53 protein-coding genes, 1 tRNA gene, 4 pseudogenes and 1 riboswitch (2 of these 59 only partly in view) are annotated in these 56,684 nt (G+C 59.6%); of the genes and pseudogenes, 29 read left to right on the top strand and 29 right to left on the bottom strand.

The annotated features are described in order from the left end of the window. Positions 1-204, bottom strand: partial view of an MFS transporter gene (locus tag PSH65_RS05095; protein ID WP_305425188.1) — the start only. Its footprint begins 1,110 nt before the window's first position; the window shows 204 of its 1,314 coding nt (coding positions 1-204); it begins with the start codon at positions 202-204; its stop codon lies off the left edge, out of view. A gap of 213 nt (positions 205-417) precedes the next feature. Here PSH65_RS05095 and PSH65_RS05100 point away from each other — a divergent pair, with 213 nt between their 5' ends. From PSH65_RS05100 to panB, 9 genes are all read left to right on the top strand, one after another. After that, positions 418-1,347 (top strand): asparagine synthetase A, encoded by a 930-nt coding sequence (locus tag PSH65_RS05100; RefSeq protein WP_305425189.1) that lies wholly within the window; start codon positions 418-420, stop codon positions 1,345-1,347. A 66-nt stretch (positions 1,348-1,413) separates the two neighbouring features. Beyond that, entirely contained in the window at positions 1,414-2,484 is a 1,071-nt protein-coding gene (locus PSH65_RS05105) for an LLM class flavin-dependent oxidoreductase (protein WP_305425190.1), read from the top strand. Beyond that, positions 2,477-3,700: an MFS transporter gene (locus PSH65_RS05110; protein WP_305425192.1), complete on the top strand. Its 1,224-nt coding sequence runs from the start codon at positions 2,477-2,479 to the stop codon at positions 3,698-3,700. The genes PSH65_RS05105 and PSH65_RS05110 overlap by 8 nt, the downstream gene beginning before the upstream one ends. After that, a complete protein-coding gene (locus tag PSH65_RS05115) occupies positions 3,697-4,152 on the top strand; it encodes a cobalamin B12-binding domain-containing protein (RefSeq protein WP_305425193.1) in 456 nt (151 codons plus the stop codon). The genes PSH65_RS05110 and PSH65_RS05115 overlap by 4 nt, the downstream gene beginning before the upstream one ends. Before the next feature lie 37 nt (positions 4,153-4,189). Next, complete coding sequence (locus tag PSH65_RS05120) at positions 4,190-5,428, top strand: acetyl-CoA carboxylase biotin carboxylase subunit family protein (protein ID WP_305425194.1); 1,239 nt, start codon at positions 4,190-4,192, stop codon at positions 5,426-5,428. After that, positions 5,425-6,921, top strand: a complete 1,497-nt coding sequence (locus PSH65_RS05125; RefSeq protein WP_305425195.1) for a hypothetical protein — start codon at positions 5,425-5,427, stop codon at positions 6,919-6,921. Before PSH65_RS05120 ends, PSH65_RS05125 begins: the two co-directional genes overlap by 4 nt. Before the next feature lie 3 nt (positions 6,922-6,924). Further along, positions 6,925-8,181, top strand: a complete 1,257-nt coding sequence (locus PSH65_RS05130) for a methylaspartate mutase (RefSeq protein ID WP_305425196.1) — start codon at positions 6,925-6,927, stop codon at positions 8,179-8,181. Next, complete coding sequence (locus tag PSH65_RS05135) at positions 8,162-9,415, top strand: ATP-grasp domain-containing protein (protein ID WP_305425198.1); 1,254 nt, start codon at positions 8,162-8,164, stop codon at positions 9,413-9,415. The genes PSH65_RS05130 and PSH65_RS05135 overlap by 20 nt, the downstream gene beginning before the upstream one ends. Before the next feature lie 50 nt (positions 9,416-9,465). Next, positions 9,466-10,281 carry a 3-methyl-2-oxobutanoate hydroxymethyltransferase gene (gene panB / locus PSH65_RS05140; protein WP_305425199.1) on the top strand — a complete coding sequence of 272 codons (816 nt, stop codon included), beginning with the start codon at positions 9,466-9,468 and terminating at the stop codon, positions 10,279-10,281. A gap of 3 nt (positions 10,282-10,284) precedes the next feature. Here panB and PSH65_RS05145 read toward each other — a convergent pair whose 3' ends face one another. The 9 genes from PSH65_RS05145 to PSH65_RS05185 form a co-directional block, all read right to left on the bottom strand. Next, positions 10,285-11,685, bottom strand: coding sequence for a PLP-dependent aminotransferase family protein (locus PSH65_RS05145; RefSeq protein WP_370694676.1), 1,401 nt, complete (start codon positions 11,683-11,685; stop codon positions 10,285-10,287). Positions 11,686-12,026: 341 nt separating this feature from the next. Next, positions 12,027-13,127: a redox-regulated ATPase YchF gene (gene ychF, locus PSH65_RS05150; RefSeq protein WP_305425200.1), complete on the bottom strand. Its 1,101-nt coding sequence runs from the start codon at positions 13,125-13,127 to the stop codon at positions 12,027-12,029. Between the two features lie 22 nt (positions 13,128-13,149). Next, complete coding sequence (gene pth, locus PSH65_RS05155) at positions 13,150-13,734, bottom strand: aminoacyl-tRNA hydrolase (protein WP_305425202.1); 585 nt, start codon at positions 13,732-13,734, stop codon at positions 13,150-13,152. Positions 13,735-13,902: 168 nt separating this feature from the next. Next, positions 13,903-14,502 (bottom strand): 50S ribosomal protein L25/general stress protein Ctc, encoded by a 600-nt coding sequence (locus PSH65_RS05160; RefSeq protein ID WP_305425204.1) that lies wholly within the window; start codon positions 14,500-14,502, stop codon positions 13,903-13,905. A gap of 143 nt (positions 14,503-14,645) precedes the next feature. Continuing rightward, positions 14,646-15,587: a ribose-phosphate pyrophosphokinase gene (locus tag PSH65_RS05165; RefSeq protein WP_003171603.1), complete on the bottom strand. Its 942-nt coding sequence runs from the start codon at positions 15,585-15,587 to the stop codon at positions 14,646-14,648. 46 nt (positions 15,588-15,633) lie between these two features. Continuing rightward, a tRNA-Gln gene (locus PSH65_RS05170) sits at positions 15,634-15,708 on the bottom strand. 37 nt (positions 15,709-15,745) lie between these two features. Next, positions 15,746-16,597, bottom strand: a complete 852-nt coding sequence (gene ispE / locus PSH65_RS05175) for a 4-(cytidine 5'-diphospho)-2-C-methyl-D-erythritol kinase (protein ID WP_305425205.1) — start codon at positions 16,595-16,597, stop codon at positions 15,746-15,748. A 2-nt stretch (positions 16,598-16,599) separates the two neighbouring features. Next, positions 16,600-17,217, bottom strand: coding sequence for a lipoprotein insertase outer membrane protein LolB (gene lolB / locus PSH65_RS05180; protein ID WP_052965807.1), 618 nt, complete (start codon positions 17,215-17,217; stop codon positions 16,600-16,602). A 3-nt stretch (positions 17,218-17,220) separates the two neighbouring features. Beyond that, complete coding sequence (locus PSH65_RS05185; protein ID WP_305425206.1) at positions 17,221-18,945, bottom strand: tetratricopeptide repeat protein; 1,725 nt, start codon at positions 18,943-18,945, stop codon at positions 17,221-17,223. A 235-nt stretch (positions 18,946-19,180) separates the two neighbouring features. Here PSH65_RS05185 and hemA point away from each other — a divergent pair, with 235 nt between their 5' ends. The 6 genes from hemA (at position 19,181) to PSH65_RS05215 (ending at position 24,550) form a co-directional block, all read left to right on the top strand. Next, positions 19,181-20,470: a glutamyl-tRNA reductase gene (hemA, locus tag PSH65_RS05190; protein WP_305425207.1), complete on the top strand. Its 1,290-nt coding sequence runs from the start codon at positions 19,181-19,183 to the stop codon at positions 20,468-20,470. Then, on the top strand, positions 20,467-21,549 hold the full coding sequence (gene prfA, locus PSH65_RS05195; RefSeq protein WP_305425208.1) for a peptide chain release factor 1: 1,083 nt from the start codon (positions 20,467-20,469) through the stop codon (positions 21,547-21,549). The genes hemA and prfA overlap by 4 nt, the downstream gene beginning before the upstream one ends. Beyond that, a complete protein-coding gene (gene prmC / locus PSH65_RS05200; RefSeq protein ID WP_305425209.1) occupies positions 21,550-22,380 on the top strand; it encodes a peptide chain release factor N(5)-glutamine methyltransferase in 831 nt (276 codons plus the stop codon). Next, complete coding sequence (locus PSH65_RS05205) at positions 22,374-23,129, top strand: molybdopterin-synthase adenylyltransferase MoeB (RefSeq protein ID WP_305425210.1); 756 nt, start codon at positions 22,374-22,376, stop codon at positions 23,127-23,129. Before prmC ends, PSH65_RS05205 begins: the two co-directional genes overlap by 7 nt. After that, the gene (murI, locus tag PSH65_RS05210; protein WP_305425211.1) at positions 23,122-23,913 is read left to right on the top strand and encodes a glutamate racemase; all 792 of its coding nucleotides are present in this window, start codon (positions 23,122-23,124) and stop codon (positions 23,911-23,913) included. The genes PSH65_RS05205 and murI overlap by 8 nt, the downstream gene beginning before the upstream one ends. A gap of 118 nt (positions 23,914-24,031) precedes the next feature. Then, on the top strand, positions 24,032-24,550 hold the full coding sequence (locus PSH65_RS05215; protein ID WP_192345469.1) for an acyloxyacyl hydrolase: 519 nt from the start codon (positions 24,032-24,034) through the stop codon (positions 24,548-24,550). A gap of 131 nt (positions 24,551-24,681) precedes the next feature. On the opposite strand, the gene PSH65_RS05220 is transcribed toward PSH65_RS05215, so the two are convergent. From PSH65_RS05220 to PSH65_RS05245, 6 genes are all read right to left on the bottom strand, one after another. After that, positions 24,682-24,987, bottom strand: coding sequence for a YkgJ family cysteine cluster protein (locus tag PSH65_RS05220; protein ID WP_007905822.1), 306 nt, complete (start codon positions 24,985-24,987; stop codon positions 24,682-24,684). Between the two features lie 60 nt (positions 24,988-25,047). Beyond that, a complete protein-coding gene (locus tag PSH65_RS05225; RefSeq protein WP_305425213.1) occupies positions 25,048-25,824 on the bottom strand; it encodes an SDR family oxidoreductase in 777 nt (258 codons plus the stop codon). 67 nt (positions 25,825-25,891) lie between these two features. Further along, positions 25,892-27,340: a deoxyribodipyrimidine photo-lyase gene (gene phrB, locus PSH65_RS05230; protein WP_305425214.1), complete on the bottom strand. Its 1,449-nt coding sequence runs from the start codon at positions 27,338-27,340 to the stop codon at positions 25,892-25,894. A 34-nt stretch (positions 27,341-27,374) separates the two neighbouring features. Then, positions 27,375-28,316, bottom strand: a complete 942-nt coding sequence (locus PSH65_RS05235; protein WP_305425215.1) for a MerR family transcriptional regulator — start codon at positions 28,314-28,316, stop codon at positions 27,375-27,377. After that, positions 28,316-29,275 carry a DUF523 and DUF1722 domain-containing protein gene (locus PSH65_RS05240; protein WP_305425216.1) on the bottom strand — a complete coding sequence of 320 codons (960 nt, stop codon included), beginning with the start codon at positions 29,273-29,275 and terminating at the stop codon, positions 28,316-28,318. The genes PSH65_RS05235 and PSH65_RS05240 overlap by 1 nt, the downstream gene beginning before the upstream one ends. 154 nt (positions 29,276-29,429) lie before the next feature. Next, positions 29,430-30,416 carry an NAD(P)/FAD-dependent oxidoreductase gene (locus PSH65_RS05245; RefSeq protein ID WP_305425218.1) on the bottom strand — a complete coding sequence of 329 codons (987 nt, stop codon included), beginning with the start codon at positions 30,414-30,416 and terminating at the stop codon, positions 29,430-29,432. Positions 30,417-30,612: 196 nt separating this feature from the next. Here PSH65_RS05245 and PSH65_RS05250 point away from each other — a divergent pair, with 196 nt between their 5' ends. Together PSH65_RS05250 and hemH are read left to right on the top strand one after the other, a co-directional pair. Continuing rightward, positions 30,613-31,515, top strand: a complete 903-nt coding sequence (locus PSH65_RS05250) for a TIGR01777 family oxidoreductase (protein WP_305425220.1) — start codon at positions 30,613-30,615, stop codon at positions 31,513-31,515. Positions 31,516-31,528: 13 nt separating this feature from the next. Further along, positions 31,529-32,554: a ferrochelatase gene (gene hemH, locus PSH65_RS05255; protein WP_305425221.1), complete on the top strand. Its 1,026-nt coding sequence runs from the start codon at positions 31,529-31,531 to the stop codon at positions 32,552-32,554. An 86-nt stretch (positions 32,555-32,640) separates the two neighbouring features. Here hemH and PSH65_RS05260 read toward each other — a convergent pair. Both PSH65_RS05260 and upp read right to left on the bottom strand, forming a co-directional pair. Continuing rightward, positions 32,641-33,916, bottom strand: a pseudogene (locus PSH65_RS05260) (uracil-xanthine permease family protein). Between the two features lie 2 nt (positions 33,917-33,918). After that, positions 33,919-34,557, bottom strand: coding sequence for a uracil phosphoribosyltransferase (gene upp, locus PSH65_RS05265; RefSeq protein ID WP_305425222.1), 639 nt, complete (start codon positions 34,555-34,557; stop codon positions 33,919-33,921). A gap of 177 nt (positions 34,558-34,734) precedes the next feature. Here upp and PSH65_RS05270 point away from each other — a divergent pair, with 177 nt between their 5' ends. Beyond that, positions 34,735-35,292: a hypoxanthine-guanine phosphoribosyltransferase gene (locus PSH65_RS05270; RefSeq protein ID WP_007905841.1), complete on the top strand. Its 558-nt coding sequence runs from the start codon at positions 34,735-34,737 to the stop codon at positions 35,290-35,292. Between the two features lie 100 nt (positions 35,293-35,392). On the opposite strand, the gene dauA is transcribed toward PSH65_RS05270, so the two are convergent. Further along, entirely contained in the window at positions 35,393-37,114 is a 1,722-nt protein-coding gene (dauA, locus tag PSH65_RS05275; protein WP_305425223.1) for a C4-dicarboxylic acid transporter DauA, read from the bottom strand. A gap of 150 nt (positions 37,115-37,264) precedes the next feature. Between dauA and PSH65_RS05280 the strand changes: the two genes are divergently transcribed. Both PSH65_RS05280 and PSH65_RS05285 read left to right on the top strand, forming a co-directional pair. Then, entirely contained in the window at positions 37,265-37,750 is a 486-nt protein-coding gene (locus PSH65_RS05280; protein WP_305425224.1) for a hypothetical protein, read from the top strand. Between the two features lie 63 nt (positions 37,751-37,813). After that, on the top strand, positions 37,814-38,101 hold the full coding sequence (locus PSH65_RS05285; RefSeq protein ID WP_305425225.1) for a PA4642 family protein: 288 nt from the start codon (positions 37,814-37,816) through the stop codon (positions 38,099-38,101). A gap of 89 nt (positions 38,102-38,190) precedes the next feature. On the opposite strand, the gene mqo is transcribed toward PSH65_RS05285, so the two are convergent. Both mqo and PSH65_RS05295 read right to left on the bottom strand, forming a co-directional pair. Further along, positions 38,191-39,699 (bottom strand): malate dehydrogenase (quinone), encoded by a 1,509-nt coding sequence (gene mqo, locus PSH65_RS05290; protein WP_305425226.1) that lies wholly within the window; start codon positions 39,697-39,699, stop codon positions 38,191-38,193. A gap of 739 nt (positions 39,700-40,438) precedes the next feature. Next, positions 40,439-40,672 carry a hypothetical protein gene (locus PSH65_RS05295; RefSeq protein ID WP_008012002.1) on the bottom strand — a complete coding sequence of 78 codons (234 nt, stop codon included), beginning with the start codon at positions 40,670-40,672 and terminating at the stop codon, positions 40,439-40,441. Between the two features lie 205 nt (positions 40,673-40,877). On the opposite strand from PSH65_RS05295, the gene PSH65_RS05300 reads away from it, so the two are divergent. Next, entirely contained in the window at positions 40,878-41,462 is a 585-nt protein-coding gene (locus PSH65_RS05300) for a YajG family lipoprotein (protein WP_007905851.1), read from the top strand. 167 nt (positions 41,463-41,629) lie between these two features. Here PSH65_RS05300 and PSH65_RS05305 read toward each other — a convergent pair whose 3' ends face one another. Both PSH65_RS05305 and PSH65_RS05310 read right to left on the bottom strand, forming a co-directional pair. Next, positions 41,630-42,007, bottom strand: coding sequence for a DUF6124 family protein (locus tag PSH65_RS05305; RefSeq protein ID WP_305425227.1), 378 nt, complete (start codon positions 42,005-42,007; stop codon positions 41,630-41,632). 328 nt (positions 42,008-42,335) lie between these two features. Next, positions 42,336-42,542, bottom strand: coding sequence for a hypothetical protein (locus PSH65_RS05310; protein WP_030129737.1), 207 nt, complete (start codon positions 42,540-42,542; stop codon positions 42,336-42,338). A 193-nt stretch (positions 42,543-42,735) separates the two neighbouring features. Between PSH65_RS05310 and PSH65_RS05315 the strand changes: the two genes are divergently transcribed. After that, entirely contained in the window at positions 42,736-43,014 is a 279-nt protein-coding gene (locus PSH65_RS05315; RefSeq protein WP_305425229.1) for a hypothetical protein, read from the top strand. A 132-nt stretch (positions 43,015-43,146) separates the two neighbouring features. Here the strand turns inward: PSH65_RS05315 and PSH65_RS05325 are convergent. Next, positions 43,147-44,312 (bottom strand): annotated as a pseudogene (locus PSH65_RS05325) (1-acyl-sn-glycerol-3-phosphate acyltransferase). Between the two features lie 142 nt (positions 44,313-44,454). Here PSH65_RS05325 and PSH65_RS05330 point away from each other — a divergent pair. The 3 genes from PSH65_RS05330 to PSH65_RS05340 are packed head-to-tail and all read left to right on the top strand — an operon-like array spanning position 44,455 to position 45,563. Next, a complete protein-coding gene (locus PSH65_RS05330) occupies positions 44,455-44,637 on the top strand; it encodes a CPXCG motif-containing cysteine-rich protein (protein WP_007905243.1) in 183 nt (60 codons plus the stop codon). A 6-nt stretch (positions 44,638-44,643) separates the two neighbouring features. After that, positions 44,644-44,904 (top strand): putative signal transducing protein, encoded by a 261-nt coding sequence (locus PSH65_RS05335; protein ID WP_305425231.1) that lies wholly within the window; start codon positions 44,644-44,646, stop codon positions 44,902-44,904. 35 nt (positions 44,905-44,939) lie between these two features. Beyond that, on the top strand, positions 44,940-45,563 hold the full coding sequence (locus tag PSH65_RS05340) for an SOS response-associated peptidase (protein WP_038981601.1): 624 nt from the start codon (positions 44,940-44,942) through the stop codon (positions 45,561-45,563). Positions 45,564-45,684: 121 nt separating this feature from the next. Here PSH65_RS05340 and PSH65_RS31745 read toward each other — a convergent pair whose 3' ends face one another. Next, positions 45,685-46,527, bottom strand: coding sequence for a methyl-accepting chemotaxis protein (locus PSH65_RS31745; RefSeq protein WP_370694694.1), 843 nt, complete (start codon positions 46,525-46,527; stop codon positions 45,685-45,687). Between the two features lie 60 nt (positions 46,528-46,587). Beyond that, positions 46,588-47,826 (bottom strand): annotated as a pseudogene (locus PSH65_RS31750) (methyl-accepting chemotaxis protein); the annotation flags it as partial. A gap of 274 nt (positions 47,827-48,100) precedes the next feature. Between PSH65_RS31750 and PSH65_RS05350 the strand changes: the two are divergent. Beyond that, on the top strand, positions 48,101-48,919 hold the full coding sequence (locus PSH65_RS05350) for a M48 family metallopeptidase (RefSeq protein WP_305425233.1): 819 nt from the start codon (positions 48,101-48,103) through the stop codon (positions 48,917-48,919). Between the two features lie 162 nt (positions 48,920-49,081). Here PSH65_RS05350 and PSH65_RS05355 read toward each other — a convergent pair whose 3' ends face one another. From PSH65_RS05355 to PSH65_RS05365, 3 genes are all read right to left on the bottom strand, one after another. Further along, entirely contained in the window at positions 49,082-49,666 is a 585-nt protein-coding gene (locus PSH65_RS05355; RefSeq protein WP_305426944.1) for a TMEM165/GDT1 family protein, read from the bottom strand. A 92-nt stretch (positions 49,667-49,758) separates the two neighbouring features. Next, positions 49,759-49,881: riboswitch (yybP-ykoY riboswitch) on the bottom strand. Positions 49,882-50,063: 182 nt separating this feature from the next. After that, positions 50,064-51,062: a class I SAM-dependent methyltransferase gene (locus PSH65_RS05360; protein ID WP_305425234.1), complete on the bottom strand. Its 999-nt coding sequence runs from the start codon at positions 51,060-51,062 to the stop codon at positions 50,064-50,066. A 32-nt stretch (positions 51,063-51,094) separates the two neighbouring features. Then, entirely contained in the window at positions 51,095-52,060 is a 966-nt protein-coding gene (locus tag PSH65_RS05365) for a 2-hydroxyacid dehydrogenase (protein ID WP_305425236.1), read from the bottom strand. Between the two features lie 91 nt (positions 52,061-52,151). On the opposite strand from PSH65_RS05365, the gene PSH65_RS05370 reads away from it, so the two are divergent. From PSH65_RS05370 to PSH65_RS05380, 3 genes and pseudogenes are all read left to right on the top strand, one after another. Then, positions 52,152-52,781 (top strand): LysE family translocator, encoded by a 630-nt coding sequence (locus PSH65_RS05370; RefSeq protein ID WP_223488072.1) that lies wholly within the window; start codon positions 52,152-52,154, stop codon positions 52,779-52,781. A 191-nt stretch (positions 52,782-52,972) separates the two neighbouring features. Next, positions 52,973-54,656, top strand: a pseudogene (locus PSH65_RS05375) (fatty acid--CoA ligase). 335 nt (positions 54,657-54,991) lie between these two features. After that, positions 54,992-56,684, top strand: the 5' portion of a protein-coding gene (locus tag PSH65_RS05380; RefSeq protein WP_305425237.1) for a DUF1302 domain-containing protein. 194 nt of this gene lie beyond the right edge of the window; the window shows 1,693 of its 1,887 coding nt (coding positions 1-1,693); the start codon lies at positions 54,992-54,994; its stop codon lies beyond the right edge, outside the window.

Genomic DNA, 56,684 nt, shown 5'->3' on the forward strand with positions numbered 1-56,684 from the left:
GGTGACGAAAATCCCGAAGCTTTGCAGCAAGCGCAGCCACTCCGGCATTTCAGGTGGAAAGAACAGCTGGCTGAGGGTCAGGGCGAAGAACACAAAGATGATGAAATCGTAGATTTCCAGCGCACCACCCAGCGCCGCCAGGCCCAGGGTCTTGTAGTCAGACCGGGAAAAGCGACCGGGTTGTGGATAAGTAGGGGCCGTCATAAAGGGACTCTGAACAGGTACTCATGAAAGTTCGCGTCTGAAACAGCATTCGATAATGCCATCAGGTATCTAGCCGGCAATGGTCCATCCAATTACCGGTCGGGACAACCAGACAATGCATCTGGGTTGCTTTTTAGGGCAAATCTGTACATTGAGTTTTCTTGCGTTTAACCAATAATCGGGCACTTCCTATCCCTGGACATTGAGCGCAACATGGAAGAAATTCAGCGTAATTTCGACGATTTTAATCACCCGGACGTTGAAGCGATTGCGATTATCCGCGGTCGCGTGCTGCAGGCATTGCAACAGTATTTGTTGGAGCGCGACTTCAAACAGTTGATGCCCATCCTCATGTCGCCCATCACCGATCCGTTAAACCATGCGGTGTACCCCGCAGAGCTTCAATACGAAACGCGGCGCCTGAAACTGACCGCCAGCATGATCTTCCATAAACAGCTGGCATTGACCGCCAGGGGGCACGACAAGATTTTTATCGTGGCGCCGAACATTCGCCTGGAAAAAGCCGAGATCAAGGATTCGGAGAACCACTTGCTGGAATTCTCCCAATTCGACTTCGAAATACGTGACGGCAACATGCACCAGGTCATGGCGCTGATCGAAGGCTTGATCAAGCACACCTTCGCCGAAGTCAGGCAACACTGCTCGGCCCAGTTGGTCCACCTCAACCGCCATCTGCCGCACTACGACACGAATTTTCCGATCTACAGCTCGGACGAGTTGCGCGCCGAGTATGGCGACGACTTCGAGAAGATCATGTCGGCCAAGGCCCACACGCCGTTCTTCGTCACCAACTACCGCCGGGAATTCTATGACCGTGAAACACCCGGCAAGCGCGGCCAGTACAACAACTACGACCTGATCTATCCCGATAGCTACGGCGAAGCGCTGTCTGGTGCCGAACGTGAGTTCGAGTACGAGCAGATCATCTACCGCATGGAAGAGTTGTCGATGGACCTTGCGCCCTTCGCCAATTACCTCGAAGTCGCCAAGCGCGGCTTGCTCCCCTCGAGCGCCGGCGGCGGGCTGGGGATCGAGCGACTGCTGAAATTCATCTGCGGCAAGCGCCGTATCCGCGACGTCGCGCTGTTCGACCGCACTGTCGATACCAACTTCCTGTTCTGACCCACCGTCACTTTTGCGCTGCCCCCGCCCTTCAGGTGGCGGCAGGCGCTGCTCTGGAGAAAAACCATGCCCGCGTTGCGTATCCACTGGTGCTCACCGCTCGATAGCGGTCAACAAAAGGCTTCCGAGAAATACAACACCGGCGCCCTGGACTTTGCCGGTATCGTCGACTTCGCCCAGGAAGCCGATGAGTTGGGGATTGACTCGTTGCTGATGGGCATCAGCTACCACATGCCCGACCCACTGCCCATGATCGGCGCCCTGGTGCGCGAGACCAGCCGGGTCAAATTCATCCTGGCGTATCGCCCCGGCCTGCTGCCGCCGACGCTGTTTACGCAGATCGTCAATACCGTGTCGTGGATGTCCGACAAGCGCATCGCATTGAACCTGGTCGCCGGTATTTCCCCTGATGAGCAAGCCTTTTATGGCGACTTCGTGGCCCACGACGGACGTTATGAACGCACCAGCGAATTCCTCGAGATCGTGCATCGTTTCTGGAAAGGCGAAACGCCCCTGACCCATCACGGCGCTCATTACCGTATCGAGCAAGCGCAATTGGGATTGCCGTACAAAGACAACGAACGCCCACACATCTATCTGAGCGGCGCTTCGGAGATCGCCCAGCAGATTGCCGTGAAACACAGCGATTGCTGGTTACGCTACGGCGACACGCCGCAAGGTATTGCCGAGGCCAGCCGGGCAGTGCTCGAGGCCGGTTGCTCGGTGGGGATTCGCATGCACGTGCTGGCTCGCGAAACCCGCGAGGAAGCTTTGTCGGCTGTTGAAAGCATGATGGAAAACCCCGATGAGCAGCATCGCGAATGGGTTCGCCAGTTCGTCGGACGTTGCGACTCCGAAGCCGTCAAGACCTCGTTCCGCCTGGCCGACAAGGCCGAGCACGATTGGCTGTCGCCAATGCTTTGGTCCGGTGCCGTGGCCTATCGTGGCGGTCCGGCGCTGTGCGTGGTCGGCAGCTATCAGGAAGTTGCCGAGTATTTGCTGGAATACAAAAAAGTAGGGGTCAGCGAGTTCATCTTTTCTGGTTGGCCTACCCGTGACGAAATGCGCGGTTTCTGCCGCCATGTATTGCCACGTCTGCGCAAGCTCGAGGCAGAACTGGAAAGCCAGCATGCATGAAACCGTCCGGCTGCGCCGTTTCGGTGCCGGCCTGCTGTTCGCCTTGCTGGCGGAACAAACGGTGCTGTTCGCAGTACCGTTGTTGATCTTCCAGCTCACCGGCAATGTCCGTTACTCCGGTGTGGCGTTTGCTCTGGAATGGCTACCGGCACTGCTGGCTTATCCGTTCGCCGGATTGCTGGCGGACCGCTTCGGCGGGCGCCTGCTGTTCCGCCACGCCAATACCGCGCGGGCGCTGAGCCTGGGGTTGACCGTCGGGGTCTGCTGGTATGCGCCAACGCTCACTGTCTGGGCCCTGATCGGCAACGGCATCGTGCTCTCGCTGCTGATGGCTCCGGTGCGCATGGCGGTGGAAAAGAGCGTACCGCTGATCGCCGGCCCCGAACGCCTGGCCCACTGCCAGTCCCTGGTGCAAAACATGGAGCTGCTGGCCATGGCGCTGGGTCCGGCGTTGGCGGCACTGCTGGCGATGTACGCCGACAAGCGCCTGCTTCTGGGTCTGGCGGCGCTGGCATTCGCCGTGGCCGGTGTGTGCTGGAAAGGTCTCCCCAATACCCAGTCAGCCAGCCCGCCGAAAAGCATCCGCAAGGACTTGGCTCTGGGCTGGAGTCTGTTGTTGAACAATCCGCCGGTCCTGTCCCTGGCACTGCTCAACTTCACCATCAACCTGGCTTTCGCCTGCGTCCTGAGCGCCAACGCCTTTGTCATCAGTGGTGTATTTGGCGCCGCCGACGGGGTCTTTGGTTTGATGAACGCTGGCGCCGGTGCACTGGGCCTGCTCAATTTCATTTTGGTGCCAAGGCTGCTGGCGCGGATGTCGATCTACCGTCTAGGCACACTGGGTTTTGCCTTGCTTTGCCTGGGCCTGATCTGCATGGGCCTGGCCAGTGGCGTGGTGCTCTATGCCATCAGTTTTCTCCTGGCGATGGCCGGCTGCGCCTTGTTCAACGTGTTTAACCGAACCCAGCGCATCAAGGCGATTGCCGCCGACCATTTGGGCAAGGTGATGGGCCCGTTCTACCTGGTCAACCTGCTGTCCTACCCATTGGGTGGCCTTCTGACCGCCAGCATCGGCCATGAATATGGGGTCCAGACGTTGATTCTGGCCATCGCGCTGCTGCTCACCATCCCCGGTGCCTTGCTGTTCAACCTGACCACCCGGCGGTTTCGCGCCGCCCTGGACTTTCCCCCCTCAGCCATGGAGGCAACGCAATGAAAGGATCACAACACTGCCTGATTGCAACCGTCGAATCGGATTCGCACATGTGGAACCTGGTTTATCTGCAGTTGTGGCTGGCGGAGCACGGTTTCAACGTCAAGAACCTCGGCAGTTGCACCCCGGTGGAGGTGGTTCTCGCCACCCTGGAGCTCCGGCGCACGCAATTGCTGGTGGTCAGTAGCGTCAATGGTCATGGGCATTTCCAGGGGTTAGAGCTGATTCGCCAAGTGCGCCAGCAACATCCGGATCTGCCTTGTGTCATCGGCGGCAAGTTGACCACCTCGGAAGACCAGACGCGGGCGGTTCGCCAAGAGCTGCTGGCCGCCGGTTTCAACGAAGTGTTCATCGGCCCCGACGCCATCGAGCACTTCGAAAACTATCTCAATACCCTCGAACGCTCGAAACCTGCGCTCGTCCTGGGTACCGGCACGGCGCCGTGCTGGACCTGAGTCCAGCCCTCTTTTTATTTTTCACAGGATCGAATCGATGCATATCGTTATCGTCAATCGCTGGCCGCGCTTCCAGGACCCCAGTCGCTGGGACAATGAACTGACCCGCTACGAAGAGTTCTTCGATCATCAGCGGCACCGGATCAGCTATGTGGTCGACGGCCCTGGTGCCGAGGGGGTGCTGGCCCCCCGCGACCATATCGCCCACTTGGTACAGGTCGATGACGTCAATCAGTACCCCCAATTGCTGGCGGGCGTTCAGGAAGTCATCGACCGCGTCGGCCCCGTGGATCAATTGATTGCGCTGTCGGAGTTCACGCTGGAGATCGTGGCGCGGGTACGCCAAGCGCTGCACATTCCTGGCCACGGGCCGGAGCAGGTGGCGGTCTATCGCGACAAGGCGCGAATGAAAGAAGTACTCCAGGAACACGGTTTGCCGGTGCCACCGTTCGTTCGCTGCGATGACGTGCAGCAGGCGCTGGACTTCGCCGATGCGGTCGGCTATCCGGTGATCGTCAAACCGGTGGATGGCGCCGCCAGCATCGGCGTCGTCAAGGTCGAGGACGCCCAAGCCCTGCGCGCGATACTTAGCGAAGTGGACCTGGGGCGCTATGAGGTCGAGGCCTTCATCCAGGGCCAGACCTATCACATCGACGGTTTCACCGATGACAGCGGCGCGGTGCCGTTCCAGGTGGTGTCGCGCTATATCAACAGTTGCCTGGACTTCGCCAGCGCCAAGCCACTGGGGTCAGTGATCCTGCAATCCTCGGAGCTGCGTACCCGGATCCAGGCTTTCAGTGAGGCTTGCCTGCGGGCATTGAACCTGCGCAGCAGCGCCTTTCACCTGGAAATATTCGTCGAGGCGGATGGCTCGCTGGTGTTCCTCGAAGTGGGAGCCAGGGTGGGCGGCGCCGAGGTGCCACACCTGATCAACAAAGTCTTCGGCGTGAACCTCTATGAGCATTGGCTCAAGGGGCTGGCCGGTGAAAAGGTGCCCTTGCCGACGATCCCGGCTGACCCCAGCGGCGGCTGGCTGGTCGTCCCCAAACCGGCGCAATTGCCGTGCCGAGTGATCGAGGCGCAATCGCTGCGCCCGCACCTGAACTCGCTCTGGCGAGAATTGCTGCCCCGGCCCGGGCAGATCCTCGAAGCTGGCGGCAGCTACGACGCGCTGCACAGCGGTCGCTTCATTTTTACCGACGCGAGCGAAGCGGATATCGAGTACGACATCCAGCATGCGATCAACAACTTTCACTTCCAGGCTGAACCGGTATGAACATTGCCATTACCCCTGAAATGGCCGACGCCTCCTTGCTCGGCGAGCTCAATAGCTACCTCAGCGCGGTGGACCGGCGTGCCGTCGCCACCCTGGGCGAGCGATTGATCGATGCCGCCGGCGGTCTTGACGGGCTCGCGGACTACAAGCTGATGGTGGCTTACGGCGGCGGCAAGGACAGTTCCTACACCGTGTCGCTGATCCGCGCCGTGCAACTGCACCTGAACGTATTGCACGGTCGCACCTTCTTCCTGCGCATTGCCAATATGCGCCACGCCGGAGTCCCGGACGCGGTCATGGCGAACATCGACCGGGTCTACCGGGCCCTGCACTTGTATGACGATCTCCGGGTCGAGATGCTGGTGGTCGATCACCAGCAGATCCGACCGTTCGAACGTCACTTGCCGTTCCCTGAGCAGGTGCGCGCGATGAACCGTTTCGACGTATTGATGAATGGTCATCGTACCGCCGGCGACGGCCGCCCCACGTTCTGCAACAGCTGCAACCTGGCGGTCGCCGACTTCTACGGGCGCGCGGCTTGGTGGCAGGGCGGCGTCGATGCCGTGGTCACCGGTGATTCGCGCAAGGAACAGAAGCATTACTTCACCTGGATCATGCGTCTGGCCCAACGTTTGGGGCTGAACGTCGACGAGTGTCGGCGCCAAGGCTTTCGCGGCCTGCTCCAGGCGCTCGATGGCGTGGCCCAGGTGTATTTCGTCGAACTGTTCGGCGAGGGCTTCGACGAGCAGCGGGCTGAACGTCGGGTGGCCAGCGGCAGCGAAAGCGCCGACCCGGACTTCATCAGCATCTACGACTTGGTGAGCTACCGGGTGGAAGACCACTGGGAACTGATTACCGAGTTTCTCGATTTCCGTTTCGAAGAGCTGGCGTTCAGCTTCACCGAATCGGACTGCGCCAACCCCATGCTGATGGCGCACTTTCGCGGACTCAAGGCGCAGTACGTGCAGGGCCGTCATTACCACGACGGTATCAGCGAATACCTGGAACTGGCCCAGGGCCTGATGCGCAAAAAGGAAATGCCCCAGCGCCTGATCGACCTGGCAATGTCGGCCTACGCCGGTGCCGAAGGCAAGGATGCGCGTCGGGCGCTGGCGAACCGCTTCGCCAGCGAGGCGTTCGGGCTCGACGAGACACAGCTGACCTGCCTGCAGTTCGCGCCCTTCGTTGATCGTGGACGCGAGCTGTCGAGCTTCATCACCGCCTGTCACCCTCAGCGCCTGGCAGATCTGGAGGACCTTCACCTGGTGTTGGCCGGTAGTCGCCACGACAGTGCCCTGAGCCTCTGGCTGAATCAGGTCAGCGGCTTGCCATTGCCGGCGCTGCGCAGCCTGTATGCCCATCAGCAGATCGATTTCGACAGCGACAGCAGCCTGATCGCCCGGGTTCGCGCCGGTGATCCGCACAAGGGGCGGATAACACGCTTCGACCCTGCCACGGGTGAAAACGTGGTCGAACTGGTGTCGGGACGCTGAGTGATGAACATGACAGGAGGTCATTTCCAGCGCTTCATCGAGCAGGCCCGGGAACGGCGCGAACTGGTGGTGCAACCGCGCATGGGCTTCGGTGGGTTGGCGCCGATGCGCGCCGGGTTGGCCGCGGTGGCCGGGTTGCCCTGTGCCACGATCGGGACCATCACCCTGGACAGCTACACCCGGGTCGGTGATTACCAGAGCGCGCTGCAGTGCCTGAACAGCGACAGCCCGCTGAACGGTTTCCCGATCATCAGCCATCCGCTGGAAGCGGTGCGGGGTATGCTCGACGGGCTCTATGGCCCGTCGTTCCCGATCCAGGTCCGCCATGGCACGGCTCAACCGCAGAATGTTTTCAAGCGGCTGGCGGCCCTCGGGCTTGATGCCACCGAAGGCGGCCCTGTGTCCTATTGCATGCCCTACAGTCGCTTGCCACTGGCTCGGGCGGTCGAGGCTTGGGCAGAGAGTTGCCAGTTGCTGGCCGATGCCACCCCTCATGGCCACATCGAGAGCTTCGGCGGTTGTTTGCTGGGCCAGCTGTGCCCGCCGTCGATGTTGATCGCCATGACGTTGCTTGAGGCCCTGTTTTTTCGCCAGCAGGGCATCCGCAGTGTCTCGCTGAGCTACGCCCAGGGCACGTCCATGGCTCAGGATTTCGGGGCGTTGCAGGCTCTGCGCGAACTGGCTGCTGACTATCTGGACGGCGCCCACTGGCATGTCGTGGTGTATTCCTACATGGGCGTCTTTCCCACCACCGGTCACGGTGCTCGCCGCCTGATCTATGACAGTGCACGCCTGACACAGGCCGCCGGGTGCGAGCGCCTGATCGTCAAGACCGTTGCCGAATCCCGGCAGATCCCATCGGTGGCGGACAACCTCGAAGCCTTGTCGATGGCGGCCGAAGTCGCCGCTGACAACACGCTGGAGGTCGACCCGGCCAGTGAAGGCTATCGCCAGGAAGTGTTGTTCGAGGCGCGGCAACTGGTGGAAAGCGTGCTGGACCTGCACCCCGATATCGGCGTTGCGTTGCTCCAGGCCTTCACCCGTGGGCGGCTCGACATTCCTTACTGCCTGCACCCCGACAACCCCGGCCGCGCCACCACCCGAATTGACGAGCACGGCGCCTTGCGCTGGGGCAATGTTGGTGGCCTGCCGTTGCCGCAGAGCTGCGGCCTTTCTTCGATCGGACCGGGTATCAGCTCGTCCGAGTTGTTCCAGATGTTGCATTACACGGTGAGCCGTTATGACCAACCCTTGCACTGACTCCACCTTGGCGCCGCTGATCCTGGTCGACGCCTATTCCACCGGCGCGCTGCTGGCCCAGGCTTTGGCGGAGCATCGCCCGCTGCTGCACGTGCGTTCGCGCAACGACATGCCCCCGGCCTTTGCCGCAAGTTGTCCGCAATCACTGTTCCGCGAGCACTACGGCGTGCATGAGGAAGGTCTTGAACCGCTGCTGGAGAAGCTCGCAGCACAGGCGCCGGCGGCGGTGTTGACCGGCAGTGAATTCGGTGTGGAGTTGGCGGATTTGCTGGCGGCCCGTCTCGGCCTGCCCGGCAACGATCCTGAATACTCCGCCGCCCGTCGTGACAAATCGCTGATGGCCGAACAGGTCGCCGCTGCCGGTTTGCCGGTGGCGGCGCAGCTGCGTACCGCCTCAAGCGCAGAGGCGCTGGCCTGGTTCAACGCGCGGGGCAAATCGACGGTGGTGGCTAAACCACTGGACAGCGCAGGTTCCGATAACGTGTTCATCTGCCACGATGCCCTGCAGCTGCAGGCGGCCATCGACTGCATTCTCGGCGCAACCAACCTGATGATGCGCAGCAACCGGGCGCTGCTGCTGCAGGAATACCTGGAAGGCGACGAGTACGTCATCAACAGTGTCAGCCATCAGGGCGAGCACTGGATCACCGATGTCTGGAAATGCACCAAGACGTTGAGCGCCGACGGTCGCAAGATCTACGACCGTGAAGACCTGCTGCCCGCCGATGCGCCGGAGCTTGATGCACTGGTCGACTACGTCGAAGGCGTGCTCGACGCTCTGGCCATCACCCATGGCCCGGCCCATACCGAAGTGATCCTCACGGCTTACGGCCCGCGCCTGCTGGAAACCGGTGCCCGTCTTTCCGGACTGGCCAATCCGCCCGCGCTGCAAGCGGCCACCGGCAACGATCAGGTGGCGTTGACCTGCACCAGCTACCTCGAACCGGCACGGCTGGCGTCCTTTCCCAAGCGCTATCGCCTGCAGCAGCACGCCCGGGGAATGAACCTGATCGCCCGCCACAGCGGCGCCTTCGCCCAGTTCGATGTACGCAAGCACCTGGAAGCCCTGCCGAGTTTTCACAGCGCGCGCTTTCGTTTCACCGAAGGTCGGCAAAAGACACCGACCATCGACCTCAACAGCTCGCCGGGTGCCGTATTCCTGGTGCACCCGAGCGCCGACAGAATCCGCCAGGACCATGAGGCCTGGCGTGAATGGGAGAAAGACTGGTTGTAATGACCGACGCCCCATCCCGTGGGGTTTTCAATCATCACAGGAAGACACTTATGAGCATTCATACCCGTACTAAACGATTGACGGTTCCGCAGTTGGTCGCGATGAAGGGCCAACAGAAAATCGTATCCCTGACGGCGTACTCCAGCTCTATTGCCAGGCTGATCGACCCTATCGTCGACTTCATCCTGGTCGGTGACTCTACTGCAATGGTCGGTTATGGCCGGGCCTCGACGCTGAGCATGCAGCTCGAAGAAATCATCGGCCATACCCGGGCCGTGGTCGACAGCACACGACTGTCTTGTGTCATCGCCGACATGCCTTTTGGCAGCTATCAGGAATCCAACGAGCAGGCCTTTCGCAACTGCGCCCAGGTCCTGGCGCGCACCGGTTGCGATGCCGTCAAGCTGGAGGCCAACAAGGCCCTGGCGGGCACCATCGAGTTTTTGGTGGCGCGCGGTATTCCGGTCATGGCCCACGTCGGGCTGATGCCGCAGTTCGTCAATGTCATGGGAGGGTTCAAGGCCCAGGGCCTGACCGCCGAAACCGGCGCAGTCATTGCCGAAGATGCTCGGGCCAACCTCGAGGCCGGAGCCTTCAGCCTGCTGCTTGAAGGTGTGGCCGAAGGCGTGGCCCGGCAAATCACCCTGGACTCGAAAATGCCCACCATCGGTATCGGCGCCTCACCGGCCTGCGACGGCCAGGTGCTGGTGACCGAAGACGTGCTGGGTCTGGGTGGTGAGCAGGTGCCGCGCTTCGTCAAACAGTACGCCGATGTCGGCGCGGTGATTCGCGACGCTTGTGAACGTTTTGCCGAAGAAGTGCGCGATGGCCGATTCCCTGAATCGCGGCATTGCTATGGGCTCTAATGGCTAGGACTCTTCGCTGATCGCCTGGGCGAGCTTCTTCAGGGCCTGGGCAATGTCCTTGCTCCAATCGAGGGTGTAGCTCAGGCGCACATGATGCCGCCAGGCCCCCTGCTGGCTGAAGATCTCCCCGGGGGCGATAACGATGCGCTGGGCCAGCAAGCGCTCGAATACCCGGCGCATGTCCACCGAGTGCCTGGCCTCGAGCCAGAAGGTCGCGCCGCCTTGCGGGGCGACAACTTGCAACTGGCCATCACCGTGTTCTTCCAGCAAAGCCTGCATCCGTTTCATCCGGTCCTGCAGCATGGCCCGCAGCACCATCAGATGCTGGTCGATGCGCTTGGAGCTGAAGAGTTTGGCGATCGCTTTCTGACGAATCGGCGACAGACGAAATGCCCGCTCCAGGAATAGCCGGTGCAACTGAGGCCCGTGTCGGCGACACAGTACATAACCATAAGGCGCTTCCGAGCCGATGATCTTGTCGAAGGTCGAGAACACCAGCAGCTTCTCCGGATCGGCAAAGTCGCGGTAGCGGGAGGGGTTGGCGGAAAAATAGAACTCGCCATAGCTGTCATTTTCGAACAGCCAGACATCCCGTTCCGCCAACCAGCGACAGATCTGCTGCTTATCCTGCGCAGGCATCAGGTTGCCTTGGGGAATATTTACGGTCGATGACAACACCGCCAGCCGGATGGGCTCACGCCTGAGCAGCTCATTGAGTGCGGGCAGGTTGAAACGCCCATCCTCGCCGAGGGGCACTTCGATCACGCGAATTTTTGCCGCTTGCAACTGGCGCAAGATCGCCCACGAGCACGGTGATTCCACCAGCGCCACAGTGCCATCCAGGTTCAGGGCACTGAGCGACAACTCCAGCACACTGCGCAGGTCCGAGCCGATATACACATGTTCGGCCTGCCAGTAGCAGAGCGTGGAACTGGTGTAGCGGTCGGCCAGGGCGCCGCGTAACTCGGGCTCGCCGAACGGCTGATAGAGTGGCGCATGGGAACGCGGGTATTGCCGGGCCAGTTCGCGTTCCATCATCAACAAGGGGTTTTCCAGCGACAACAGCATCGCCGGCGCGTCGCTGCTAAGGGCCAGCATCCCCGGCTGGCGCGCGTTGGAGAATACGTTGTCCAGCAGGTTGGGCGAGCCCTCGTTCAACAAAGGTGCCGGCATCGCCTTGGTGAAATATCCGAACTTGGGTTTGGCGTAGATCCGTCCTTCGTCCTCGAGAAGCGAATAGGCGTACTTGGTCGTCGACACCGACACGTTCAGTCGCCGGGCCAGTTGCCGCAGGGACGGTAGTTTTTGCTCACGTTCCGAATTGGCGGTCTCGATCAACTCGACGAGATAGCGGTACACCGCCTGATAGGCGAAAGAGGCGTCTTTGGTTGTATCCAGGCTCACGTGCTGAAATTCCTGTGTGCCCACTTCACGACAACGCTGGCGACCTGGAGCGGCATGCCTGAGGTATGCTTTTCCAAGCGTTCATGCCCAGCGACGATCCTGGACCCGATGGCAATGACATCAAGCAAAACCAGATGACGTTCGAAAGGAAATGGCATGCTCTTCATCCCTGTAGTGATTGCCAATAAAACTATTCTTGCATAACCCGGCAGCGTTCCCCACGTTGCCGGACAGGCTGCGGATGGAGGAGGGTGGTGGTCCCAATATGCAAAATCCCCGTATCATCGAGTGATTACGGGGATTTTGAGTTTACCGAGGTCCGTGGAAATCCACGGTTCCTATTACACGTTGAAACGGAAGTGCATCACGTCGCCGTCTTTAACGATGTAGTCCTTGCCTTCCAGACGCCATTTGCCGGCTTCTTTGGTGCCTGCTTCGCCCTTGTACTGGATGAAGTCGTCGTAAGCGATGACTTCGGCGCGGATGAAGCCTTTTTCGAAGTCGGTGTGGATCACTCCGGCGGCTTGTGGCGCGGTAGCACCGACACGGACGGTCCAGGCGCGGACTTCTTCGACACCGGCGGTGAAGTAGGTCTGCAGGTGCAACATTTCGTAGCCTGCGCGGATCACGCGGTTCAGGCCAGGCTCTTCGAGGCCCAGGGCTTCGAGGAACATGTCTTTTTCTTCACCGTCTTCCAGTTCGGCGATTTCGGCTTCAATCTTGTTGCAGACCGGAACCACCATGGCACCTTCTTCTTCGGCAATGGCTTTGACGATGTCCAGCAGCGGGTTGTTCTCGAAACCGTCTTCAGCAACGTTGGCGATGTACATGACCGGCTTGGTGGTCAGCAGATGGAAGCCACGAATCACCGCTTTGTCGTCGGCGCCCATGTTCTTCATCAGCGTGCGCGCTGGCTTGCCGAGGGTGAAGTGAGCGATCAGTTGTTCCAGCAGGCCTTTCTGGACTACGGCGTCCTTGTCACCACCCTTGGCGTTGCGGGCAACTTTCTGCAGTTGCTTCTCGCAGCTGTCGAGGTCGGCAAAGATCAGTTCCAGGTCGATGATTTCGATGTCGCGTTTGGGGTCGACGCTGTTGGAGACGTGAATCACGTTCTCGTCTTCGAAGCAGCGGACCACGTGAGCGATAGCATCGGTCTCGCGGATGTTGGCGAGGAACTTGTTTCCCAGGCCTTCACCTTTCGAGGCGCCGGCAACCAGGCCTGCGATGTCGACGAATTCCATGGTGGTCGGCAGGATGCGCTTGGGTTTGACGATGGCTGCCAGGGCTTCCAGGCGCGGATCCGGCATCGGCACGATCCCGCTGTTGGGCTCGATGGTGCAGAAGGGGAAGTTCTCGGCCGCGATCCCGGACTTGGTCAGGGCGTTGAACAGGGTGGACTTGCCGACGTTAGGCAGGCCGACGATGCCGCAATTGAATCCCATGGTGTTTCCCCTCGGGTAAGAGTCAGGCCTTCTGGCTGTGCAGGTTTTTCATCGCGCGGTTCCATTCCCCGGCGAGGATATCCGGCAGCACGCCGAGGGCAAAGTCGATGCTGGCATCGAGTTTTTCCTGTTCGGCGCGTGGCGCACGACTCAGGACGAAATTTGAAACCATACTGGCAACGCCCGGGTGGCCAATGCCAAGCCGCAAGCGGTGAAAGGTATTCTGATTGCCCAGTTGCGCAATGATGTCGCGCAACCCGTTGTGACCGCCATGGCCGCCGCCCTGTTTAAGCTTGGCAACGCCCGGAGGCAGATCGAGTTCGTCATGCGCCACCAGGATTTCTTCAGGCTTGATGCGGAAGAAGCCGGCAAGTGCCGCGACGGCCTGGCCGCTGCGGTTCATGTAGGTGGTGGGAATCAGCAGACGAACATCTTGACCCTGATGCGAATAGCGCCCGGTCAGGCCGAAATATTTGCGATCGGCCACAAGGTTGACACCTTGCGCGTGCGCGATGCGCTCAACAAAAAGGGCCCCTGCGTTATGCCGGGTCTGTTCGTATTCAGCGCCTGGATTTCCCAGGCCAACGATCAGTTTGATGGCAGTCACGATAGGGGCCCTTCCTTGAAGTGGTGGATAACATCGCCGCAATCAAAGTGTGCGGCGAAAGTGGACGACAAGTGCTCATTTACCATATGTAAACTCCGCGTTCTCGCCCGCTTTCTCGCTACGCTCTAGTCCGCGATGTTTCCGGTCACTCCGGCGTACAGAGTGAAATTACTCTGCAGCGCCTTCTGCAGCTTCTGGAGCAACACGTGGAGCGTGAACGTTGGCAACAGCCTTGTCATCGCCGTGTGCCAGAGCAACGAACTCAACGCCTTTAGGGGCTTTGAGGTCGGACAGGTGAATGATCGAACCGACTTCGGCGTTAGCCAGGTCGACTTCGATGAATTCAGGCAGGTCTTTCGGCAGGCAGGACACTTCGATTTCCGAAGTCACGTGCGAAATCTCGCCGCCTTTCTTGACCGGTGCTTCTTCGTTGATGAAGTGCACTGGAACGATAGCGGTCAGTTTCTGGCCGGCAACTACGCGTACGAAGTCAGCGTGCATCACGTGGCCTTTGGCCGGGTGACGTTGCAGAGCTTTGATTACGACGTTTTGCTTGGTGCCACCAACGTTCAGCTCGATGATGTGGCTGTAAGCCGCTTCGTTTTCGAGCAGTTTGGCAACTTCTTTAGCCAGCATGCTGATGGATTCAGGGGCTTTGTCGCCACCGTAAACTACAGCTGGAACCAGGCTTGCGAGACGACGCAGGCGGCGGCTCGCACCTTTCCCCAGGTCGGAACGCACTTCAGCATTCAGAGTAAAATCGTTCATGTTGTATCTCCAAAATAACCACATTCGCCCCAGCGTTTGCGACCAGCGCTTAAAGGCGATATGGGCAAAAAAGCCCCGCCCCGACAGGAATGCCGGGGCGGGGCGCTTTTCGTCAACGAGATGTAACGAGAAGGGCAGGGCCCTTAACGGAACATCGCGCTGATCGATTCTTCATTGCTGATGCGGCGAACCGCCTCGGCAACTACCGGTGCGATATCCAGTTGACGGATACGCGCACAGGCTTGTGCTGCAGCGGACAGCGGGATGGTGTTTGTTACCACCAGCTCGTCCAGCACGGAATTTTCAATGTTTTCGATCGCCCGACCCGACAGCACAGGGTGCGTGCAGTAGGCGAAAACCTTGGCAGCGCCATGCTCTTTCAGGGCCTTGGCCGCGTGGCACAGAGTGCCGGCGGTATCGACCATGTCATCGACCAGAATACAGGTACGCCCTTCGACATCACCGATGATATGCATCACTTCAGAGTGATTGGCTTTCTCACGGCGTTTGTCGATGATCCCGAGATCCACGCCCAGGGATTTGGCAACAGCCCGTGCACGCACGACGCCACCAATGTCCGGGGACACGATCATCAGGTTTTCGAAGCGCTGATCTTCAATGTCATCCACCAGTACCGGGGAGCCGTAGATGTTATCTACCGGAATATCGAAGAAGCCCTGAATCTGGTCAGCATGCAGATCAACCGTGAGAACACGGTCGATGCCGACTACGGTAAGCATGTCAGCAACGACTTTCGCGCTGATAGCCACACGTGCGGAACGCGGACGGCGATCCTGACGGGCATAACCAAAGTAAGGAATAACAGCAGTGATACGAGTAGCCGAGGAGCGGCGGAAGGCATCAGCCATCACTACCAGTTCCATCAGGTTATCGTTGGTCGGAGCGCAAGTCGGCTGAATAATGAAGACGTCTTTACCACGAACGTTTTCATTGATCTCGGCAGTAATTTCGCCGTCGGAGAACTTACCGACAGAGATGTCACCGAGAGGGATATGCAGCTGACGTACAACACGCCGAGCCAGATCGGGGTTAGCGTTCCCCGTAAAGACCATCATCTTGGACACGCGCAGTACCTGAAGGCTGAGGGTAACCTGGATGAGTATAGGAAAATGGCAGGGGCGGCTGGATTCGAACCAACGCATGGCAGGATCAAAACCTGCTGCCTTACCGCTTGGCGACGCCCCTGTATCTGTTGCAACGAGTACCCAGTACCCGATTCCTTTTAGAGCAGACTTTGCAGCTTGCGATGCAACATCGAAATGTTGCTTCCTTTCGCTACAAACCCTGTAAGGGTCTCTGTCAGAAGGGCCGAGACTTTATCAGCTTCAGCTTTGCTTGGGAAGCCCCCAAACACACAACTTCCAGTTCCGGTGAGTTTTGCTTCGGTGAATTTACCTAACAAATTCAATGCGTTACGTACATCTGGATAACGCCTTGCTACTACCGGTAAGCAGTCATTTCGACTGTTTCCCTTGGGAACGGGGCGCACTTTAATGGGAGGAGTGTTACGTGTCAACAGTGGATCTGAAAAAATTTCTGCTGTACTTACAGATACTTGCGGCACCAGCACGAGATACCACGGTTCTTCGGGCTCTACAGGGGTGAGTTTTTCCCCCACGCCCTCGGCGAAAGCCGCGTGTCCACGCACGAAAACCGGGACGTCGGCGCCAAGCGTAAGACCCAGAGCAGCGAGCCGATCCTCATCCCAACCCAGTTGCCAAAGATGATTGAGGCCCAGCAATGTGGTCGCCGCATTCGAGCTGCCGCCACCGATTCCACCGCCCATGGGCAGGATTTTTTCGATCCAGATGTCGACCCCCAGCGAACAACCGGATTGCTCCTGAAGTTTTTTTGCGGCTTTGACGATCAGGTTATTGTCGTGAGGGACGTCGGCGAATTCGGTGTGCAACCGAATCACGCCATCGTCGCGAACGGCGAAGGTGATTTCATCGCCATAATCGAGGAACTGAAAAATCGTTTGCAACTCGTGGTAACCGTCTTCACGGCGACCGAGGATGTGCAACATCAGGTTGAGCTTGGCGGGCGAGGGCAATGTCAGGCGTGGCGCAGTCATGTTCACTGCCCCAGTTTGCGTGGTTGCCATTCCTTGATCACCAGCGTGACATCAAGGTCGGTGCCGTGCAGTTTGATCCGCTCGGGTAGCCAGTAGCCGTTCTGCTCGGCATAGCTCAGGTACTCGACCTGCCAGCCATCCTGTTCGAGATTGGCCAGGCGGCTGTCGACGTCGAGGGTCAGGCGACTTTTGCTGTCCGGGGCCGGGAGCCCGCGAACCCACCACGCCAGATGGGATACCGGTAATTTCCAGCCCAGTTGTTCTTCAACCAGAGCTTCCGGGGTCGGCGCGTCATATCGGCCCTGATTGGCCACTTCCAGCGAGACTTTGCCCGGGCGACCGGTCAAGCGGGCCGCGCCACGACCCAGCGGGCCAGAGAGACGGATGTCGTAGTAGTCCTGGCGTTGCAGCCAGAACAACGTGCCGCTACCCGAATCTTTTGGTGCGCGGATGCCGATTTTGCCGTTGATCTGCCAGCCGTCGAGGCCGGTCAGTTGCTGCTTGTGCTCGCGCCATTGGGCCTTGTTGCCTTGACCCTGGACCGATTCGCGGGCAACGAAGCCCGCGCAACCGGCGAGCAGAGCGATGAAGCTGAAAACGATGATGTGGCGCAAAAACATAACTTAGAGAGTCTCTGATCCGGTCAGGCGCTTGATGGTGCCGCGCAGGGTAGGGCTGTCGGGCTGTTCCTTGAGGAACTTGCTCCAGATTTGCTTGGCTTCGCGTTGTTTGCCGTTGGCCCACAGGACTTCGCCCAGGTGCGCGGCGACTTCCTGATCGGGGAAGCGCTCCAGCGCCTGGCGCAAATACCGCTCGGCTTCGTCGAGGTTACCCAGGCGGAAATTGACCCATCCGAGGCTGTCGAGGACTGCCGGGTCTTCCGGGTTGATCTGGTGCGCCTGTTCGATCAAGGCCTTGGCTTCGGCGTAGCGTGTGGTGCGGTCGGACAGGGTGTAGCCGAGAGCGTTCAACGCCATTGCATTGTTCGGGTCACGCTTGATGATCAATCGCAGGTCTTTTTCCATCTGCGCCAGGTCATTGCGTTTTTCTGCCAGCATGGCCCTGGTATACAGCAGATTCAGATCGTCGGGGTATTGCTGCAGGGCTTGCTGCAGGACTTTCCAGGCCTTGTCGCCCTGTTTGTTGGCAGACAAGGTTTCGGCTTCGATCAGGTACAACTGGATCGCGTAATCGGGTTGCTCGCCGCGCTCGGCTGCCAGACGGCTTTGGGCTTCGGCGGTCTTGCCATTGCTCATCAGAATATCGGCCTGACGCAATTGTGCCGGCAGGTAATCGTTGCCCACCCCGACCTGGGCGTATTCGATCAATGCGCCCTGCGGGTCGTTACGCTCTTCAGCAATACGCCCCAGGTTCAGGTGTGCCGAGTCGACATGGCTTTCCCGAGCGATCAAATCTTCCAGGTAACCTTTGGCCTCGTCCCACGCCTTGGCTTCCAGGCAGACCAGGGCCAGGGAATAACGCAGTTCGTCGTCTTCGGGGTATTGCTGCACCAGGCTCGAGAACTCGACCTTGGCATCTTCCATGCGGTCCTGTTCAACCAGCATGCGTGCATAAGTCAGGCGCAGGCGTTTGTCGTCCGGGTATTTCTTGATGCTTTTTTGCAGCAGCGGCAGGGCTTCATCGCCACGATTGAGTCCTTGCAGCAGGCGCGCGCGCAGCAGGATCGGCGCTATTTCGCCCTCGTCCGGCGGGTTGTCTTCGAGCAGGGTCAAGGCACCTTTGGCATCGCCGTCCTGTTGCATCAGCAAGGCCTTGCCGAAAATCAGCTGGTTGTTGTGCGGATGGCGCTGCAACAAGCGGTCAAAACCTTTCATCAGACCGTTGCGCGTGTCCTGGTCGGTATCGGCCGCGGACAGGGCGAGAAAGTCGAAATGCGTGTCGCCTTTGCCTTGCAGGACTTTCTCCATATAGACCATGGAGTCGTCATAACGCCCTGCGCGGGCGAGTTGCACGGCCGCCGCCCGTTGCGCCTCGAGATCGTCCGGGGCGTTTTTGGCCCAGACCAGTGCAGTGTCGAGGGCAGCCTGATCGGCACCCAGATACTCGGCAATGCGAAATGCCCGCTCGGAGATGCCCGGATCCTGGGTATTGATGGCCTGGGTCACGTAGTTGTCCAGGGCAATGTCGTAACGATTGCGCTGGCCAGCCAGTTCGGCGCTCAACAGGCTGAAGACGGTTTCTTCACTGAACGAGCTGTAAACCTTGGGCTTTTCAGGAGCCGGAGTGCTGTCTTCGACCGGCGGCGTACCGTCCGACGAAACGGGCGCCAAGGCCTGGCAGCCGCTGAGGAAGACAAAAGCGAGGAGCAACGCGGAAGATCTATTCATATAGGAAAAGGACGACTAACCTGCGGTCGGATCATCATGACACAAGCCTTCGGCCAAACATAACCGCCCGGCCAATTTACCCGCGCGGGCAATCCCCACAGGTCCGGAGCCCTTGTAAACGAGAACGGATCGCAGCCTTTGGCAGTTCTTACAGAAGCGATAGATATCGAGTGGTTGTTCTGGCTCTGTCGAAGTAGGACAATTGTCGGCTTCACGTCACCATCAGCGACCTTGAATGGCCTTCCTTGCACTCGGTATTAACCACAAGACTGCTTCAGTAGACGTCCGCGAGCGCGTGGCCTTTACCCCTGAGCAGCTGGTTGAGGCCTTGCAGCAGCTCTGCCGACTCACCGACAGCCGCGAAGCTGCGATCCTCTCCACCTGCAATCGCAGTGAACTGTATATAGAACAGGATCACCTTTCGGCTGACATCGTGTTGCGCTGGCTGGCCGATTATCATCATTTGAGCCTCGATGAGCTGCGTGCGAGCGCTTATGTGCATGAAGATGATGCGGCAGTTCGTCACATGATGCGGGTCGCCTCCGGGCTCGATTCGCTGGTGTTGGGTGAACCGCAGATTCTCGGTCAGATGAAATCGGCTTACGCCGTGGCTCGCGAGGCGGGCACCATCGGTCCGCTGCTCGGGCGGTTGTTCCAGGCCACATTCAATGCGGCCAAACAGGTGCGAACCGACACCGCCATCGGTGAAAACCCGGTGTCCGTGGCGTTTGCCGCGGTCAGCCTGGCGAAACAGATTTTCAGTGATTTGCAACGCAGCCAGGCTTTGCTGATCGGCGCCGGCGAGACCATTACCCTGGTCGCCCGTCATCTGCATGAGCTGGGGGTGAAGCGAATCGTGGTTGCGAACCGCACCCTGGAGCGCGCGAGCATTCTGGCCGAGCAGTTCGGCGCCCACGCAGTACTGCTCTCGGACATCCCGGCAGAACTGGTGCGCAGCGACATCGTCATCAGTTCCACCGCCAGCCAGTTGCCGATTCTCGGTAAAGGCGCGGTGGAAAGTGCCTTGAAATTGCGCAAGCACAAGCCGATTTTCATGGTGGATATCGCCGTCCCTCGGGATATCGAGCCGGAAGTCGGCGAGTTGGACGACGTTTACCTGTATAGCGTCGACGATCTCCACGAAGTGGTCGCCGAAAACCTCAAGAGCCGTCAGGGCGCTGCCCAGGCCGCCGAAGAGATGGTGTCGATTGGTGCCGAAGATTTCATGGTTCGCCTGCGCGAACTGGCAGCGGTGGATGTGCTCAAGGCTTATCGTCAACAAAGCGAGCGCCTGCGCGACGAAGAATTGCAGAAGGCCCAGCGCATGCTCGCCAATGGCAGCAGCGCCGAAGACGTGCTGGTGCAACTGGCCCGCGGCCTCACCAACAAACTCTTGCATGCTCCGAGCGTGCAATTGAAAAAGCTCTCTGCCGAAGGCCGCCTCGATGCGCTGGCCATGGCCCAAGAACTCTTTGCCCTCGGTGAGGGCTCATCGGATAGCTTTTCGGATAAAAAACCGCAATGAAAGCGTCACTGCTCAATAAGCTGGACATCCTCCAGGACCGCTTCGAGGAATTGACCGCCCTGCTTGGCGATGGCGAGGTCATTTCAGATCAAAACAAGTTCCGCACCTATTCCAAGGAATACGCGGAAGTCGAGCCGATCGTTGGCACCTATAAACAGCTGCTAAAAGTGCAAAGCGACCTTGAAGGGGCTCAGGCGCTGCTCAAGGACAGCGACCCGGACATGCGCGAAATGGCCGTGGAAGAAGTCCGCGAAGCCAAAGAGCAACTGATCGAAATCGAAGCCCAGCTGCAACGCATGCTGCTGCCAAAAGATCCCAACGATGGGCGCAACGTATTCCTCGAAATCCGTGCCGGCACCGGTGGTGACGAAGCGGCAATCTTTTCCGGTGACCTGTTCCGCATGTATTCGCGTTACGCCGAACGGCGTGGCTGGCGGGTAGAAATTCTCTCGGAGAACGAAGGCGAACACGGCGGCTATAAAGAAGTCATTGCCCGGGTCGAAGGCGAGAACGTTTACGGCAAGCTGAAGTTCGAATCCGGCGCACACCGCGTACAGCGGGTTCCGGCCACTGAATCCCAGGGCCGCATCCACACCTCGGCTTGCACCGTGGCCGTGTTACCCGAGCCGGACGAGCAGGAAGCGATCGAGATCAACCCGGCGGATCTGCGGGTCGACACCTATCGCTCCTCCGGTGCCGGTGGTCAGCACGTCAACAAGACCGACTCGGCGATTCGTATCACACACTTGCCGTCCGGTATTGTTGTCGAGTGCCAGGAAGAACGTTCCCAGCACAAGAACCGCGCCCGGGCGATGTCCTGGCTGTCGGCCAAGCTTAACGACCAACAGACCAGCGCAGCAGCCAATGCCATCGCCAGCGAGCGTAAGTTGCTGGTCGGTTCCGGTGACCGTTCCGAGCGTATTCGCACCTATAACTTTGCCCAGGGCCGGGTCACCGACCACCGGGTCAACCTGACGCTGTATTCGCTCGACGAAATTCTCGCCGGTGGCGTGGATGCGGTGATCGAACCGCTGCTGGCCGAGTTCCAGGCCGACCAATTGGCGGCGATAGGTGAGTAAATGACGATCATTGCCAGCTTGTTGCGCGCAGCTGATTTGCCCGACTCGCCCACCGCGCGTCTGGATGCCGAATTGCTGCTGGCGGCGGCCTTGGGCAAGTCCCGCAGTTTTCTGCACACCTGGCCTGAGCGTATCGTCCCGAGTGAAGCGGCCCTGAAGTTTGCCGAGTACCTGCAACGCCGCCGTAGCGGTGAGCCGGTGGCCTACATTCTGGGGCAGCAAGGCTTTTGGAAACTCGACCTGGAAGTCGCGCCCCACACGCTGATCCCGCGTCCCGACACCGAGTTGTTGGTAGAGACCGCGCTGGAACTGTTGCCGGCAACCCCGGCCACGGTTCTCGATTTGGGCACCGGCAGTGGCGCCATCGCCCTGGCCCTGGCCAGCGAACGTCCGGCCTGGAAAGTCACCGCCGTGGATCGTGTGCTGGAAGCCGTGGCCTTGGCCGAGCGTAATCGCCAGCGCCTACACCTGAACAACGCCACGGTGCTGAGTAGCCATTGGTTCAGCGCGTTGGAAGGCCAGCGTTTTCAGCTGATCATCAGCAATCCGCCCTACATTGCTTCGACCGATCCGCATTTGGTGGAAGGCGATGTGCGCTTCGAACCGGCCAGCGCTTTGGTCGCCGGCGTCGATGGGCTCGACGATCTGCGTCTGATCGTCGCCCAGGCACCGGATCATCTTGAGGCAGGTGGCTGGTTGATGCTCGAACATGGTTACGATCAAGCCGAGGCCGTGCGCGATTTGCTGCTGAGCCGCGGCTTTGAAGAGGTCCACAGCCGCACCGATCTGGGCGGCCACGAACGCATCAGTCTGGGGCGCTTGCCGTGCTGAATGATCAGGAACTACTGCGTTATAGCCGGCAGATTCTGCTGCAACACGTCGACATCGACGGCCAGTTACGACTCAAAGAAAGCCGTGTGCTGATTGTCGGCCTTGGCGGTCTCGGCTCGCCGGTTGCGCTGTACCTGGCTGCGGCTGGTGTCGGTGAGTTGCATCTGGCGGACTTCGACACGGTCGACCTGACCAATCTGCAGCGCCAGATCGTTCACGACACCGACAGCGTCGGCCTGAGCAAGGTCGATTCGGCGATCCGTCGCCTGACCGCGATCAATCCCGAGATCCAGCTGATCGCCCATCGCACTGCATTGGACGAGGATTCGCTGGCTGCCGCCGTTGCTGCGGTGGATCTGGTGCTGGATTGTTCCGACAATTTTTCCACCCGCGAGGCGGTCAACGCCGCGTGTGTGGCTGCGCGCAAGCCGCTGGTCAGCGGTGCGGCGATTCGACTGGAAGGGCAGTTGTCGGTGTTCGACTCCCGTCGTCTGGAAAGCCCGTGCTACCACTGTTTATACGGGCACGGCAGCGAAGCCGAGCTGACCTGCAGCGAGGCCGGTGTACTCGGTCCGTTGGTGGGCCTGGTCGGTAGCCTGCAAGCCCTCGAAGCGCTGAAATTGCTGGTGGGGTTCGGTGAACCGCTGGTGGGGCGCCTGTTATTGATCGATGCCTTGGGCACGCGCTTCCGTGAATTGCGGGTCAAGCGCGATCCAGGCTGCAGCGTTTGCGGGTCAAGCCATGCGTGAAGCGCCGATTGCTGTATTCGATTCCGGCGTCGGTGGGCTCTCCGTGCTGGCCGAGATCCAGCAGTTGCTGCCCAACGAGTCTCTTTTGTACCTCGGCGATTGCGGGAATATTCCCTACGGTGAGAAATCCCCGGCATTCATCAGTCAGCGTTGCAGTGTCATGGCGCAGTTCTTTGCGCAGCAGGGCGCCAAGGCGCTGGTGCTCGCTTGCAACACCGCGACCGTTGCGGGTGTTGCGGACTTGCGGCGCGATTTCCCCGAGTGGCCCATCGTCGGCATGGAGCCTGCGGTCAAGCCGGCTGCAGCGGCGACGCGCAGCGGTGTGGTTGGCGTACTCGCCACCACCGGCACATTACAGAGTGCCAAGTTCGCCGCCTTGCTCGACCGTTTCGCCGCCGATGTGCGAGTCATCACTCAGCCATGCCCCGGGTTGGTGGAGCTGATTGAAAATGGCGATTTGCACAGCGAGGCATTGCGTCAGTTGTTGCAGGGGTATGTCGATCCGCTGCTGGCTGCAGGTGCAGACACAATCATTCTAGGCTGCACGCATTATCCCTTTTTAAAGCCACTGCTTAAGCAGATGCTCCCGCAAAGCATCAGCCTGATCGATACCGGTGCCGCTGTGGCACGGCAGCTTCAACGATTGTTGGCCGAGCGTGAGTTGCTGGCCGAGGGACCTGCTAGCACTACCCGGTTCTGGTCGAGTGCGGATCCGGAACATTTCAGAAATATCTTGCCGGTTTTGTGGCATTCGACGGGTGTTGTGCAAAGCTTCGACTTGTAGATAAAAAGTGATGACACGAATAATTGAGCTGAACTTCTGATCAAGCGTCAACTTCTATAGCTTTGTCTGTTGGACAGCATAAAAACCATACGAAATTGTTCGGAAAAGGATGTTTCTAATGAAGCGACTATTCTGCTTGGCCGCGATTGCGACCGCATTGATGGGGCACAGTTTTACCGCGCAGGCAGCAGGGGTGGAGTTCGGGGTCGGCCAGACCAGCGATTCGACCATGACCTACCGACTGGGTATGCAATTCGACTGGGACAAGAGCTGGTTGCAGAGTGATATCGGTCGCTTGACCGGCTACTGGAGCGGCGCTTACACCTATTGGGAGGGCGATGAAACGTCGAGCAACCACAGTTTGTCGTTCTCGCCGGTGCTGGTGTATGAGTTTGCCGGTCAGACCATCAAACCCTACGTTGAGGCGGGTATCGGCATCGCGGTGTTTGCCAATACCGAAGTCGAAGACAACAAACTTGGCGGGGCCTTTCAGTTCGAAGACCGTTTCGGGTTTGGTCTGCGCTTTACCGGCGGACATGAGGTCGGGATTCGCGCCACGCATTATTCCAATGCCGGGATCAGCAGCCCGAACGATGGCGTAGAGAGTTACTCGCTGCATTACACAATGCCGTTGTAAGCAACACTGCACATTCAATGTGGGAGCGGGCTTGCTCGCGAAGATGGATTAACATTCAACGATGATGTTGATTGAAAGTCCGCTTTCGCGAGCAAGCCCGCTCCCACATTGAATCTTCGGTGGCCTGAGGTTCACCGATACGCCGTCGCAATCCCCTGGCGTTCGGTGATGCATTCCGGTGCGCCCATTTCGAACTCCCGGCATATCAGCGGACGTTTTTCGTAGATGGTGCACATCATGCTGTTGCGATCGAGCGCGGCGCACCAGCCGTCATCCAGTCGCAGCATGACTTCCCCGCCCCAATCGTCGGTATCGATAAAACGCTCGGGCACGCCGGTGTCGGTGATCAACATGACTTCAAGCTGGCAGCAGCAGGCCGCGCAGGTCGAGCAGGTGACCGCAGGTTCGGCGATTTGCGTGTGGGGAATGGTTTTCATGGCGCGCAGTGTAAGGCAGTGAGCCCACGCTGTGTGAAAGGCCTGACGGACGCTCAGGCTTCACGGCAGCCCATCGATCGGCGGATTGTTTCGCTCCATACGCTTGCCGATTTCCAGTCCCGTCTGGCCAGGCTTTTGTGGCAGAGGCCAAAGGACAGGCATGAGCAGCTCCGGTAAGGAGAGCACCAGTGGACGATGCTTGAGCATGTCGAAGAGGTATCGCGCAGCTTTGTCCGCCGACCAGTCGAGGTGTTCTGAAGCGTCGTTGCTCAGGGGGATATCGATAAGTCCTGGGCTGACGATGGTCATTTCGATGTTTTCCGGCTCCACGTCGATGCGCAAGGACTCGAAAAGATGACGCAACCCGGGCTTTGAATCGCCATAGGCTTCGGCTCGTGGCAGGGGCAGCCAGGTCACCGAACTGGCCAAGCCCACCAGATGCGGCGCAGTGCCCGCCTGCAGCAGGGGCCGGGCGGCTTCGATGCAATAGCTGCTGGCAAGCAGGTTGGTACGCACGATGTGCTCGATGATTGACGAGTCGAACTGATTGGCGTCGACGTATTCGCAGGTGCCTGCGTTGAGGATCATGGTGTCCAGAGAACCCCATTCCTTGGCAATCTGCTCGCCGATTTCGCGCACCCGTTGGCCGTTGGTCAAATCACCCGCGACCACCAGCACTTGTCCGGGGTAACGCTGAGACAGGGCCTTCAATGGCGCCAATGAGCGGGAACTGACGGCCAGATGGGCACCGGTTTTCAGTATTTCTTCGGCCAGCGCGGCACCAATACCGTTGCAGGCACCGGTCAACCAGTATCGCCTTGGAGGTGTACGCCTCATCCCAATTCCCTTTTTAACCAAATAATTTCCCGGCTCAACACCGTATTTATAACGCAATGCGGCGGCATCAACTTAATTCCGGTGGTGATAAACCCTGTCGGGATGGCAGGTTCTTGAACGCGGCCAAGGCCCGTTCACGGGAAGTGCTCAGGTTGACGATAGGCGATGGATAATCCGTTACACCGAATAATCCATCGAGTCTCGCGCGATTGTGCAGGTCTTTTTTGTTCATTTCATTGATCTGCGGCAACCAATGCTTGATGAAAACCCCTTCGGCATCGAACTTTTCCGACTGGCTCAGGGGGTTGAAAATCCGGAAGTAGGGCGCCGAATCGGTGCCGGTGGACGAACTCCACTGCCAGCCACCGTTGTTCGCCGCCAGATCGCCGTCAATCAGATGTCGCATGAAGAAACGCTCGCCTTCACGCCAGTCGATCAGCAGGTTTTTGGTCAGGAACATTGCCACGACCATGCGCAAGCGGTTGTGCATCCAGCCGGTTTCCAGCAATTGGCGCATGGCGGCATCAATAATCGGCAGGCCGGTACGGGCTTGCTGCCAGGCCTTGAGATCTTCCGGTGCATCACGCCAGGCCAGGGCTTCGGTTTCCGGGCGAAAGGCGCGGTGCCGGGAGACCCGTGGGTAGCCCACCAGAATATGTTTGTAGAACTCGCGCCACAGCAACTCGTTGATCCAGGTGACGGCACCGACCTTGCCGCTTTCGAACTCCCCTTGATTGCTTTGCAACGCGGCGTGCAGACACTGACGAGGGGAGATGACCCCGGCGGTGAGATAGGCCGAGAGTTGGCTGGTGCCGGGTTTTGCCGGGAAGTCGCGTTCGCTGTGGTAATAGTCGATCTGTGCGTCGGTAAAGGTCTCGAGGCGGCGTCGGGCCTCGGCTTCGCCGGCCGGCCAGAGAGCACGCAACCTGTCGCTGGGCGTGTCGAAACCCTCGACACGAGAGGGAGGTTCGTCGCTCGCGATACCCAACGGAGCCTGGATGGCGGGGGCGGTAACCAATCTCGGCAATGAGGCGTGCAAGCGTTCGTAGCAGACCTTGCGGAACTGGCTGAAGACCTGGAAATAAGTGCCGGTTCTGGTCAGCACGGTGCCGGGCTTGAGCAGCAATTGATCGAGGTAGCTGTAAAAGTCGATGCCTTGGGCTTTCAGGGCTTGGGCCACCGCGGCATCACGACGGGTTTCATGAATGCCGTATTCCTCGTTGGCGTGTACTGCGTCGATCTTCAATTGCTGGCACAACTCGAGCAGGACCTTCGGTGCCTCATCCCAGCGGGACGCCTTGCGAATCAGCAGCGGGATGTTCAGGGCGCCCAGCGCATGGCGTAACTCGCTGAGGTTGCGCAGCCAGAAATCCACTTTGCACGGCGCATCGTCATGCGCCAGCCATTGCTGCGGACTCAGCAAATAAACCGCCACAGTCGGGCCGCGGGCTGTGGCGGCCGAGAGGGCGGTGTTGTCATGTAGACGCAAGTCGCTGCGCAGCCAGATCAATTGCATGGTGGTATCCGCACGATCCATTAAAAAAGCGTCATTAAATGAGCCCACGCTGAATCAGGCCCTGATGGGCCGACAACGGGTCTTCGGCCAGGGACAAGTCAGCAATGGCAGTGGTTCTTGCGGATAACTCGGTGTGGTGGATACACACCGTTGGTCCGGCAATCATTTTTGGGCAACTGACGCCATTCAAAAGTTTCGTCAGCTGCGCAAGATTCATGGCTTTGCTGGAATACAGCAGTACGCCGCGGGCTTGCAGGTGATCGACCGCCAGCGCAAGTTCGCCAGCGGGGAGCGGCCAGTCGAAGACTTCCACCGGGCAATCGACGCTGCTGATCAACCAGGCCGTCAGCCACAGATGAGGCTCCAGTGGCAGGTCCGAGTGATTGATCAGCAGCAGCGGCGCGGTGCGTAACTGACGGTTGTTATGGTAGATCCTCGCGCCGAATTTGCTGCGCAGCCAGGAATAAACAAACACCCGCTCCATCTGTGCGCCGAACTGGCCTTGCCAGCGTTGTTCCAGTTCCGCCAGCAACGGCATCAACAACCGTTCACACAAGGTGCGTGGCGGATACAGCGCCATCGCCTGATTCACCGTGTCATCGAGTGTGCGTTCGGCCAGATGAGTGACCGCTTGCAGCAGTGTCTGGCGCAGCACCAGCCAATCGTTCCCGACGGGGTCGGTCAGCCCCTGAGGCGTGTCGAGCAGCTGTTTGACCTGGCTGACAGCCACGCCGCGATTGAGCCAGGTGAGGATCGTCAGGATCCGTTGAACGTGTTCGGCACAGAACAGCCGATGCCCCTTGGGCGTACGCTGGGGCACGATCAGCCCATAGCGCCGTTCCCAGGCGCGCAAGGTGACGGCATTGACCCCGGTCTGCCGGGCCACTTCACGAATGGGCAGCCAGCCAGCGTCCAGAGCCTTCTTGAAGTCGCTGCCAAGGTCTTCACTAGCGCTGGTGTCCGGTGGATTTTTCATTAAATCGCGTTTCGCAGGCTGAGGTTTTCCGGGTGCGGTTGCAGGTAAACCTGTTGCGCAATGTAGGGATCCGGGTGTTGGCGAAAGTAGTGTTTGAGCAGCGTCAATGGCACCACTAGCGGCACGATGCCCTGGCGATACTGGCCGATGACGTGCTGCACTTCTTGTTTGTCTTCAGGGCTGATGACTTGTTTGAGATAGCCACTGAGGTGCTGCAGCACGTTAGTGTGGGTGCGGCGTGTGGCGCATTTTTTCAGGGCTGCCATCAGCTCGCTGAAATAGCGCGGGCCAAGCACTTCGAGAGCGGACTGGCCCATATTGCCCAGCAAGTTGCCCAGGGTTTTGTATTGCACCGGGTTGTGGGCCATCAACAGGTATTTGTAGCGCGAGTGAAAGTCAGTGAGGCTGCGCCGGGTCAGGCCTGTTTGCAGCAACTGCTGCCAGGCGCTGTAGGCGAACACGCGGGTGAGGAAGTTTTCCCGCAGTACCGGGTCGTTGAGGCGGCCGTCTTCCTCCACCGGTAGATCAGGATGCAACGCACAGAAGGCTTGGGCGTAGATGCCACGGCTACCGCGGTCCACTGGCGCGCCGTTGGCGTGGTAGACCTTGACCCGTTCCAGCCCGCACGAAGGGGATTTCTGCATGAAGATATAGCCGCAGATGTCGCCCAGCTCTATCGCCATTTTTTGACCGTACTCGGCCAGCGGTCGGGTGACGTTGATCTCAGGGGTGATCGTGCCGACAGCCTCCGGGTGTTCGGGGTTGCCGACCAGGCGGATCGGTTCGCGAGGGATACCCAGGCCAATGGCGACTTCCGGGCAGACCGGGACGAAATCGAAATAATCAGTGAGGGTAAGGCTGCACAGCCGCGATGCTTTGTGCCCGCCGTTGTAACGCACTTCGGCTCCCATCAGGCAGGCGCTGATGGCGATTTTGGGTTTCATGGCTGTGGGGGGCATCGGAGCGCCTCGAATCCAGACCTGTACAGATTATTGGATCTGTACAACATGACTTCATCATAGATTCAAAGATGTACAAGTCAAATTTTTTGTATAGGTTTTTGCGAGGCTGCTGCCCATGTCGACAGCAGCGATGGGCTGGACTTGATTCGATTCACTGCAGGTGTTCATGCAACCTGCGGGCTGCCTCCTGGCCACTGAGCCAGGCACCTTCGACACGGCCGGACAGGCACCAGTCGCCGCATACATACAGGCCCAGATCGGCATCGGCCAAGGCACCCCACTCATGGCTGCTGGCCGGCCGGGCATACAGCCAGCGGTGAGCGAGGCTGAAAGTCGGAGCAGGCATGGCGTCGTGCAGCAGTTCGGCAAAGGCACCGTGCAATTGCTCGATCACTGCTTCCTTGGGCAGGTCGATATGCTGCCGGCTCCAGGTACTGGTGGCGTGCAGCACCCAGGTATCGAGGGTGGTGTCGCGTCCCGGCTTGCTGCGGTTGCGCGCCAACCAGTCGAGAGGACTGTCCTGCACGAAGCAACCTTCGATGGCGGTTTCCAGTGGCGTGTCGAACGCCAGGGCGACGGCCCAGGTGGGTTCCATTTTTACCCCGGCGGCGGCCCCGGCGAGTTTCGGCGCGGCCGCCAGCAGTGCGGTCGCCTGAGGGGCGGGCGTGGCAATGACGACATGACTGAATGGACCGTGGGTGAAGCCCTCGGCGTCTTGCAGGTGCCAATGTTCTTCGCCGCGATAGACCTCGGTGATGCGGCAGGCGAAATGCACTTCCAGATCCCCGAGCAAGCCGCGCGTAATCGCGCTCATGCGGGGTGTGCCGACCCAGCGTGTCTGTTCATCCGGCGAAGGTCTGAGCTGGCCGCCGTGGAAGGTATAGAGCTGCGGCGTCCACACGGCAACCCAGCCATTGGCTTGCCAGCGCTGGACTTCGGTGACAAAGCGGCGGTCGCGGGCAGTGAAATATTGCGCGCCCATGTCCAGGGCACCCGCATCACTGCGCTTGCTCGACATGCGTCCGCCACTGCCGCGGCTTTTATCGAAAAGTTGAACGACATGCCCGGCCTCCGTCAGGGCCTGGGCGGCTGAGAGTCCGGCGATGCCGGTGCCGATGATTGCGATAGGTACAGTCATAGGGGCCTCGTTTACCTTTCTGTACAGACTACGCCGTGGTTCAAACCTGTACAATATTGTTTTTTGGTATAACTTTTAGCGTCCTCGTTCTGACAGCTTGGCCTATTGTTAAGCACAGAGCCTGCCTAATACCAAAGATCCCTGCTTATAAAAATAGACTAGTGATCAGGGTAAAACGCCACGCGAGGAAGATGTCATGCACATATTGCTGACCGGCGGTACTGGTTTGATAGGACGTCAACTCTGCCGACACTGGTTGAGCCAGGGACATCGCCTGACGGTCTGGAGTCGCACGCCTGCAAAAGTCGCCAAAGTCTGTGGCAATCAGGTACGTGGAATCGCACGACTTGAGGACCTGGGTCAAGAACCGGTGGATGCCATTATCAACCTCGCGGGGGCACCGATTGCCGATCGGCTCTGGACGCACAAACGCAAGGCGTTATTGTGGAGCAGCCGGATCACCCTGACCGAAACCCTGCTGGCCTGGCTCGAAAGCCGCGAGCAAAGACCGCAGGTATTGATTTCTGGCTCGGCGATCGGTTGGTACGGCGACGGTGGCGAACGGGAGTTGACTGAAGAATCTCCACCGGTCATCGATGATTTCGCCAGCCAGTTGTGTGTCGCCTGGGAGGAAACCGCGCAGCGCGCCGAAGCCTTGGGCATTCGCGTGATCCTCATTCGTACCGGGTTGGTGCTGTCCGCCGAGGGCGGCTTTTTGTCGCGGCTGCTGTTGCCGTTCAAACTGGGGCTGGGCGGGCCGATCGGCAATGGTCGGCAGTGGATGCCGTGGATTCATATCAAGGATCAAATCGCCCTGATTGATTTTCTTCTGCACCGCAATGAGGCCAGCGGTCCATATAATGCCAGCGCGCCCAAGCCGGTACGCAATCGCGAATTCGCCCAGACGTTGGGTCGCGTGTTGCATCGTCCGGCGTTCATGCCGATGCCGACCCTCGTGTTGAAGGTGGGCCTGGGCGAGTTGTCATTGTTGCTGCTGGGTGGCCAGAAGGCCATGCCGGCTCGCTTGCTGGAAGCAGGTTTCACTTTCCAGTTCACTGATTTGCGCGCGGCGTTGGACGATCTGTCCAGCCGCCTCTGAAATAGGACGTTGCATGACCGATCACGCGTTGCTTCTGGTCAACCTGGGTTCACCTGCTTCCACCTCGGTGGCGGATGTGCGCAGCTACCTCAATCAGTTTCTGATGGATCCGTATGTGATCGACCTGCCGTGGCCGGTGCGGCGTTTGCTGGTGTCGTTGATTCTGATCAAACGCCCAGAGCAATCGGCCCACGCTTATGCGTCGATCTGGTGGGCGGACGGTTCGCCACTGGTGGTGCTCGGCCGTCGTCTGCAACGGGCCATGACCGCCCAGTGGACCCACGGCCCGGTGGAGCTGGCGATGCGCTACGGCGAGCCATCCATTGAGTCGACGCTGGTTCGTCTGGCGGCTCAGGGGCACAAAAAAGTCACCCTGGCGCCGCTCTATCCGCAGTTCGCCGACAGCACCGTGACCACGGTAGTCGAGGAAGCCAAACGGGTGGTGCGGGAGAAGAAACTCGACGTGCAGTTCTCGATTCTCCAGCCGTTCTACGATCAGCCGGAATACCTCGATGCCCTGGTGGCCAGCGCTGCGCCATATTTGCAGCAGGACTACGATCACCTGTTGCTGAGCTTTCACGGTTTGCCGGAACGGCACCTGACCAAGATTGACCCCACCGGTCACCATTGCTTTAAAAGCGATAATTGCTGTCAGAACGCGTCACCGGAAGTATTAGCCACCTGCTACCGGGCCCAATGCTTGCGTACTGCGTCAGAGTTTGCCCGGCTCCTGGGCCTGCCGGACGGCAAGTGGTCGGTGTCGTTCCAGTCGCGTCTGGGGCGGGCCAAGTGGATCGAACCCTACACCGAAGCGCGCCTCGATGAGTTGGCCAAAAGCGGCGTGAAGAAAGTCCTGGTGATGTGCCCGGCGTTCGTCGCCGATTGCATCGAAACCCTGGAAGAGATCGGTGATCGCGGCAAGGAGCAATTCCGCGAAGCGGGAGGGGAGGAGTTGGTGCTGGTGCCGTGCCTCAACGATGATCCGCAGTGGGCCAAGGCGTTGAACGCGTTGTGCGAAAGGGCGCCGTTGGCGCTTTAAAAGCATCGCGGGCAAGCCCGCTCCCACAGGTATTGCGCTGACCTTGTGGGAGCGGGCTTGCCCGCGATGGCGTTCTTGAGACCTGCTTAGATCAGCGGCTCATCCGCCTTCTTGTGCTTCCAGCTGTCATGGCCCGGCAGCAACAGGTTCAGCGCAATCGCTACCACCGCGCACAGCGCGATGCCTTTGAGGCCGAAATCGTCCGGGCCGGTGCCGGTGCCGACCAGTACGCCGCCAATCCCGAACACCAGCGTCACCGAGACAATCACCAGATTGCGTGCTTCGCCCAGGTCGATCTTGTGGCGAATCATTGTGTTCATCCCCACCGCAGCAATCGAACCGAACAACAGGCAGAGAATCCCGCCCATCACCGGCACCGGGATGCTTTGCAGCAGGGCGCCGAACTTGCCGATGAACGCCAGGCTGATCGCAAAGATTGCGGCCCAGGTCATGATTTTCGGGTTGTAGTTTTTGGTCAGCATCACCGCGCCAGTCACTTCGGCATAGGTGGTGTTGGGCGGGCCGCCGAACAGACCGGCCGCGGTGGTGGCAATGCCATCGCCGAGCAACGTGCGGTGCAGGCCGGGCTTCTTCAAATAATCGCGACCAGTCACGCTACCCACTGCAATCACGCCGCCGATGTGCTCAATGGCCGGGGCCAAGGCTACCGGAACGATGAACAGAATCGCCTGCCAGTTGAATTCCGGTGCCGTGAACTGTGGAATCGCGAACCACGGTGCCGCCGCAATCTTCGCGGTGTCAACCACCCCGAAATAGAACGCCATCGCGAAACCCACCAACACGCCGGAGATGATCGGCACCAGGCGGAAAATACCTTTGCCGAACACCGCGACGATCAGGGTGGTCAGCAGCGCCGGCATCGAGATCAACATCGCCGTCTGGTAAGGAATCAGCTCGGTGCCGTCGCCGGCCTTGCCCATCGCCATGTTAGCGGCGATCGGCGCCATGGCCAGACCGATGGAGATGATCACCGGTCCAATTACCACCGGCGGTAGCAGGCGGTCGATGAACCCGGTGCCTTTGATCTTCACGGCAAGACCGAGGAAGGTGTAGACGAAACCCGCCGCCCATCACACCGCCCATGGTCGCCGCCAGGCCGAACTGGCCCTTGGCGAGAATGATCGGCGTGATGAAGGCAAAGCTCGAGGCGAGGAACACCGGCACCTGACGCCCGGTGACGATCTGGAACAGAATCGTCCCCAAACCTGCGGTGAACAGCGCCACGTTCGGGTCGAGGCCGGTAATCAACGGCATCAACACCAGCGCGCCAAAGGCCACGAACAGCATCTGCGCACCCGACAGCACTGTGCGCCAGAGCGGATCGTTGAACTCTTGCTGCATGCTCAAGCGTCCTTCTGCTTGGTGCCGAAGATCTTGTCACCGGCATCGCCCAAGCCTGGGATGATGTAACCGTGTTCGTTCAGTTTCTGGTCAATGGAGGCGGTGTAGATGGTCACGTCCGGGTGAGCCTTGCCCACCGCGGCGATGCCTTCAGGGGCGGCCACCAGGACCATCGCGCGGATGTCCTTGCAGCCGGCCTTCTTCAGCAAATCGATGGTGGCGACCATCGAACCGCCGGTGGCGAGCATCGGGTCGATGATCATCGCCAGGCGCTCGTCGATTTCCGGCACCAGTTTTTCCAGGTAGGTGTGGGCTTCGAGGGTTTCCTCGTTGCGGGCCACGCCCACGGCGCTGACTTTGGCGCCCGGGATCAGGCTCAGCACGCCTTCGAGCATGCCGATACCGGCGCGCAGGATCGGCACCACGGTAATCTTCTTGCCGGCGATTTTCTCGACAGACACCGTGCCGCACCAGCCTTCGATGTCGTAGCTTTCCAGCGGCAAGTCTTTGGTGGCTTCATAGGTCAGCAGGGCGCCGACTTCCTGAGCGAGCTCACGGAAATTCTTCGTGCTGATGTCGGCGCGGCGCATAAGGCCAAGTTTATGACGGATCAGCGGATGGCGGATCTCGAGGATGGGCATGGGGAAAGGCTCCGGCGGCGGGCAAAAAAACCGGCCTAGATTAATCTATCCGAGGGTGTTGTCCTATAGACATACAGAACGTTAGTCCACAAACGCTTGATCTGGCCTCGCTTGATGCGTACCTTTGCCCGCTTTTCCTAAACTGTCCCTCCCTTCACCATCCCCCTGGAGAGCGCCATGTCCGCTGATCTCGAGCATATCCGTCAAATCATGCGAGAGGCTGACTGCCTGTACACCGAAGCTGAAGTCGAGGCGGCCATCGCCCGCGTCGGTGCGCACATCAACGAACAACTGGCTGAAAGCAATCCGGTGGTGTTCTGTGTCATGAACGGCGGCCTGATTTTCGCCGGCAAGCTGCTCACCCACCTGCAATTCCCGCTGGAAGCGTCCTACCTGCACGCCACCCGTTATCGCAACGAAACCAGCGGCGGCGACCTGTTCTGGAAAGCCAAGCCGGAAGTCTCGTTCATTGACCGTGACGTGCTGATCATCGACGACATCCTCGATGAAGGTCACACCCTGGGCGCGATTATCGACTTCTGCAAACACGCCGGCGCCCGCAAAGTGCACACCGCCGTGCTGATCGACAAGGACCACGACCGCAAGGCTCGCCCGGACCTGAAAGCCGATTTCGTCGGCCTGCCGTGCATTGACCGTTACATCTTCGGTTATGGCATGGATTACAAAGGGTACTGGCGTAACGCCAACGGGATTTTTGCCGTTAAAGGCATGTAAGCAGGGGGACTGTCTGGGGGCGGTTTAGCCACCAGACACGTTGATGCTTGAAGGCCGGCCTCCCGCCCGAATGCGTGCGCAGTTCGCTTGAACTACGCGCTCAGTCCTGCATGGCGAGCCAGCGTTCGCTTTTGCGTCGAGCCTGTTCCAGGTTGTTCACGTAAGCCAACTGACGCTGTTCCCGATGGATGCCCGCGCGCCTGAGTTTCAGGCGCACGCGCGCAGCCGTCCCGACCAGAATCAAGCCGATGCCGTCGGTGCGGTAATCCCTGAGGATATTGTCGAAGGCTGCCAACGCCGTCATGTCCAGCATCGACACGGCACTCATCTCGACAATCACCACTTTGACCTCGGGGCTGAATTTGCGCAGCACGCCCAGGGCTTTTTCCGCCGCGCCGAAAAACAACGGCCCGCGTATCGCATAGCAACGAACATGCTCCGGCATATCCTGTAAGGCTTGATGGAACTCTCGAGGCAATTCGGCAGTGTCCGTGAGGTCGCTCATGCGCTTGACGAACAACCCGGCGGCCAGCAACAGCCCAACGGCAACGGCCAGCACCATGTCGAACAACACTGTCAGGCTCAGACAGGTCAGCAAAACCAACACATCGCTGCGTGGTGCGATGCGCAAGGTGTGCACGACATGCCGGGCCTCGCTCATGTTCCACGCCACCATCACGAGCAATGCCGCCAGCGCAGCCATCGGCAAGTAGCTGAACAGCGGAGCCAGGACGAGTATTGCCAGCAGCACCACCGCACTGTGGATAATCGCCGCCAATGGCGAAAACGCCCCGCTGCGCACATTGGTGGCGCTGCGAGCGATCGCCGCGGTGGCGGTAATGCCGCCGAACAGCGGTGCGACCAGATTGCCGATGCCCTGACCCAAGAGTTCGGCGTTAGGGTCGTGTTTGCTGCCCGTCATGCCATCGGCCACCACTGCACACAGCAACGATTCGATGGCTCCGAGCATGGCGATGGCGAAGGCCGGCGCCATTAATTGGCGGATCAGGTCGTAAGACAAATGCAGGGGTTGGCCATTGGGGCCCGGCAGATTCCACGGCCAGTCGAAGCTCGGCAGAAACGGCGGAATGCCGGGGTGGCTGACGCCACCGACGATATAGCTGAAGCGCTCGCCGAGCGTTGCAATCGGTAATCCGCCGCCTTCCAGCGCCAGCCCCAATAATGCGCCGACGGCCAGTGCCACCAGATGCCCCGGAATCCGTGGAACAAAGCGTGGCCAGACGATCAGAACCGCCAGGCATGTAACGCCGATGATCCCGTCCCCCAAGCGGGCGCTGGGCAATGACTGGAGCAGCACGCCTAATTGCTCAACGTAATGTTCGGCATGCTGGGTGGTACTCAGGCCCAGCAAATCCTTTAGCTGGAGTGTGGCGATGACAATGCCGATCCCGGCGGTAAAGCCCAGGGTCACCGGGTAAGGGATGTACTGAATCAGCCGTCCGGCCCGAATCAGCCCCAAGGCAATCAGGATTACCCCGGCAAGCAGGGTGCAGAGCAGCAGGCCACCCAGGCCATATTGCTGGGTGATCGGCAGCAGTATCACCACGAACGCGGCTGTCGGCCCGCTGACATTGAAGCGCGAGCCTCCCGTCAGGGCGATCAGCGGGGCAGCGATCAGCACCGTATACAAGCCATGCTGGGGCGCTACCCCCACCGCAATCGCCAGGGCCATGGCCAAGGGGATGGCGATAATCCCTACCGTCACCCCGGCACTGATGTCGCCACGCAATCGCCTGAAGCTATAACCTGCGCGCCGGGTCTGACGCCAGGCGGCGAACAATGGGGGCATGGAGAATGACATGAGGGCTCCACAGTAGACGGCACGCCGTCGAAATAGGGCTGAAGGCTCTTCAGTATGCCCAGCCTTGTCCTCCAGAGTATTGATCTGGATCGCTTATTTACCTGATTGATCATCGTGCTAGAGTGCTCGGCCTCGCCCCCGGAGCCTGTCATGAGCCTTTTGACCCGCAGCTGCGCCGCCCTGTTGCTGATCCTCAGCCTGCCCCTGGCTGCCGCCCCGGCGCCGATGCACGGGCAGTTTTTGCCCCCGGACGACCTGACCCTGCGTGATGCAGAGCCCGAGCAGCAACAACTGTTGCAGGTCACCGAGTATTCGGTGGTCCTCGGCAGCCAGCGTCAGTCCAACCAACAACCGATCCCGGTCACCTCACCGCTGCTGATCCGCCTCAAGGGCAAATCCCTGAACAAGGGCGCGACCATCAGCCAAGTGCTGGTCAACTTCGATGGCGAAAGCAAAAGCCTGAAAAAGCCGATCTATGACGACAAAAGCAAAACCCTGACCCTCTATTACCCGCTGGCTCAGTACCGGGTGGTGATCGACTTGCTGCGCAACGACACGGTGTATTGCCAGTTTCTGAGTTACGCCAACGGCCATATCTGGGCCGATCTGCACACCGGCAGCGTTCGTCCGCGTTGAGCCCCATGGCCGTGCGGGGGTAAACTGCCCGCCCTGTGAAATGTCTGCGAGCTGGAGTCGGCAATGCGTAAAGATAAGAAGCAAGTGATTGGTGACGAGATCGGCGATGCGCAGATCAAACTGTTCCTCGATTTCGAGCCGGTCGACGCCACTTCACCGTCGCTGCACAAACTGATCAAGGCGTACCGTGGCCTGCGCATCGATGACTTCGAGCGTTTTCTGACGTTCTTTGTTGAAGCCGGCTACGATCTGGACGGCAAGGACGAGCGCGGCAATGACTTCGTTGCCCTGATTCAGGATCAGCGCAACGCCGCCGAGTACATCGAGCTGATCAACAAGGCTCGCGGTTAAGATCAAAAGATCTTTTTCCAAGGCTGGCGAAGATCAATAAAAAACGCCCCGCCCTCAATGAGGACGGGGCGTTTTTTTAGGCCACCGAATCAAGCGTAGCTTTCGGTCTCGTTGCTGGCTTCCACCAGTTCCAGCGCGACGTTGTTGTGCGCATTGATCTTGCGATACAGCGCAGCGTCGGTTTCCAGAACCTTTTCCCGAGCCGGGAAGATTTCCGCCAGTTTGGCAGCCCATTCACCGGACGCTTTGTTCGGGAAGCATTTCTCGATCAGCTCAAGCATGATCGAAACAGTCACCGAAGCGCCTGGCGAGGCGCCGAGCAGGGCGGCAAGGGAGCCGTCCTTGGCCGCGACCAGTTCGGTACCGAACTGCAGAACGCCGCCTTTCTTCGGGTCTTTCTTGATGATCTGCACCCGTTGGCCGGCCACTTCCAGGCGCCAGTCTTCGGCTTTCGCCTGTGGATAAAAGCGACGCAGGGATTCCAGGCGCTGCTCCATCGACTGCATCACTTCGCTGACCAGGTACTTGGTCAGGTCCATGTTGTTTTTGGCCACGGCCAGCATCGGGCCGATGTTGCCGGCGCGAACCGACATCGGCAGGTCCATGAACGAACCGTGCTTGAGGAACTTGGTGGTGAAGCCGGCGTAAGGTCCGAACAGCAGGGACTTCTTGCCATCGACCACGCGGGTGTCCAGGTGCGGCACGGACATCGGTGGCGAACCCACGGCAGCCTGGCTGTAAACCTTTGCCTGGTGGTGCTTGACCACTTCCGGGTTGTCGCAACGCAACCACTGGCCGCTGATCGGGAAACCGCCAAAGCCTTTGCTTTCTTCGATGCCCGAGGCTTGCAGCAGCGGCAGGGCCGCGCCGCCCGCGCCGAGGAAGACGAACTTGGCGTCGACTTCACGGGTGTTGCCGCTGTTGACGTCCTTGATGCTGACGGTCCAGCCGCCATTGTTACGCTTCAGGCCGGTGACGCGCTTGCAGTACTTGACCTGGGCATCGGGTGCGCTGGTCAGGTGCTGGAGCAATTGGTTGGTCAGGGCGCCGAAGTTGACGTCGGTGCCGTTCATCACGCGGGTGGCGGCGAGGACTTCGTCGGCCGCGCGCCCCGGCATCATCAGCGGCATCCACTCGGCCATTTTGGCCTTGTCTTCGGTGTATTCCATGTCGGCGAAGGCGTGGTGCTTGCTCAGCGTCTTGAAACGTTCCTTGAGGAAGGAGACGCCGTCCTCGCCCTGCACGAAACTCAGGTGCGGCACCGGGCTGATGAACGATTTGCACGAACCGAAGGTGCCTTTCTTGGTCAGGTACGACCAGAACTGCTTCGACACCTCGAACTGGGTGTTGATGTGCACGGCTTTCTTGATGTCGACGGTGCCGTCAGCGGCCTGTGGCGTGTAGTTGAGCTCACACAGCCCGGCGTGACCGGTACCGGCGTTGTTCCACGGATTGGAACTCTCCGCGGCACCGGAATCCATCAGCTCGACGACTTCCAGCGTGATCGCGGGGTCGAGCTCTTTAAGCAGTACCGCCAGGGTGGCACTCATGATGCCGGCCCCAACCAGTACTACGTCGACTGCTTCGTTATGCGCCATTTAACGCGTCTCCAAAATCTGCAGCACCAAATTGTCGGCATAGCTGCCAGGCGTTCCGGGGCGTGTCAGTGATGCCCCAGGTACCCATGGCCAGGATCGCCATGTCCGAATCTTCGCAATTTTTTGCAACTTCGACGGATGCATGCGGCCTGGCTTCAAGAGTCACATGAACTCATTTCGGCACGCGGCTGGCAATTCGACTTATGGTCGAGACATCCGTTTGTGCAACCAAATCCGTAGCGGACAGGCTTCAGGCTCCGGTGTTCGAGGAATACTCGGTCCTGTGTCGTTGGGCTGTTGTAGACGCTAATGGTGCATGTTCAGACGCAAAACTATTCATTTGCTCGCCACACTCTTGTGAAGTTGTGAAAACCCGTTTTTTTCACGCTCTTTTGAAGACGTGAACCTCAAAAAAGGGCTGTCCCAGCCTGGCACCGTGCCCGGATGGATTGCCGCCATGAGGTACATGACAGGCAAAACGGGCAAACAGCTCAGTAACCGAGCGTAATGACAGCTCTGCAGATTCGCGAGAAGTGGTGTTTTGCTTAGGGAACAGCAAGCGCGCCAGCTTCACTCGATCTGTGTGGGCGGCTCTCTGTGGGCGGTGCGGGGGTGTCAATACCGAGGTATTAACGATGCTGCGAGGCCCGATCAGGAGACGTCCTTATAATCGGGGGGAGATTGTATCTAAGAAACGCAGGGAAATGGTCGTGTTTAATGACTTTTATTAGGCGTCCGCTCAGGTGGTCAACAGTTGTTGCGCACGCGCACGTGGCTGGCGCTGGCTGACACGGGCGCTGGCGGGCAGGGGATGGTGCAGCCAGTTGAGGCGGATTTCTTCGATTTCGACCCAGCCATCGCCCATGGGCTGGAGGCTGCACTGTTTGAACGCCTGGCAGCGGCCATCGCGGTCGAGCAGGGCAAAACAGCGATGCAGTGGGCGTGGCGCGAACATTGAGATGAGAAAACGCATGGCAAAGTACCTTGTGGGGTGACTGCTGTGAAGGTTGCCAGTGAGCGATGACGTGCATGTGTATGGGCGGTGACAGATGTGTGACAGGAACCGTGCTGTGCCGGGTTTGTCAGAGATTTCAGTAATCGTTGTGCGAAGCTAGTTCGCCGCAGTGGCGCACCGCTATACTGCGGGCCTGTTTGTGCCTGATTCTGGAGAGAAGAGCATGTTGCAACGCCTGTTGTTCGGTTTGATCACTGTGACCAGTTTGACCCTCGTCGGCTGCGCCCACAGCCCGCAACAACTGAACCCGGAACCCAAGTTGACGGCTCAGCTGGCGCCGGTCGGTCGTGGTCAGCCGGTGGTGGTGCGTGTGGTGGATGGTCGTCCATCGCCAACCCTGGGGACTCGTGGTGGCCTGTACCCGGAGACCAGTGCGATCACCGTGCAGGGCGCGCAAATTCTGCCGAAGTTGCAGGCTCAGGCTGAAGCGGCCGTGCGCTTGCTGGGCTTTACCCCGACGGCCAATGCGCTGAATGCACCGCAATTGACGGTGACCCTGGCCGAGCTGAAGTATCAGTCGCCCAAGGAAGGCCTGTATGTGACTGAGGCAACGATTGGCGCGACGTTCCGTTCGGATGTGCAGAATGCCAACCGTCGTTACAGCGGTCGCTACGGTGCGTCGCTGGATCAGCGTTTTGGCATGGCGCCGAATCAGGAAACCAATACCAAGCTGGTCAGTGATGTGTTGAGTGATGCGTTGACCCGCTTGTTCAAGGACCCGACGATTGGTCAGGTGCTGGCCGAGTAACGGTTTGCGGCTTGTTTAAAAGAACCCGGTGTCAGTGATGGCGCCGGGTTTTTTTGTGCCTGCATATTCATTGTGGGAGCGAGGCTTGCCCGCGATGGCTGAGTGTCAGTCAATATCAATGTTGAATGTTAATCCGTCATCGCGGGCAAGCCCGGCTCCCACAGGGATCAGCTGTGTGGCGCAGGTTTTGGCACGCCCACGTTATCCAGCATCCGATTCACCGCCAGTTCCGCCAGCATGACGATCTGTTGAATCGCCATCGCTGTGTGCCGGTGCGGCCCTTCCAGATACCCCGCAAAATCACTCGCCATCACGCTGGCCTGAGCCAACGATTCACAGGTGTGGGCCAACAGGTCTTCGTCTTTGATATCCGGCGCAACCATGTACATCGTGCTCGGCTTGCGGGCCACGGGTGATTTGAGGGCGGCTGGGTTGAGGTAGTGATCGAGCGCGCGGTTAGCGGCGTCGTGGAGTTTTTTTGAATCGAGGGATTCGTAGGGGGAAACGTTCTCGGTTTCAGGGGGATTCGGTGTTTCTTTGAACATGGTGACGCTCCGAATGAAAGGTTTAGCTGCCACGATCGCTGCGACGCGATTGAAGGAGGCAGCTGTACGCGGGGTCGCAGACCGAGCCATTCGGAAACCCGGCATACCCGAAGGTATCCCGCGCACAGCCACCATTAAACCAAACGACGAGCACCGAAGCGCTCCGGTTTGGGCCGGCGATTATGCACCAAATGAGCTGAACTGAACGGACTGCGACGCCCGGTCGCTGATGTGCAGCGACCCCCAAAGCCTATCCACCCCATTTCCGAGCGACAACCTTCAAAACCTGTCGGAATCTTCCCTTTCAATCACTGCGTTTGTAGGACGCTCAAGCCGCCTCCGAATAAAAGTCCAGAACACTCACCCCCGTCAGCAAATCCGCTTCCGGCAAATCCGCATGTTGATGCCCACCCAGCGCGCAATACACCAGCCAATGCCGGTCCTGGACGTTGAAGGCGAGGCTGCCGACTAAGGTTTGTTGTTCGTCGCTTTGGGCAATGAGGTAGAGGCGGTCCTGGTTTTCGGCGTGGAGCATGACGGAGTCCGTGTCGGTTTCGAGGGGCGACAGACTGGCGGATTCAGATGACGGTGCCGTGACACAGGACAGCAATCGGCTAAATGGTTTCGTTATTTGTCGGAAAGCCGGGGCAGGTCGGAGCGCTTTCGGTAGAATCTGCGCCGTGGTCGTCGGTCCGGCGTCTGCTACACCGGTTTGCCTGAGGTTTGTGATGTCGTTGCAATTGATTTCGCTCTTTACCGCTCATCCCGCCAAATTGATCAATTTGCTGGCCTTGCTGTTCGCCTGCCCGGGCGGCTGGTTGCTGCACGCCACCCGTCGTCGCGAACAGCGCGCCCTGGCCAGTATCGAGGCGCAGCGCCAAAGTCGTCCCAGTGAAGAGCCAACGCTGGATTGGGCGACCCTGCGCATGAACCGGTTTTTCTACCGCTTCGGTTTCGCCTGCCTCGGGATGGCGTTGCTGGTGTCGTGGATCAGCACACGCGTCTGAAGTTCTAACACCAGACCCTGTGGTGAGGGAGCAAGCTCCCTCGCCACAGGTACAGTGCCTGACTGATCTACCGCATCAAGACAAACAAAAACGGCGCCCGAAGGCGCCGCTGTCGTATTCAGCCGAAATCGCTTAAAGCGGCAAGCCAGCCTTGACCCGATACTGATTACGCACCGGCATCGCATATTGCAGCACCAGGAACGGACGATGCTCCTCAGGGCAGGCATCCAGCCGGCCCTGCCATTCTTCCTGAGCCTTGGCCAGTTCGTCAGCCGCAAACACCTCGGCCGCTTTCGGCACCTGCAGTTGCGGGTCGGCGTCTTTCCACTGCGCATACGCCAGGTAGTGCGCCGGGAACAACCGGTAACCGCTGAGGATCTGCTTGTCCATTTCGATCGCCAGTTGCTTGGGTGTCTTCGAACAGTTCGGTGATCGGCGCGGCGAAGTTCACGTGGACCCGGCCTTTGTAACCGGTGATGCCTTTGGCGATGCTCACGTCATCCTCGCCCGGCCGCCTTGGTGTAGCTGCCGGTGGTGGCGCGGATGTACAACTCGCGGGCCTTGGCCTGGTCACATGGGTCGTATTCGTAGCTGATCGACACCGGAGTGAGGTTCAGTGAACGGATGACTTCGCCGAACGGCTCGTCCTTGCGGCTCATGTGGAACATCTTGAGGATCGCCGACTCGGTGCGGTCGTCGCCGTCCTTGGCCCGGCCCTCGGCCTGGGCAATCCAGATCGAGGCGCAGTCGTTGCGGATCGAGTGGTTGATGTACGCCGACAACAGCTGATACGCCGCCATTTTTTCCCGGCGACCGGTGATCGAACGGTGCACGATGAAACTCTTGTTCAGGCGCATCAGATCGCTGACAAAAGGTTTTTGCAGCAGGTTGTCACCAATGGCAATGCGCGGGGTCGGCAGGCCGGCGTGGTACACGGCGTAGTTGACGAAGGCCGGGTCCATCACGATGTCGCGGTGGTTGGCGATGAACAGATAGGCGCTGCCGGACTTGAATTGCTCCACGCCGGTGTAGGTCACCCCGTCCGTGGCACGCTCGATGGTGTGGTCGACGTAAAACTCGACTTTGTCCTGCAAAGTGGCCACCGACGTGATGCCGGCGAACTCACGGCGCAGCCGATGCGCTATAAGAGGTTTGAGCGCCCAGCCTAAAGCGCCGGCAAAACGCGGGAAGCGGAAGTGGGTGAGGATATCTAGAAACGCCTTGTCGCCGAGCAGCCGTGCCAGCACCGCTGGGACTTCGCTATCGTCGTAAGGTCGGATGGCATCGAATTCGCCCATCATGCTCTCTTGTTAGAAACGGCTAGGGTAAGTAAAGGTTTTGATCGAAAACCAACGGGGCACGGTCTGAAAAGGTAGCCAGACGAAAATAGCCCTGCAAATAGACCGGCGATTATACGCACAAGTCACCTGGGAGACCGCGATGCTGGAAACCGAGCGCTATGAATGCCCGTATTGTGGTGAAGAATCCGAGGCCGTTCTGGACTTGTCCGGCGGCGATCAGACCTATATTGAAGATTGTCCCGTGTGTTGCCGTCCCATTACTTTTGTCTTGCAGACTGACGGTCATGAATGGTTGCTCGAGGTTCACAGCGAAAACGAGTGAGGGTCTATGCAGCGTATCTACGAGCCGGAAAACCTGATGGAAGGCGAATTGTTGCTGAGCATGCTGGCCAGCGAGGGGGTCGAGGCGCATCTGATGGGGCGGGATTTGATCGGCGGCACAGGAGAGCTGCCGATGTCCGGCCTGCTGGGTTTATCGGTCGATAACGACCAGGCCGAATACGCCCGGGAGCTGATCACCGCGTACAATGCCGCGCTGCCACTGTCCGGCGATGAACCGGACAGCTTTCCCGGCACGCTGGTCTGTTAGGCTGACGTTCGTTTGATCAAGAGTCGTATTGCCCCATGTGTGGACGTTATGCCCTGTTTCGCTGGAACCCCGCCTTCGCGGCCCTGCCCGGATTCCCCGCCGATCAGCAGGCCCAGTGGAATATTTCTCCCAACGATTCGGTGTTGATGCTGCGTGCCGGTGCAGACGGGCAGCGAGAGTTAGCCCGCGCTCGCTGGGGGCTGACGCCGCCGTGGCTGACCGACCTGTCCCGTACTCCGGCCCATGCCCGCGCTGAAACCGTTGCCGAACAACCGATGTTTCGCGAAGCCTTGCGCCTGCGTCGTTGCCTGCTGCCGGCCAATGGTTTTTACGAATGGCGGGGCACCACCCGCAAGCGTCCGTACTGGCTGACCCCGGGGGAGGGCTCGGCGCTGTTCTTCGCGGCGATCTGGGAGGCTTATCCGGTGCAGGAACAGGTGTGGTTGAGTACGGCGGTGATCACCCAGCCGGCTTCGAGTCAGCGTCGACCGCTGATTCTCGATGCGGCGGGGCAGGAAGCCTGGCTCAACCCCGAAACCCCGTTGCATGCCTTGCAGGCGTTGCTGGCCAGTGAGCCCGCGGCGTTGCGCGAGCGGGTGCTGGCGAACCTGGTGAATGATCCGAAACTCAATGGGCCGGAGTGTTTGACCCCGGGTTGAGCGCGTAATGATCGTTCCCACGCTCTGCGTGGGAATGAATCCCGTGACGCTCTGCGTCACAGTGGACGCGGAGCGTCCATGGCTGCATTCCCACGCAGAGCGTGGGAACGATCATTGAGCCCTAAACCTTGAACTGATTGATCAACCGCCGCTGCTGTTCCGCCAACTTGGTCAGATCCGCACTGGCCGCGCTCGATTCATCCGCTCCACCGGCCACTTCATTGGCCACTTGCCCGATGTTGATCACGTTACGGTTGATGTCGTCGGCCACCGCGCTCTGTTCCTCGGCCGCGCTGGCGATCTGGGTGTTCATGTCGTTGATCACCGACACCGCTTGCGTAATGGTTTCCAGCGCTTCGGCCGCTTTCGCCGCGTGCTGCACGCTTTCATCGGTGCGGTTCTGACTGTCTTCCATGACCCGCACCACATCGCGGGTGCCTTGTTGCAGTTGCTGGATCATGGTCTGGATTTCTTCCGTGGCCTTCTGGGTTTTCTGCGCCAGGTTGCGTACTTCATCGGCCACCACCGCAAAACCCCGGCCCTGTTCACCGGCCCGCGCCGCTTCGATGGCCGCATTCAAGGCCAGCAGGTTGGTCTGCTCGGCGATGCCGCGAATGGCCGTCAGGATCGCATTGATGTTTTCGCTGTCCTTGGCCAGGGTCTGCACCACGCTGACGGCTTTGCCGATTTCGATGGCCAACACACCAATCGAATTCGACGTATCCCGGACGATTTGCATGCCTTGCGCCGCTGCCTGATCTGCATGGCTGGCGGCTTGCGCGGCCTGGGTCGCATTGCGCGCGACATCCTGGGCGGTGGCGGTCATTTCGTGCACGGCGGTCGCGACCTGATCGATCTCGGCCATTTGTTTGTGCACACCGATGTTGGTGCGAATGGCGATGTCGGCGGTGTGTTCCGAGGAATCGCTGACGCTCTGCACCGATGTCACCACTTGGGTAATCATCGCCTGCAACTTGGCGAGGAAGGTGTTGAAACCTTTGGCGATCGAGCCCAATTCGTCGGCGCGGTCGCTGCTCAGACGACGGGTCAGGTCGCCTTCGCCCTGGGCAATGTCGTCGAGCATCGCGACCATTTGTTTGAGTGGACGGGCAATGCCGTGGCCTACCAGCCAGATCACCAACAAACCGATACCAGCGATCAACAGGCCGACCATGGCCATGCCAAAGGTGTCGGATTTGCGCTGTGCGTCCAGATCACCCTGAAGTTTTTGCAGATCGGCCATCACCGCGTTCAGCGGCAATTGCAGCATCAAGGTCCAGCGGGCGTCGGTCTGGCCGATGCCGAAGGGCAGGTACAACTCGATCCGGCCCTGGGCTTTGTCGACGGTGTAAGTCACTTCGCCGCGCTTGAGATTGGCCATGTTGGCAATTTGTTTGCTGTCGAGAATGTCGCTGACCTTTTCGCCGAATTTGCTCGGGTCTTTGGTGTAGGCGACGATCCGGCCATTACCGCCGATCAGGGCCATTTCACCGGCGCCGCTGTACAGTTTCTGATTCGCCCCCAGGAGCATTTCCTGGATGAAGTTCACCGACAGGTCGGCACCGACAATGCCCTGGAACACGCCGTCGAGCATGATCGGTTCAATAAAAGAGGCGAGCATGACGATCTTGTCGCCGACCTTGTAGGGCGCCGGATCGATCACGCAGGGTTTTTTGGTTTCTTTCGAGCACAAGTAGTACTCGCTGGCGCGCACGCCGGTGGACAGGGTTTTCTGGTCGTCGACGTCCACCAGTTTGTCCAGGCCCAGGCTGCCGTCTTCGTTGCGGAACCACCACGGCAGGAAGCGCCCGTTGCTGGCGTCGATGCCGACTACTGGCGTGTCGACGTAGGCCGCATCGTTATGGTCGAGTGCGTTTTTTTCCCAACCAATGTAGGTGCCGAGAATTTTCGGGTTCCGGGCGACGTTTTCCTTGATCAGGCTGATCAGTTGCTCACGGCTCAGGCTCAACTGTGGCTGACCATCGGCGCCCGGGGTACCAATCAACGCGTTGACCCTAACCAGCCCGCCGGCAATCAGCAGCGGTGCTTCGAGTTCGCGCTGGATCTGGCTGACCTGGGTTTGCGCCAGTGACGTCAGGCGTTGTTCGATGACTTGCTCGAACTGCGCCTGAGTCCGTTCCTGAACCATGTCTTGGGTCCGGGCGCCGGAAAACAGCGCGTAAAGCACCAAGGCAGCAACGACGCTGAGCACAATGGCGCCGGCCAGGGCGGCAACGGAAAACTGGATCGACTTGAATTTCATGGGTGCTCCGCACGCAAGAGGACGTCTGCGGTGCTGTATCGGCAGGGTGGCGGAGGGTCATGAGCGAGGTGTCACGAATTGGCTGTTTTGGAGTGCTGGATGTCGCAAATGAATCATTGCTGACCGTGATCGGCCGTGGCGGGCGTTGTTATGTGAATTTTTTCCTATGGTGATGAGGGCTTTTTCTGAAATGTACGTGCTACACGTCCGTTGTATCTGGCGCCGATACAAATCCCCACCTAGGATACGCGGCATGTTTCCAGGGAGCTTCTTGATGAATAAGACATTGGTTTTGTGTGCATTGAGCGCAGGTCTGCTGCTCGCCGGTTGTCAGTCGGTCAACACCACTAGCGGTGGGGCCGTGGGCGTTGAGCGCAAGCAATACATGTTCAGCATGTTGTCGACCTCTGACGTCAATCAGATGTACGCCCAGTCGTATCAAAAGACCGTCGGGGAGGCGAGCAGCAAAGGTGTGCTGGACAAAACCAGTAACGATGCGAAGCGAGTTCAGGCGATCTCCAGTCGACTGATTGCCCAGGCGCCGGTGTTCCGTCCGGATTCGGCCCAGTGGCAATGGGAAGTGAACCTGATCAAGAGTGACGAACTGAATGCTTCCTGCGGGCCTGGCGGCAAGATCATTTTCTACTCGGGGCTGATCGACACCCTGCAACTCACCGACGACGAAATCGCCGCCATCATCGGCCATGAAATTGCCCACGCCTTGCGTGAGCACGGTCGCGAAGCGATGTCCAAGGCCTACGGTATCGAAATGGCCAAGCAGGGTGCTGGTGCGTTGTTCGGCCTGGGCGAGGGCGGCCTGGCTCTGGCGGACACCGTGGCGAAATACGGCATGACCTTGCCCAACAGTCGCGGCAATGAAAACGAAGCAGACTTGATCGGCCTCGAATTGGCGGCCCGCGCCGGGTACAACCCGAACGCAGCGATCACCCTGTGGAACAAGATGAGCAAAGCCTCGAATGGCGCGCCGCCAGAGTTCTTGAGCACTCACCCGGCGTCGACCAGTCGTATTGCTGCCTTGCAGGCGGCGATTCCGAAGGTGATGCCGTTGTACGAGAAGGCCAGGAAATCCTGATCGTCATGCGGTGATATCGCTGACGCCATCGCGGGCAAGCCCGCTCCCACAGGTTTTGGTCGTGCACAAATGATGTAATCGACCGAAAACCTGTGGGAGCGAGCGGTGCGGCGATCCGACTTGCCCGCGAAGAACGATGACGCGGTCTATCACCCTACGGCGTCAAACCCACCCACTGCTCTCCATCGCCTTGTACACCGCAACAATCGCCAGGATCAGGAATGCCGACGCCGCCAGGCGACGGATCAGGGTCAAGGGCAGTTTGTCCGCCGCAAAGTTACCTGCCAGTACCACCGGCACGTTGGCAATCAACATCCCGGCGGTGGTGCCGATGATCACCAGCCACAGGTCCGGGTATTGCGCGGCAAGCATCACAGTTGCGACTTGGGTCTTGTCGCCCATTTCCGCGAGGAAGAACGCAATCAGCGTGGTCAGGAACGGCCCGAATTTGCGGGCGGTGCTGGCTTCGTCTTCGTCCATTTTGTCCGGCACCAGCGTCCACAGCGCCGTGGCGGCGAAGCTCGCGGCGAGGATCCAGTGCAACGTCGCATTCGAGAAGAAACTGCCGAACCAGGCGCCTACCGCACCGGCTGCCGCATGGTTGGCCAGGGTCGCGGCGACGATACCGGCGATGATCGGCCAGGGTTTGCGAAAACGGGCCGCGAGAATGAGTGCGAGCAGTTGCGTCTTGTCGCCGATTTCGGCCAAGGCAACGATTGCGGTGGGAACGAGTAGAGAGTCCAGCATCATCAGGGTTTTCCTAAGGGGCGGGTCGACACGGCTATGACACGTACAGCCTTCCCGCCCCGGGTAAGGTGTTCGTGTCATAGGTCTTGTCAAACCCTGCGATCCGTCTGATGCGGACGCTTGGGTCGCATACGCCATGGTCTGAGGACCAAGTATGTTGACGTATGCCGGACGAGCATGGCGCTCGTGGGAGACTACTCCCCTAGGACGGAGCGGATTCTGCCTAGGCAAATCCGATTGGGCAAGCCCTTAATGCCAATAGTTAGGTTGCAGAACCTGTGGGAGCGTGGCTTGCCCGCGAAGAACGATGACGCGTAATACCTGAAAAAGCGCGGTGCGTTCTTCGCGGGCAAGCCACGCTCCCACAGAATCTTCGTCGCTCTTTGCAAAAGAGTTTTCAGCCGCGCTTGGCCCGGTAGATTCGGAAACCCTGTCCTTCAGCCTTGATCGCACACACGCCCAGATGCTCTTCGATCAGCGGTTGATACTTCAGGAAGCTGTTCGCTACCAGTCGAAGTTCGCCGCCATTTTTCAGATGTTTAGCCGCTTTTCGCAGCAAGTTCTCGGTGGCGAAGTAGTCGGTGTGTACGCCGACATGGAACGGTGGATTGCTCAGAATCGCGCTCAAACCCATGGGCGCGGCATCAATGCCGTCCCCGGTCATCACCTCCGCGTCCAAACCGTTGGCGGCCAGGGTCAGGCGACTGCTGGCCGCGGCAAACGCATCCACATCGAGCAGGGTGACCTGGTTGTGCGGATAACGCCGCTTGACCGCCGCCCCCAACACACCCGCGCCGCAACCGAAGTCCAGCAAGTGGCCGCTGGGCAGTTTGTCCAGATGCTCCAGCAACAGGGCGCTGCCGCGATCCAGTCGACCGTGGCTGAACACGCCCGGCAGGCTGATGACTTTCAATGGGCCTTCGGCCAGTGGCAGTTCATATTCCTGGGCCAGGCTTTCCAGCGATTTGGCTTCTGGTGCATTGGCCACGGTGACCTGCCAGAGCTGGCAATGCCGTGCGCTATCGAGCTTGCGGGGTTTGCCGAAGGGGTTCAGCTGCTTGGCCGCGCCTTCGATGCCGCTGCGCTTTTCGCCCACCAAATACAACTCGCGGCCGGCCAAACGAGAGGCGAGGGCGTTGAGGATATAGTCGGTCAGGTCTTTGGACTTAGGCAGAAACACCACGGCGCTGTCGAATTCGCGCTCCGGCGCATTCACGCCGAAATGGCTGCGTTCGGCGAAACGGGCGTTCAGCGCCGCTTGATCGCCGGCATGCCAGCACCAGCCATGGGCATCGGGCAGCCGGCCCAGCAAATCATCGGCGGGCAAACCGGCCAGCAGCACCGAACCCTGGAATAACTCGGCCTGACGAAGCAGTACTTCACTGCGCGGATCCATACTCTGCTCCTGGAAAAAAGTGCCGCAGTTTATCAACTGACGACCCGCAGCGCTTGACCGCTGAAGTAGCCTTGGGCGTTTTCGGTCAACTGGCCAACGATTCTTTGCCGCGCCTCGCGACTGCCCCAGGCGTTGTGCGGGGTGACGATCAGCCGTGGGATGTCCTGGGCCAACAACGGATTGCCCGCGGTAGGTGGTTCGACGCTCAACACGTCGGTGGCCGCACCGCCCAGGTGACCGTTGCGCAGGGCGTCAGCCAACGCTTGCTCGTCAATCAAGCCACCGCGCGCGGTGTTGACCACGAAAGCACCGGGCTTCATCGAGGCCAGTTCACGGGCACCGATGAAGTGTCGGGTGTGTTCGTTGAGCGGGCAATGCAGGGTCAGGGCGTCGATTTGCGGCAGCAGTTCGTCCAGCGGCAAGCGATCCGGGCGGGCAGGGCGGCCCGGAATCTGCCCCAGCAAGACGCGCATGCCGAACGCTTCTGCCAGCCGCGCGACGGCACCGCCCAGTTCACCGTGGCCGAGTAAACCGAGGGTTTTACCTTCGAGTTCGACGATCGGGTAATCCAGCAGGCAGAACTGTTTTGCCTGTTGCCAGCGACCTTCGGCGACGGCTTTTTGATAGTCGGCCAGGCGCGTCGCCAGATTCAGCAACAACATGATCGTGTGCTGAGCCACCGACGGCGTGCCGTAACCCTGACAGTTGCAAACGGTGATTGCGTGAGCGCGGGCGGCAGCAAGGTCGACGTTATTGGTGCCGGTGGCAGTGATCAGGATCAGCTTCAACTCGGGGCTGGCCGCCATGGCCGCTGCATCGATCGGAATTTTGTTGCTGATGGCGACAGTGGCGCCTTTGAGGCGTTCGACCACCTGATCAGGCGTGGTTTGCGCGAACAGCTGCAACTCGCTGAAGCACTCGTGTAGCGGGCTGAGGTCGAGATCGCCGAGGTCCAGGGACGGATGGTCGAGGAAAACGGCGCGGCGAAAGTTCGTCATCAACTGTACCTTTTGTGCATTGAACTGAAGGCGTAATCTGCCGAGCCTACCAGATGAAACAAACAGTTACGCTGGCCCAAAAGGAGTCCCCATGTACTGGACAGAGTTTTTGACCGTTGCCCTGATTCACCTGCTGGCCGTCGCCAGCCCCGGCCCGGATTTCGCCGTGGTGGTGCGTGAGAGCGTGACCCACGGTCGTCGTGCCGGGACATGGACGGCGTTGGGCGTCGGCTCGGCGATTTTCCTGCACGTCGGTTATTCGCTGTTGGGTATCGGGCTGATCGTGTCTCAGTCGATCGTGCTGTTCAACGCCTTGAAATGGGCCGCCGCCGCGTACCTGCTGTACATCGGCTTCAAAGCCCTGCGTGCGCAACCGGCCAAACCGGTGGCTGACGACCTGCACCAGGAAGCGGGCGAACGCACCGCACGGGGCGCCTTCACTTCGGGGTTCGTGACCAATGGCCTGAACCCGAAAGCCACGCTGTTTTTCCTGTCGCTGTTCACCGTGGTGATCAACCCGCACACACCCTTGGCGGTACAGGCCGGTTACGGGGTTTATCTGGCCGCGGCGACGGCAGTCTGGTTCTGCCTGGTGGCGATGCTGTTCAGCCAGCAACGCGTGCGCGCCGGTTTCGCCCGCATGGGTCACTGGTTCGACCGCACCATGGGCGCGGTGCTGATCGCCATCGGGGTGAAACTCGCATTCACCGAGATGCACTGATTTCTCGATATACGCGGTCCCTTGTAGGGTTAAGCTGCACGTTCGTACACACGAATTCCTGCAAATGCTGGCGCAAAGCTAGCATTTATACGGTTGTGCAAATCATCCCTTTGGCTGATTTGACTGGCGTTCAAGGCCTCTAGAGTGCTTAGCTTTAGCAGCCAAGACTGTGCAGTCAAAAAGGGACTCTTATGTTGCAGACTCGCGTTATCCCCCCAGCCGAGGGCGCTTACCAGTATCCGCTGTTGATCAAACGGCTGTTGATGTCCGGTGCCCGTTACGAAAAAACCCGCGAGATCATCTACCGCGATCAATTGCGCTACAGCTATCCGACCCTGATCGAACGGGTCGCGCGGCTGGCCAACGTGCTGACGGCCGCTGGCGTGAAGGCCGGGGATACCGTGGCGGTGATGGACTGGGACAGCCATCGCTACCTGGAATGCATGTTTGCCATCCCGATGATCGGCGCGGTAATCCACACCATCAACGTGCGCCTGTCGCCGGAACAGATTCTCTACACCATGAACCACGCCGAGGACCGCTTCGTGCTGGTCAACAGCGAGTTCGTCGGGCTGTACAAGGCGATTGCCGGGCACCTGACCACCGTGGAGAAAACCCTGCTGCTGACCGACTTGCCGGAAAAAACCGCCGACCTGCCGAACCTTGTCGGCGAGTACGAGCAATTGCTGGCCGCCGCGAGCCCGCAGTACGACTTTGAAGACTTCGACGAAAACTCGGTCGCCACCACGTTCTACACCACCGGCACCACCGGTAACCCCAAAGGTGTGTATTTCACCCATCGCCAGTTGGTACTGCACACCATGGGGGTGTCGACCATCATGGGCGCCATCGACAGCGTGCGGCTGCTGGGCACCAACGACGTGTACATGCCGATCACCCCGATGTTCCATGTGCATGCCTGGGGCTTGCCGTATGTGGCGACCATGCTCGGGCTCAAGCAGGTCTATCCGGGCCGATACGACCCCGAGTACCTGGTGGAACTGTGGCGCAAGGAAAAAGTGAGCTTTTCTCACTGCGTGCCGACCATCCTGCAAATGGTCCTCAATGCCAAAGCGGCGCAAAACATCGATTTCGGTGGCTGGAAAATCGTCATCGGCGGCAGTGCGCTCAACCGTGCGCTGTATGAAGCGGCCAAGGCCAAGGGCATTCAGTTGACCGCCGCTTACGGCATGTCGGAAACCGGGCCATTGGTATCGTGCGCACACCTCAACGATGAGCTGATGGCCGGCACCGAAGACGAACGCACCACCTACCGGATCAAGGCCGGTGTGCCGGGGCCATTGGTCGAGGCGGCGATCGTCGATACTGACGGCAACTTCCTGCCTGCCGATGGCGAGACCCAGGGCGAACTGGTACTGCGTGCGCCGTGGCTTACCGAGGGCTATTTCAACGAGCCGCAGAAAGGCGCCGAGCTCTGGGCCGGAGGCTGGTTGCACACCGGAGACGTGGCGACCCTGGACAGCATGGGCGTGATCGACATTCGCGACCGGATCAAGGACGTGATCAAGACTGGCGGCGAGTGGATTTCCTCCCTGGACCTGGAAGACCTGATCAGTCGCCACCCTGCGGTACGCGAAGTAGCGGTGGTGGGCATCGCCGATCCGCAGTGGGGCGAGCGGCCGTTTGCGCTGCTGGTCGTCAGGGAAGGGCATGAGATCGGAGCCAAGGAACTCAAGGAGCACCTCAAGCCATTCGTTGAGCAGGGGCACCTGAGGCAAGTGGGCTATCCCGAGCCAGATCGCCATTGTTACTGAAATTCCCAAGACCAGTGTCGGTAAGCTCGACAAGAAGCGCATCCGCGTCGACATCACCGAATGGCAGGCCAACAACAGTACCTTCCTCTCGACGCTTTAAGCGTCCGCTGGCGCGCCGAAAACGGCGCGCCAGACCCACCAAGCAAGCGCTTGGCTTGTTAAATCCGAATTTTCAGCCATCCTTGCCGTGCCGACATGTGTCGGACTGGCGAAAGGACTGTTCCAGAGTGGCCGGCAGCTGCAAATCACACTTTAGAGGGATCAAGCACTACTACCTGCTGGCTATAGTCCGCTCAAGGTTTTTTAAGAACGGAGCGCACGCACAAAACGGGGCGATGCAACTTTGGAGTGACGTCGGAACCGCTTGGCTTCCGGTCACCCACAACGTTTTTAAAAGTACTCAGCCATAACAATAATGCACATGGAGTAGCGTCGATGACATCAGTAAACCAGTTCTGGCGCCGGGCAAAACTGCCCCTGGCGGTCAGTCTCGCCTCTTCGCTCGCCGGGCCAGCATTCGGCGTCAGTTTCAACGTCGGTGAAATCGAAGGTCAATTCGACTCATCCCTGTCGATCGGGGCCAGTTGGTCTACTCAGAGTCCCAACAAGAACCTCATCGGCGTCAATAACGGTGGCCACGGCCTGTCCCAGACGTCCGATGACGGTCACAACAACTTCAAGAGCGGCGAAACCTTCTCGAAAATCTTCAAGGGTATCCACGACCTTGAATTGAAATACGGCGATACCGGTGTCTTTGTCCGGGGCAAATACTGGTACGACTTCGAACTCAAGGATGAAAGCCGCGAGTTCAAGGACATCAGCGACAGCAATCGCAAGGAAGGCGCCAAATCCGCCGGCGGTCAAATCCTCGACGCCTTCGTCTACCACAACTACGCCATTGCCGATCAGCCGGGTTCCGTGCGTCTGGGCAAACAGGTTGTGAGCTGGGGTGAAAGTACTTTCATCGGCGGCGGCATCAACTCGATCAACCCGATCGACGTGTCGGCGTTCCGTCGTCCTGGCGCCGAGGTCAAGGAAGGTCTGATCCCGGTCAACATGTTCTACGTGTCCCAGAGCCTCACCGACAATCTGTCGGCCGAAGCCTTCTATCAGCTGGAATGGGACCAGACGGTCGTCGATAACTGCGGCACCTTTTTCTCCCAGCCCGACATCATTGCCGACGGTTGCGACAACAACCTGCGCGTGCTGAACAAGCGCTCGACCATTCCGGCCGCGGCCCTGCCTACATTGACCAGACTGGGCGTCGACGTAAACGATGAAGGTGTGTTGGTGCGTCGTGGCGCGGATCGCGATGCACGGGACAGCGGCCAGTGGGGCGCGTCCCTTAAATACATGTTCGAGCCGCTGGACACCGAGTTCGGTGCCTATTTCATGAACTATCACAGTCGCGCGCCGATCTTCAGCGCTACCGGTGCTCCAGCGGCGACCTTCGCCCGGGCCGCGGCTTTGCCAGCGCCGCTTCGAGCTTTGGCACCCCTGGTGGTCGCCGGTAATTCCGAGTACTTCGTTGAGTACCCTGAAGACATCCGCCTCTACGGCCTGAGCTTCTCTACCACCTTGCCTACCGGCACGGCGTGGAGCGGCGAGCTCAGCTACCGTCCGAACGCGCCGGTACAGCTCAATTCCACCGATATCCTGTTCTCTGGCGTTCGCCCATTGGGTGGTGCCCTGGCCAATGCTTCGCTGCTCCAGGGCACGCCGGGTCAGGACCTGCACGGCTATCGCCGCAAGGAAATCACCCAGTTCCAGACCACCCTGACGCACTTCTTCGATCAGGTCATGGGCGCCAGCCGTCTGACCCTGGTGGGCGAAGTGGGCGTGACCCATGTCGGCGGCCTGGAAAGTACCTCCGATGTCCGTTATGGCCGCGACCCGGTCTACGGCCCGGGTGAGTTGCCCGCCACCGGTGGCGCGAACACCTGCGTAGCGCTCAACACCAGCACCATCAACGGTGCCGGCCCAGGTACCGCGACCAACAATCGCAGCCGCAATTGCAACGACGAAGGCTTCACGACGTCCACTTCGTGGGGTTATCGCGGTCGTGCCATCTGGGATTACAACGACGTGTTCGCCGGTGTGAACCTCAAGCCGAACGTGGCCTGGTCCC

Origin of the sequence: Pseudomonas sp. FP603, assembly GCF_030687415.1 — a bacterium.
In the GTDB taxonomy this organism is placed as follows: Bacteria; Pseudomonadota; Gammaproteobacteria; order Pseudomonadales; family Pseudomonadaceae; genus Aquipseudomonas; species Aquipseudomonas wuhanensis.

Coding starts and splice junctions, on each gene's coding strand:
- PSH65_RS05100 (WP_305425189.1), top strand. CDS start 418: ATGGAAGAAATTCAGCGTAATTTCGACGATTTTAATCACCCGGACGTT.
- PSH65_RS05105 (WP_305425190.1), top strand. CDS start 1,414: ATGCCCGCGTTGCGTATCCACTGGTGCTCACCGCTCGATAGCGGTCAA.
- PSH65_RS05110 (WP_305425192.1), top strand. CDS start 2,477: ATGCATGAAACCGTCCGGCTGCGCCGTTTCGGTGCCGGCCTGCTGTTC.
- PSH65_RS05115 (WP_305425193.1), top strand. CDS start 3,697: ATGAAAGGATCACAACACTGCCTGATTGCAACCGTCGAATCGGATTCG.
- PSH65_RS05120 (WP_305425194.1), top strand. CDS start 4,190: ATGCATATCGTTATCGTCAATCGCTGGCCGCGCTTCCAGGACCCCAGT.
- PSH65_RS05125 (WP_305425195.1), top strand. CDS start 5,425: ATGAACATTGCCATTACCCCTGAAATGGCCGACGCCTCCTTGCTCGGC.
- PSH65_RS05130 (WP_305425196.1), top strand. CDS start 6,925: ATGAACATGACAGGAGGTCATTTCCAGCGCTTCATCGAGCAGGCCCGG.
- PSH65_RS05135 (WP_305425198.1), top strand. CDS start 8,162: ATGACCAACCCTTGCACTGACTCCACCTTGGCGCCGCTGATCCTGGTC.
- panB (WP_305425199.1), top strand. CDS start 9,466: ATGAGCATTCATACCCGTACTAAACGATTGACGGTTCCGCAGTTGGTC.
- ychF (WP_305425200.1), bottom strand. CDS start 13,127: ATGGGATTCAATTGCGGCATCGTCGGCCTGCCTAACGTCGGCAAGTCC.
- PSH65_RS05160 (WP_305425204.1), bottom strand. CDS start 14,502: ATGAACGATTTTACTCTGAATGCTGAAGTGCGTTCCGACCTGGGGAAA.
- ispE (WP_305425205.1), bottom strand. CDS start 16,597: ATGACTGCGCCACGCCTGACATTGCCCTCGCCCGCCAAGCTCAACCTG.
- lolB (WP_052965807.1), bottom strand. CDS start 17,217: ATGTTTTTGCGCCACATCATCGTTTTCAGCTTCATCGCTCTGCTCGCC.
- PSH65_RS05185 (WP_305425206.1), bottom strand. CDS start 18,945: ATGAATAGATCTTCCGCGTTGCTCCTCGCTTTTGTCTTCCTCAGCGGC.
- hemA (WP_305425207.1), top strand. CDS start 19,181: ATGGCCTTCCTTGCACTCGGTATTAACCACAAGACTGCTTCAGTAGAC.
- prfA (WP_305425208.1), top strand. CDS start 20,467: ATGAAAGCGTCACTGCTCAATAAGCTGGACATCCTCCAGGACCGCTTC.
- prmC (WP_305425209.1), top strand. CDS start 21,550: ATGACGATCATTGCCAGCTTGTTGCGCGCAGCTGATTTGCCCGACTCG.
- murI (WP_305425211.1), top strand. CDS start 23,122: ATGCGTGAAGCGCCGATTGCTGTATTCGATTCCGGCGTCGGTGGGCTC.
- PSH65_RS05215 (WP_192345469.1), top strand. CDS start 24,032: ATGAAGCGACTATTCTGCTTGGCCGCGATTGCGACCGCATTGATGGGG.
- PSH65_RS05220 (WP_007905822.1), bottom strand. CDS start 24,987: ATGAAAACCATTCCCCACACGCAAATCGCCGAACCTGCGGTCACCTGC.
- PSH65_RS05225 (WP_305425213.1), bottom strand. CDS start 25,824: ATGAGGCGTACACCTCCAAGGCGATACTGGTTGACCGGTGCCTGCAAC.
- phrB (WP_305425214.1), bottom strand. CDS start 27,340: ATGCAATTGATCTGGCTGCGCAGCGACTTGCGTCTACATGACAACACC.
- PSH65_RS05235 (WP_305425215.1), bottom strand. CDS start 28,316: ATGAAAAATCCACCGGACACCAGCGCTAGTGAAGACCTTGGCAGCGAC.
- PSH65_RS05240 (WP_305425216.1), bottom strand. CDS start 29,275: ATGCCCCCCACAGCCATGAAACCCAAAATCGCCATCAGCGCCTGCCTG.
- PSH65_RS05245 (WP_305425218.1), bottom strand. CDS start 30,416: ATGACTGTACCTATCGCAATCATCGGCACCGGCATCGCCGGACTCTCA.
- PSH65_RS05250 (WP_305425220.1), top strand. CDS start 30,613: ATGCACATATTGCTGACCGGCGGTACTGGTTTGATAGGACGTCAACTC.
- hemH (WP_305425221.1), top strand. CDS start 31,529: ATGACCGATCACGCGTTGCTTCTGGTCAACCTGGGTTCACCTGCTTCC.
- upp (WP_305425222.1), bottom strand. CDS start 34,557: ATGCCCATCCTCGAGATCCGCCATCCGCTGATCCGTCATAAACTTGGC.
- PSH65_RS05270 (WP_007905841.1), top strand. CDS start 34,735: ATGTCCGCTGATCTCGAGCATATCCGTCAAATCATGCGAGAGGCTGAC.
- dauA (WP_305425223.1), bottom strand. CDS start 37,114: ATGTCATTCTCCATGCCCCCATTGTTCGCCGCCTGGCGTCAGACCCGG.
- PSH65_RS05280 (WP_305425224.1), top strand. CDS start 37,265: ATGAGCCTTTTGACCCGCAGCTGCGCCGCCCTGTTGCTGATCCTCAGC.
- PSH65_RS05285 (WP_305425225.1), top strand. CDS start 37,814: ATGCGTAAAGATAAGAAGCAAGTGATTGGTGACGAGATCGGCGATGCG.
- mqo (WP_305425226.1), bottom strand. CDS start 39,699: ATGGCGCATAACGAAGCAGTCGACGTAGTACTGGTTGGGGCCGGCATC.
- PSH65_RS05295 (WP_008012002.1), bottom strand. CDS start 40,672: ATGCGTTTTCTCATCTCAATGTTCGCGCCACGCCCACTGCATCGCTGT.
- PSH65_RS05300 (WP_007905851.1), top strand. CDS start 40,878: ATGTTGCAACGCCTGTTGTTCGGTTTGATCACTGTGACCAGTTTGACC.
- PSH65_RS05305 (WP_305425227.1), bottom strand. CDS start 42,007: ATGTTCAAAGAAACACCGAATCCCCCTGAAACCGAGAACGTTTCCCCC.
- PSH65_RS05310 (WP_030129737.1), bottom strand. CDS start 42,542: ATGCTCCACGCCGAAAACCAGGACCGCCTCTACCTCATTGCCCAAAGC.
- PSH65_RS05315 (WP_305425229.1), top strand. CDS start 42,736: ATGTCGTTGCAATTGATTTCGCTCTTTACCGCTCATCCCGCCAAATTG.
- PSH65_RS05330 (WP_007905243.1), top strand. CDS start 44,455: ATGCTGGAAACCGAGCGCTATGAATGCCCGTATTGTGGTGAAGAATCC.
- PSH65_RS05335 (WP_305425231.1), top strand. CDS start 44,644: ATGCAGCGTATCTACGAGCCGGAAAACCTGATGGAAGGCGAATTGTTG.
- PSH65_RS05340 (WP_038981601.1), top strand. CDS start 44,940: ATGTGTGGACGTTATGCCCTGTTTCGCTGGAACCCCGCCTTCGCGGCC.
- PSH65_RS31745 (WP_370694694.1), bottom strand. CDS start 46,527: ATGATTACCCAAGTGGTGACATCGGTGCAGAGCGTCAGCGATTCCTCG.
- PSH65_RS05350 (WP_305425233.1), top strand. CDS start 48,101: ATGAATAAGACATTGGTTTTGTGTGCATTGAGCGCAGGTCTGCTGCTC.
- PSH65_RS05355 (WP_305426944.1), bottom strand. CDS start 49,666: ATGCTGGACTCTCTACTCGTTCCCACCGCAATCGTTGCCTTGGCCGAA.
- PSH65_RS05360 (WP_305425234.1), bottom strand. CDS start 51,062: ATGGATCCGCGCAGTGAAGTACTGCTTCGTCAGGCCGAGTTATTCCAG.
- PSH65_RS05365 (WP_305425236.1), bottom strand. CDS start 52,060: ATGACGAACTTTCGCCGCGCCGTTTTCCTCGACCATCCGTCCCTGGAC.
- PSH65_RS05370 (WP_223488072.1), top strand. CDS start 52,152: ATGTACTGGACAGAGTTTTTGACCGTTGCCCTGATTCACCTGCTGGCC.